The sequence below is a fragment of the Pseudomonas taiwanensis genome (genome assembly GCF_013393345.1).
Taxonomy (GTDB): Bacteria; Pseudomonadota; Gammaproteobacteria; order Pseudomonadales; family Pseudomonadaceae; genus Metapseudomonas; species Metapseudomonas resinovorans_C.
In genome coordinates this window covers 227,012-282,158 of the sequence record NZ_QJRF01000070.1, presented here as the reverse complement: position 1 = coordinate 282,158, position 55,147 = coordinate 227,012, and the positions used below count along the sequence as shown (strand labels likewise).

General features: G+C 62.5%; 58 protein-coding genes (2 of these 58 cut by a window edge). 33 read left to right on the top strand and 25 right to left on the bottom strand.

Going from position 1 to position 55,147, the window contains the following annotated elements:
* Together gatA and gatC are read right to left on the bottom strand one after the other, a co-directional pair.
* Window positions 1-444: the start of an Asp-tRNA(Asn)/Glu-tRNA(Gln) amidotransferase subunit GatA gene (gene gatA / locus DM872_RS24220; protein ID WP_179061797.1), read on the bottom strand. It extends 1,008 nt beyond the left edge of the window; the window shows 444 of its 1,452 coding nt (coding positions 1-444); it begins with the start codon at window positions 442-444; its stop codon lies off the left edge, out of view.
* Window positions 445-458: 14 nt separating this feature from the next.
* A complete protein-coding gene (gatC, locus tag DM872_RS24215; RefSeq protein ID WP_077525030.1) occupies window positions 459-746 on the bottom strand; it encodes an Asp-tRNA(Asn)/Glu-tRNA(Gln) amidotransferase subunit GatC in 288 nt (95 codons plus the stop codon).
* A 218-nt stretch (window positions 747-964) separates the two neighbouring features.
* Here gatC and mreB point away from each other — a divergent pair, with 218 nt between their 5' ends.
* From mreB to tldD, 8 genes are all read left to right on the top strand, one after another.
* The gene (gene mreB / locus DM872_RS24210; protein WP_077525029.1) at window positions 965-2,002 is read left to right on the top strand and encodes a rod shape-determining protein MreB; all 1,038 of its coding nucleotides are present in this window, start codon (window positions 965-967) and stop codon (window positions 2,000-2,002) included.
* A 32-nt stretch (window positions 2,003-2,034) separates the two neighbouring features.
* Window positions 2,035-3,105, top strand: a complete 1,071-nt coding sequence (gene mreC / locus DM872_RS24205; protein ID WP_179061825.1) for a rod shape-determining protein MreC — start codon at window positions 2,035-2,037, stop codon at window positions 3,103-3,105.
* A complete protein-coding gene (gene mreD / locus DM872_RS24200; RefSeq protein ID WP_077525027.1) occupies window positions 3,105-3,593 on the top strand; it encodes a rod shape-determining protein MreD in 489 nt (162 codons plus the stop codon). The genes mreC and mreD overlap by 1 nt, the downstream gene beginning before the upstream one ends.
* Window positions 3,594-3,644: 51 nt before the next feature.
* Window positions 3,645-4,235 carry a Maf family protein gene (locus DM872_RS24195; RefSeq protein ID WP_179061796.1) on the top strand — a complete coding sequence of 197 codons (591 nt, stop codon included), beginning with the start codon at window positions 3,645-3,647 and terminating at the stop codon, window positions 4,233-4,235.
* Window positions 4,236-4,244: 9 nt separating this feature from the next.
* Window positions 4,245-5,702, top strand: a complete 1,458-nt coding sequence (gene rng / locus DM872_RS24190) for a ribonuclease G (protein ID WP_179061795.1) — start codon at window positions 4,245-4,247, stop codon at window positions 5,700-5,702.
* 8 nt (window positions 5,703-5,710) lie between these two features.
* Entirely contained in the window at window positions 5,711-9,529 is a 3,819-nt protein-coding gene (locus DM872_RS24185) for a YhdP family protein (protein ID WP_373273738.1), read from the top strand.
* Window positions 9,530-9,802: 273 nt separating this feature from the next.
* A complete protein-coding gene (locus tag DM872_RS24180; RefSeq protein ID WP_179061794.1) occupies window positions 9,803-10,657 on the top strand; it encodes a carbon-nitrogen hydrolase family protein in 855 nt (284 codons plus the stop codon).
* Entirely contained in the window at window positions 10,654-12,096 is a 1,443-nt protein-coding gene (gene tldD, locus DM872_RS24175) for a metalloprotease TldD (RefSeq protein ID WP_179061793.1), read from the top strand. The genes DM872_RS24180 and tldD overlap by 4 nt, the downstream gene beginning before the upstream one ends.
* 18 nt (window positions 12,097-12,114) lie before the next feature.
* Here the strand turns inward: tldD and yjgA are convergent, their stop codons facing one another.
* Complete coding sequence (gene yjgA / locus DM872_RS24170) at window positions 12,115-12,636, bottom strand: ribosome biogenesis factor YjgA (RefSeq protein WP_256873462.1); 522 nt, start codon at window positions 12,634-12,636, stop codon at window positions 12,115-12,117.
* Between the two features lie 144 nt (window positions 12,637-12,780).
* On the opposite strand from yjgA, the gene pmbA reads away from it, so the two are divergent.
* The gene (gene pmbA, locus DM872_RS24165) at window positions 12,781-14,127 is read left to right on the top strand and encodes a metalloprotease PmbA (protein ID WP_179061792.1); all 1,347 of its coding nucleotides are present in this window, start codon (window positions 12,781-12,783) and stop codon (window positions 14,125-14,127) included.
* Window positions 14,128-14,193: 66 nt separating this feature from the next.
* Here the strand turns inward: pmbA and DM872_RS24160 are convergent, their stop codons facing one another.
* The 10 genes from DM872_RS24160 to DM872_RS24115 all read right to left on the bottom strand — a co-directional run bounded on the left by DM872_RS24160 (window position 14,194) and on the right by DM872_RS24115 (window position 21,194).
* Window positions 14,194-14,466, bottom strand: a complete 273-nt coding sequence (locus tag DM872_RS24160; RefSeq protein ID WP_179061791.1) for an HPr family phosphocarrier protein — start codon at window positions 14,464-14,466, stop codon at window positions 14,194-14,196.
* 17 nt (window positions 14,467-14,483) lie between these two features.
* On the bottom strand, window positions 14,484-15,341 hold the full coding sequence (gene rapZ, locus DM872_RS24155; RefSeq protein ID WP_179061790.1) for an RNase adapter RapZ: 858 nt from the start codon (window positions 15,339-15,341) through the stop codon (window positions 14,484-14,486).
* 9 nt (window positions 15,342-15,350) lie between these two features.
* Window positions 15,351-15,815, bottom strand: a complete 465-nt coding sequence (gene ptsN, locus DM872_RS24150; RefSeq protein ID WP_077525017.1) for a PTS IIA-like nitrogen regulatory protein PtsN — start codon at window positions 15,813-15,815, stop codon at window positions 15,351-15,353.
* A gap of 16 nt (window positions 15,816-15,831) precedes the next feature.
* Window positions 15,832-16,140 (bottom strand): ribosome hibernation-promoting factor, HPF/YfiA family, encoded by a 309-nt coding sequence (gene hpf / locus DM872_RS24145; protein WP_028628496.1) that lies wholly within the window; start codon window positions 16,138-16,140, stop codon window positions 15,832-15,834.
* An 84-nt stretch (window positions 16,141-16,224) separates the two neighbouring features.
* Complete coding sequence (locus DM872_RS24140; protein ID WP_179061789.1) at window positions 16,225-17,721, bottom strand: RNA polymerase factor sigma-54; 1,497 nt, start codon at window positions 17,719-17,721, stop codon at window positions 16,225-16,227.
* Window positions 17,722-17,869: 148 nt separating this feature from the next.
* Complete coding sequence (gene lptB, locus DM872_RS24135) at window positions 17,870-18,595, bottom strand: LPS export ABC transporter ATP-binding protein (RefSeq protein WP_077525015.1); 726 nt, start codon at window positions 18,593-18,595, stop codon at window positions 17,870-17,872.
* On the bottom strand, window positions 18,595-19,131 hold the full coding sequence (gene lptA, locus DM872_RS24130) for a lipopolysaccharide transport periplasmic protein LptA (RefSeq protein WP_179061788.1): 537 nt from the start codon (window positions 19,129-19,131) through the stop codon (window positions 18,595-18,597). Before lptA ends, lptB begins: the two co-directional genes overlap by 1 nt.
* A complete protein-coding gene (gene lptC / locus DM872_RS24125) occupies window positions 19,118-19,687 on the bottom strand; it encodes an LPS export ABC transporter periplasmic protein LptC (protein ID WP_179061787.1) in 570 nt (189 codons plus the stop codon). Before lptC ends, lptA begins: the two co-directional genes overlap by 14 nt.
* 8 nt (window positions 19,688-19,695) lie before the next feature.
* Complete coding sequence (locus DM872_RS24120) at window positions 19,696-20,220, bottom strand: KdsC family phosphatase (RefSeq protein WP_179061786.1); 525 nt, start codon at window positions 20,218-20,220, stop codon at window positions 19,696-19,698.
* Entirely contained in the window at window positions 20,220-21,194 is a 975-nt protein-coding gene (locus DM872_RS24115) for a KpsF/GutQ family sugar-phosphate isomerase (RefSeq protein WP_179061785.1), read from the bottom strand. The genes DM872_RS24120 and DM872_RS24115 overlap by 1 nt, the downstream gene beginning before the upstream one ends.
* Before the next feature lie 229 nt (window positions 21,195-21,423).
* Between DM872_RS24115 and DM872_RS24110 the strand changes: the two genes are divergently transcribed.
* From DM872_RS24110 to hisC, 10 genes are all read left to right on the top strand, one after another.
* The gene (locus tag DM872_RS24110) at window positions 21,424-22,233 is read left to right on the top strand and encodes an ATP-binding cassette domain-containing protein (RefSeq protein ID WP_179061784.1); all 810 of its coding nucleotides are present in this window, start codon (window positions 21,424-21,426) and stop codon (window positions 22,231-22,233) included.
* Window positions 22,233-23,030 (top strand): lipid asymmetry maintenance ABC transporter permease subunit MlaE, encoded by a 798-nt coding sequence (gene mlaE, locus DM872_RS24105; RefSeq protein ID WP_179061783.1) that lies wholly within the window; start codon window positions 22,233-22,235, stop codon window positions 23,028-23,030. The genes DM872_RS24110 and mlaE overlap by 1 nt, the downstream gene beginning before the upstream one ends.
* Entirely contained in the window at window positions 23,030-23,497 is a 468-nt protein-coding gene (gene mlaD, locus DM872_RS24100) for an outer membrane lipid asymmetry maintenance protein MlaD (RefSeq protein WP_179061782.1), read from the top strand. Before mlaE ends, mlaD begins: the two co-directional genes overlap by 1 nt.
* Before the next feature lie 11 nt (window positions 23,498-23,508).
* On the top strand, window positions 23,509-24,153 hold the full coding sequence (locus DM872_RS24095; protein ID WP_179061781.1) for an MlaC/ttg2D family ABC transporter substrate-binding protein: 645 nt from the start codon (window positions 23,509-23,511) through the stop codon (window positions 24,151-24,153).
* Window positions 24,150-24,458: an STAS domain-containing protein gene (locus DM872_RS24090; RefSeq protein WP_179061780.1), complete on the top strand. Its 309-nt coding sequence runs from the start codon at window positions 24,150-24,152 to the stop codon at window positions 24,456-24,458. Before DM872_RS24095 ends, DM872_RS24090 begins: the two co-directional genes overlap by 4 nt.
* A 109-nt stretch (window positions 24,459-24,567) precedes the next feature.
* A complete protein-coding gene (locus tag DM872_RS24085; protein ID WP_077525005.1) occupies window positions 24,568-24,807 on the top strand; it encodes a BolA family protein in 240 nt (79 codons plus the stop codon).
* Between the two features lie 19 nt (window positions 24,808-24,826).
* The gene (gene murA, locus DM872_RS24080; RefSeq protein ID WP_179061779.1) at window positions 24,827-26,092 is read left to right on the top strand and encodes a UDP-N-acetylglucosamine 1-carboxyvinyltransferase; all 1,266 of its coding nucleotides are present in this window, start codon (window positions 24,827-24,829) and stop codon (window positions 26,090-26,092) included.
* An 89-nt stretch (window positions 26,093-26,181) separates the two neighbouring features.
* Entirely contained in the window at window positions 26,182-26,817 is a 636-nt protein-coding gene (gene hisG / locus DM872_RS24075; protein WP_179061778.1) for an ATP phosphoribosyltransferase, read from the top strand.
* A gap of 123 nt (window positions 26,818-26,940) precedes the next feature.
* On the top strand, window positions 26,941-28,254 hold the full coding sequence (gene hisD, locus DM872_RS24070) for a histidinol dehydrogenase (RefSeq protein WP_179061777.1): 1,314 nt from the start codon (window positions 26,941-26,943) through the stop codon (window positions 28,252-28,254).
* 2 nt (window positions 28,255-28,256) lie between these two features.
* On the top strand, window positions 28,257-29,309 hold the full coding sequence (gene hisC / locus DM872_RS24065; RefSeq protein ID WP_179061776.1) for a histidinol-phosphate transaminase: 1,053 nt from the start codon (window positions 28,257-28,259) through the stop codon (window positions 29,307-29,309).
* Between the two features lie 64 nt (window positions 29,310-29,373).
* On the opposite strand, the gene DM872_RS24060 is transcribed toward hisC, so the two are convergent.
* The 3 genes from DM872_RS24060 to algW form a co-directional block, all read right to left on the bottom strand.
* On the bottom strand, window positions 29,374-30,102 hold the full coding sequence (locus DM872_RS24060) for a DUF4198 domain-containing protein (protein WP_179061775.1): 729 nt from the start codon (window positions 30,100-30,102) through the stop codon (window positions 29,374-29,376).
* A 12-nt stretch (window positions 30,103-30,114) separates the two neighbouring features.
* Window positions 30,115-32,214 (bottom strand): TonB-dependent siderophore receptor, encoded by a 2,100-nt coding sequence (locus tag DM872_RS24055; RefSeq protein ID WP_179061774.1) that lies wholly within the window; start codon window positions 32,212-32,214, stop codon window positions 30,115-30,117.
* 129 nt (window positions 32,215-32,343) lie between these two features.
* Entirely contained in the window at window positions 32,344-33,495 is a 1,152-nt protein-coding gene (gene algW, locus DM872_RS24050) for a Do family serine endopeptidase AlgW (RefSeq protein ID WP_077525925.1), read from the bottom strand.
* Between the two features lie 111 nt (window positions 33,496-33,606).
* On the opposite strand from algW, the gene DM872_RS24045 reads away from it, so the two are divergent.
* On the top strand, window positions 33,607-34,365 hold the full coding sequence (locus DM872_RS24045) for a Nif3-like dinuclear metal center hexameric protein (RefSeq protein ID WP_179061773.1): 759 nt from the start codon (window positions 33,607-33,609) through the stop codon (window positions 34,363-34,365).
* A gap of 48 nt (window positions 34,366-34,413) precedes the next feature.
* Here the strand turns inward: DM872_RS24045 and mltB are convergent, their stop codons facing one another.
* Window positions 34,414-35,511, bottom strand: a complete 1,098-nt coding sequence (mltB, locus tag DM872_RS24040; protein ID WP_179061772.1) for a lytic murein transglycosylase B — start codon at window positions 35,509-35,511, stop codon at window positions 34,414-34,416.
* A gap of 296 nt (window positions 35,512-35,807) precedes the next feature.
* Here mltB and cysD point away from each other — a divergent pair, with 296 nt between their 5' ends.
* Both cysD and cysN read left to right on the top strand, forming a co-directional pair.
* Complete coding sequence (gene cysD, locus DM872_RS24035; protein WP_077525922.1) at window positions 35,808-36,725, top strand: sulfate adenylyltransferase subunit CysD; 918 nt, start codon at window positions 35,808-35,810, stop codon at window positions 36,723-36,725.
* A gap of 12 nt (window positions 36,726-36,737) precedes the next feature.
* The gene (cysN, locus tag DM872_RS24030; protein ID WP_179061771.1) at window positions 36,738-38,639 is read left to right on the top strand and encodes a sulfate adenylyltransferase subunit CysN; all 1,902 of its coding nucleotides are present in this window, start codon (window positions 36,738-36,740) and stop codon (window positions 38,637-38,639) included.
* Window positions 38,640-38,724: 85 nt separating this feature from the next.
* On the opposite strand, the gene DM872_RS24025 is transcribed toward cysN, so the two are convergent.
* The gene (locus DM872_RS24025) at window positions 38,725-39,165 is read right to left on the bottom strand and encodes a YhcB family protein (RefSeq protein WP_028628476.1); all 441 of its coding nucleotides are present in this window, start codon (window positions 39,163-39,165) and stop codon (window positions 38,725-38,727) included.
* Between the two features lie 126 nt (window positions 39,166-39,291).
* Here DM872_RS24025 and DM872_RS24020 point away from each other — a divergent pair, with 126 nt between their 5' ends.
* From DM872_RS24020 to zapE, 3 genes are all read left to right on the top strand, one after another.
* Window positions 39,292-39,921 (top strand): alpha/beta hydrolase, encoded by a 630-nt coding sequence (locus tag DM872_RS24020; RefSeq protein WP_179061770.1) that lies wholly within the window; start codon window positions 39,292-39,294, stop codon window positions 39,919-39,921.
* A gap of 29 nt (window positions 39,922-39,950) precedes the next feature.
* Complete coding sequence (locus tag DM872_RS24015) at window positions 39,951-41,297, top strand: tryptophan--tRNA ligase (protein WP_179061769.1); 1,347 nt, start codon at window positions 39,951-39,953, stop codon at window positions 41,295-41,297.
* Between the two features lie 96 nt (window positions 41,298-41,393).
* A complete protein-coding gene (zapE, locus tag DM872_RS24010) occupies window positions 41,394-42,488 on the top strand; it encodes a cell division protein ZapE (protein ID WP_179061768.1) in 1,095 nt (364 codons plus the stop codon).
* Window positions 42,489-42,541: 53 nt separating this feature from the next.
* Here zapE and DM872_RS24005 read toward each other — a convergent pair whose 3' ends face one another.
* Window positions 42,542-43,507 (bottom strand): hypothetical protein, encoded by a 966-nt coding sequence (locus DM872_RS24005; protein ID WP_179061767.1) that lies wholly within the window; start codon window positions 43,505-43,507, stop codon window positions 42,542-42,544.
* A 209-nt stretch (window positions 43,508-43,716) separates the two neighbouring features.
* Window positions 43,717-44,616 carry a GlxA family transcriptional regulator gene (locus tag DM872_RS24000; protein WP_179061822.1) on the bottom strand — a complete coding sequence of 300 codons (900 nt, stop codon included), beginning with the start codon at window positions 44,614-44,616 and terminating at the stop codon, window positions 43,717-43,719.
* 253 nt (window positions 44,617-44,869) lie between these two features.
* Here DM872_RS24000 and DM872_RS23995 point away from each other — a divergent pair, with 253 nt between their 5' ends.
* Window positions 44,870-46,009, top strand: coding sequence for an acyl-CoA dehydrogenase family protein (locus tag DM872_RS23995; protein WP_179061766.1), 1,140 nt, complete (start codon window positions 44,870-44,872; stop codon window positions 46,007-46,009).
* Between the two features lie 45 nt (window positions 46,010-46,054).
* On the opposite strand, the gene DM872_RS23990 is transcribed toward DM872_RS23995, so the two are convergent.
* Window positions 46,055-47,092, bottom strand: a complete 1,038-nt coding sequence (locus tag DM872_RS23990) for an NADP(H)-dependent aldo-keto reductase (protein ID WP_179061765.1) — start codon at window positions 47,090-47,092, stop codon at window positions 46,055-46,057.
* A 275-nt stretch (window positions 47,093-47,367) separates the two neighbouring features.
* Between DM872_RS23990 and rplM the strand changes: the two genes are divergently transcribed.
* From rplM to DM872_RS23955, 7 genes are all read left to right on the top strand, one after another.
* Complete coding sequence (rplM, locus tag DM872_RS23985; protein WP_016490991.1) at window positions 47,368-47,796, top strand: 50S ribosomal protein L13; 429 nt, start codon at window positions 47,368-47,370, stop codon at window positions 47,794-47,796.
* 15 nt (window positions 47,797-47,811) lie between these two features.
* Window positions 47,812-48,204 carry a 30S ribosomal protein S9 gene (gene rpsI / locus DM872_RS23980; RefSeq protein ID WP_003448478.1) on the top strand — a complete coding sequence of 131 codons (393 nt, stop codon included), beginning with the start codon at window positions 47,812-47,814 and terminating at the stop codon, window positions 48,202-48,204.
* A gap of 254 nt (window positions 48,205-48,458) precedes the next feature.
* The gene (petA, locus tag DM872_RS23975) at window positions 48,459-49,052 is read left to right on the top strand and encodes a ubiquinol-cytochrome c reductase iron-sulfur subunit (protein WP_179061764.1); all 594 of its coding nucleotides are present in this window, start codon (window positions 48,459-48,461) and stop codon (window positions 49,050-49,052) included.
* Window positions 49,052-50,263, top strand: coding sequence for a cytochrome b (locus tag DM872_RS23970; RefSeq protein ID WP_179061763.1), 1,212 nt, complete (start codon window positions 49,052-49,054; stop codon window positions 50,261-50,263). The genes petA and DM872_RS23970 overlap by 1 nt, the downstream gene beginning before the upstream one ends.
* A complete protein-coding gene (locus tag DM872_RS23965; RefSeq protein WP_179061762.1) occupies window positions 50,263-51,045 on the top strand; it encodes a cytochrome c1 in 783 nt (260 codons plus the stop codon). The genes DM872_RS23970 and DM872_RS23965 overlap by 1 nt, the downstream gene beginning before the upstream one ends.
* An 89-nt stretch (window positions 51,046-51,134) precedes the next feature.
* On the top strand, window positions 51,135-51,752 hold the full coding sequence (locus tag DM872_RS23960; protein WP_179061761.1) for a glutathione S-transferase N-terminal domain-containing protein: 618 nt from the start codon (window positions 51,135-51,137) through the stop codon (window positions 51,750-51,752).
* A gap of 10 nt (window positions 51,753-51,762) precedes the next feature.
* Entirely contained in the window at window positions 51,763-52,191 is a 429-nt protein-coding gene (locus DM872_RS23955; protein WP_179061760.1) for a ClpXP protease specificity-enhancing factor, read from the top strand.
* Between the two features lie 47 nt (window positions 52,192-52,238).
* Here the strand turns inward: DM872_RS23955 and DM872_RS23950 are convergent, their stop codons facing one another.
* The 4 genes in view from DM872_RS23950 to DM872_RS23935 are tightly spaced (at most 28 nt apart) and all read right to left on the bottom strand, a layout consistent with a single transcriptional unit that may run on beyond the window.
* On the bottom strand, window positions 52,239-52,769 hold the full coding sequence (locus DM872_RS23950) for a BON domain-containing protein (RefSeq protein WP_179061759.1): 531 nt from the start codon (window positions 52,767-52,769) through the stop codon (window positions 52,239-52,241).
* Complete coding sequence (locus DM872_RS23945) at window positions 52,766-53,359, bottom strand: phosphoheptose isomerase (RefSeq protein ID WP_077526499.1); 594 nt, start codon at window positions 53,357-53,359, stop codon at window positions 52,766-52,768. Before DM872_RS23945 ends, DM872_RS23950 begins: the two co-directional genes overlap by 4 nt.
* A 28-nt stretch (window positions 53,360-53,387) precedes the next feature.
* A complete protein-coding gene (locus DM872_RS23940; RefSeq protein ID WP_179061758.1) occupies window positions 53,388-53,756 on the bottom strand; it encodes a YraN family protein in 369 nt (122 codons plus the stop codon).
* On the bottom strand, window positions 53,753-55,147 hold the 3' portion of the coding sequence (locus DM872_RS23935) for a penicillin-binding protein activator (protein WP_179061757.1). The gene runs 417 nt beyond the window's last position; 1,395 of the gene's 1,812 nt are visible here — the last part of the coding sequence; the start codon falls outside the window, past its right edge; it ends in the stop codon at window positions 53,753-53,755. Before DM872_RS23935 ends, DM872_RS23940 begins: the two co-directional genes overlap by 4 nt.

The window sequence follows — 55,147 nt, the reverse complement described above, 5'->3', positions numbered from 1 at the left end:
AGGAACGCGGTCCAGCGCCCAGGGGTTCTTCACCGCGCCGTAGTGGCTGGATTCGTTGGAGGAGCCCATGGCGAACTCGTCCATGTTCAGCTTGCCGAGGCTGACCGCGCCGGCGGCCTTGAGGCGCGCGACCACGGTGGCGTCGTAGGGGGCCTTGAAACCGCTGAGGATTTTCGAGGCGCAGCTGGTCAGCACGCCTTCGGTGCAGAACAGGTCCTTGTGGGCGATCGGCGCACCGAGCAGGGCGCCTTGCTCACCGGTGGCACGCCGTGCGTCGGCTGCCTTGGCCTGTTCGATGGCCGGTTCGTCGGTGATGCTGATGAAGCTGTTCAATTGCGGATCGAGCTGGTGGATGCGCGCGAGCAGGCCGCGGGTCAGCTCTTCAGCGGAGAATTCCTTGGCGGCGAGGCCGCGGGCGATCTCGGCGAGGGTCAGTTGATGCATGGGAAACCCTTTCCTTATTCGATGACTTTGGGCACGAGGTACAGGCCGTTTTCGACGGCCGGTGCGATGGCCTGGTAGGCGTCGCGACGATTTTCCTCGGTGACGCTGTCGGCGCGCAGGCGCTGGGTGGCGTCGAGGGGGTGGGCCATGGGATCGATACCGTCGGTATCCACCGCTTGCATGGCGTCAATCAGGCCGAGGATGTTGTTCAGGGTCTCGGTGGTACGCGGGATATCGGCCTCGTTCAGGCCCAGTCGGGCGAGATGGGCGATTTTTTCCACGTCGGAGCGTTCAAGCGCCATCGGGGGTCTCCAACTAGAAGCGGCCTGCGTGGGCAGTCGACCGTGCGGGAATCGAGCGGGGAACGGTGCTGCGAACGGGCGGTCAAAGGCCGCGATGATGGGCCTTGCTGGCCCGGAAAAACAGGCAATTTAACATATCGGCGCCTTGCCCAAAATCCCTGTCATTGTTAGAGTTTGCCGCACTTTTTTACCCACGCGTTGCCTAGGGTCCCTCTCCCATGTTCAAGAAACTGCGTGGCATGTTTTCCAGTGATCTGTCGATCGACCTGGGCACTGCCAATACCCTTATTTACGTGCGCGAGCGCGGTATCGTCCTCAACGAGCCTTCCGTGGTCGCCATTCGTAACCATGGCAACCAGAAGAGCGTGGTAGCTGTAGGTACCGACGCCAAGCGCATGCTGGGCCGTACTCCTGGCAACATTTCCGCCATTCGCCCGATGAAGGATGGCGTGATCGCCGACTTCAGCGTCTGCGAAAAGATGCTGCAGTACTTCATCAACAAGGTTCACGAGAACAGCTTCCTGCAGCCGAGCCCGCGAGTCCTGATCTGCGTGCCGTGCAAATCCACCCAGGTGGAACGCCGCGCCATCCGTGAATCCGCCCTGGGCGCCGGCGCCCGCGAAGTCTTCCTGATCGAAGAGCCCATGGCCGCCGCCATCGGCGCTGGCCTGCCGGTTGAAGAAGCCCGCGGTTCCATGGTCGTGGACATCGGTGGTGGTACCACCGAGATCGCCCTGATTTCCCTGAACGGCGTGGTATACGCCGAATCCGTACGTGTTGGTGGCGACCGTTTCGACGAATCCATCGTTACCTACGTGCGCCGCAACTACGGCAGCCTGATCGGCGAATCCACCGCCGAGCGCATCAAGCAGGAAATCGGCACCGCCTTCCCGGGTGGTGAGACCCGCGAGATCGACGTCCGTGGTCGCAACCTGGCCGAAGGCGTACCGCGCAGCTTCACCCTGAACTCCAATGAAGTGCTGGAAGCCCTGCAGGAGTCCCTGGCGACCATCGTCCAGGCGGTGAAGAGCGCCCTGGAGCAATCCCCGCCGGAACTCGCCTCCGACATCGCCGAACGCGGCCTCGTGCTGACCGGTGGTGGTGCACTGCTGCGCGATCTGGACAAGCTGCTTGCCCAGGAAACCGGCCTGCCGGTGATCGTCGCCGAAGACCCGCTGACCTGCGTCGCCCGTGGTGGCGGCCGTGCCCTGGATATGATGGACCGCCACGCGATGGACCTGCTCTCCACCGAATAAGGTTGGAGAGCGCATAGCCATAGGAGCGGGCCATCAAGCCGCTATTCACCAAGGGACCTTCGCTCGGCGTACGCCTTCTGGTGTTCGCCGTGCTCTCGGCTGCACTGATGGTGGTCGATGCCCGTTTCGACACTCTCAAGCCCATGCGCGGTCAGATGGGGCTGGTACTCACGCCTTTCTATTGGCTGGCTGATCTGCCGGTCCGTGCCTGGGATGGCGTCAGCGACCAGTTCACCAGCCGCAGCACGCTGATTGCCGAGAACGAGAAGCTCAAGGCCGAAGCCCTGTTGATGCAGCGCCGCCTGCAGAAGCTGGCGACCCTTACCGAGCAGAACGTGCGGCTGCGCGAGCTGCTCAACTCCTCCGCCCTCGTGGATGAAAAAGTCCTGGTGGGCGAGCTGATCGGCGTAGACCCCAATCCCTTCACCCACCGCATCCTCATCGACAAGGGCGAGAAGGACGGCGTGTTCCTCGGTCAGCCGGTGCTCGATGCCCGTGGCCTGATGGGCCAGGTGGTCGAGGTGATGCCCTATACCGCTCGCGTACTCCTGTTGACCGATATCACCCACAGCATCCCGGTGCAGGTGAATCGCAACGGCCTGCGCGCCATCGCCAGCGGCACCGGCAACCCCGAGCGGCTCGAACTGCGTCACGTTGCGGACACCGCCGATATCAAGGAAGGCGACCTGCTGGTGAGCTCCGGTCTTGGCCAGCGCTTCCCGGCTGGCTACCCGGTAGCGACGGTCAAGGAAGTCATTCATGACTCCGGCCAGCCTTTCGCCATCGTTCGCGCCGTCCCGACCGCTGCACTGAACCGCAGCCGCTACATGCTGCTGGTGTTCACCGATACACGCAGCCCCGAAGAGCGCGCCAACGCTGCGGCCAAGGCCCAGGAAGCGGCCGATCGCGAAGCGGCTGGCCAGCCGGCACCCGACGGCACGACCGCTCCGGCTGCACCGGCTGTACCGGCAGCGCAGGTCCCGGCTGCTGGCAGCACTCCCGCAGCGCCTGCCGCTCAGGCCGCTCCGGCTACCGCGCCCGCTATCGCACCCGCAGTGCCGAATAAACCGCCAGCCGCGCAGAACACCCAGGAGAGTCACTGATGGTCGGCCAGCGCTCCAATAACGGCTGGGTCATATGGATCAGCCTGATCCTGGCCCTGGTGCTCAGCGTCGGCCCTATCCCCAGCTTCATGGAAATCGGCCGTCCGCTCTGGCTGGCGCTTTTCCTCACCTACTGGACGCTCGCCCTGCCGCATCGCGTGGGCATGACCACGGCCTGGTTGCTGGGCCTGGCGGAGGACGTGCTGTATGGCACGCTGCTCGGGCAGAACGCCCTCATCCTCGCCCTGATCACATTCCTGGTGCTGACCCTGCACCAACGCCTGCGCATGTTCCCCATGTGGCAGCAGTGCCTCGTGCTGCTCGTTGTCTTCGGTCTGGCCCAGCTGGTACAGCTGTGGCTCAATGCCCTCACCGGTAATCGTCCCCCGACCCTGGTCTTCCTGCTGCCCGCACTGGTCAGCGCGTTGCTATGGCCCTGGGTATACGCCGCCTTGCGCGGTACGAGTCGCCGCCTCAACGTCAATTGATCGGCTTGCGGCCATGTCGCAAGCCTCTGTCCTCGACAGGGAGAAGTCCGCATGGCCACGCTGTACCTGGCTTCGGGGTCGCCGCGCCGGCGTGAACTGCTGGCGCAGATCGGCGTTCCCCATGTCACCCTGATCGCTTCCATCGACGAAACCGCCCAGCCTGACGAAGTCGCTTCGGCCTACGTCGAGCGCCTGGCCCGCGAGAAAGCGCTGGCCGGCCTCGCCAGCCTGGCCGAGCCTGGCGACTCCTGCGTGCTGGGTGCGGATACCGCGGTTGTGCTGGAGGGTCGCATTCTCGGCAAGCCGGCCGATCGCGACGACGGCCTGGCGACCCTCGAATTGTTGTCCGGCCGCGAGCACGAAGTGCTCACCGCCATCGCCCTGGCCTCCGCGAACCGCTGCGAAACGCGTGTCGTTGCGAGCCGGGTGCGCTTCCGCCCCATCGCGCGAGCCGAGCTGGAAACCTATTGGGCCAGCGGCGAACCCGCCGACAAGGCCGGCAGCTACGCTATTCAGGGGCTGGGTGCGGTATTCGTCAGTCGCGTTGAAGGCAGTTATTCAGCGGTAGTGGGATTGCCGCTGCTGGAAACGGCGGAGTTGCTCGCCGGTTTCGGCATTCCTTGTTGGCAGCACCTGGGATAGGTCAACGGCATGAGCGAAGAGATTCTGATCAACATCACCCCAATGGAGTCGCGCGTGGCGGTGGTGGAGAACGGCGTGCTGCAGGAGGTGCATGTCGAGCGCACCCTGCGTCGGGGCATCGTCGGCAACATCTACAAGGGCAAGGTGGTGCGGGTACTGCCGGGTATGCAGGCGGCGTTTGTCGATATCGGCCTGGACCGTGCCGCGTTCATCCATGCCTCGGAAATCAGCAACCGCGAAGGCAGCGCGGTGGAAAGCATCAGTGCCTTGGTCCACGAAGGCCAGAGCCTGGTGGTGCAGGTCACCAAGGACCCGATCGGCAGCAAGGGCGCTCGCTTGACGACCCAGCTGTCGATTCCCTCGCGTTACCTGGTGTACATGCCGCGCACCAGCCATGTGGGCATTTCCCTGAAGATCGAGGACGAGGCCGAGCGTGAGCGCCTCAAGCAGGTCGTGGCCGATTGCATCGCCGCCGAGGGCATCGAGGAAGCGGGTGGCTTCATCCTGCGGACCGCCGCCGATGGTGCTCGCGCCGACGAGATCCTTGCGGACATCCGCTATCTCCGCCGTCTGTGGGAGCAGATCTCCTCGCAGATGCAGACCGCTTCATCGCCCTCGGTCATCTACGAAGACCTGAGCCTGGCCCTGCGAACCCTGCGCGACCTGGTCAATCCGCGCATCGAGAAGATCCGCATCGATTCGCGCGAAACCTTCCAGAAAGTCACCCAGTTCGTCGATGAACTGATGCCGGAGGTCGCCGACCGCCTGGAGCACTACCCTGGCGAGCGGCCAATCTTCGACCTCTACGGCGTCGAGGACGAAATCCAGAAGGCCCTAGAGCGCAAGGTCCTGCTGAAATCCGGCGGCTATCTGATCATCGACCCGACAGAGGCGATGACCACCATCGATGTGAACACTGGCGCCTTCGTTGGTCACCGCACCCTCGAAGAGACCATCTTCAAGACCAACCTCGAGGCTGCCACCGCCATCGCCCGCCAGCTGCGCCTGCGCAACCTGGGCGGCATCATCATCATCGACTTCATCGACATGGAAGATGAAGAACACCAGCGCCAGGTACTGCGGACCCTGGAGAAACAGCTGGAGCGCGACCACGCCAAGACCAACATCATCGGCATCACCGAACTCGGCCTGGTGCAGATGACCCGCAAGCGCACCCGCGAGAGCCTGATCCAGGTGCTCTGCGAGCCCTGCGTCAGTTGCCAGGGGCGGGGCCTGCTGAAGACCGCGGAAACCATCTGCTACGAAATCTTCCGCGAAATCCTGCGGGAGGCCCGCGCCTATCAGGCGGAAGGCTACCTGGTGCTGGCGAACCAGAAAGTCGTGGATCGCCTGTTGGACGAAGAATCGGGCAACGTCGCCGATCTGGAGGCCTTCATCGGGCGTCCGATCAAGTTCCAGGTGGAAACCATGTATTCCCAGGAACAGTACGACGTGGTCCTGCTCTGAGGCGCTGAGTGGACGCCTTCGCCCGCTGGTTGATGCGCTTCCTGCGCTGGTCGCTGGCACTTTGCGCGCTTTTCCTGGTGCTGGCCGCGCTCTACGTCAGCCTCGGACGGGAGCTCGTGCCCCTGGTGGCCGAGTACCGCACCGAGGCGGAAGCCAAGGCGTCGGCAGCGCTGGGGCAGCGGGTGACGCTTGGCGCCCTGGAGGGCCGCTGGCATGGACTGTCTCCGTTGCTGGTCGCTCACGATGTGGTGCTGGGGGAGGGTGAAAATGCCCTGCGCCTGGATCAGCTTCGTCTGATGCCCGACGTGATGGGCAGCCTGCTGGCGCAACAGCCACGGATTGCCCGCCTGGAACTGGACGGGGTGCAGCTTGGCTTGCGCCAGGATGAGGCCGGCAAGTGGCAGCTCGAAGGGCTCACTTCCAGTTCCAACAAGCCCCTGCCGGGTCCAGGGCAGTTGCGCGACCTGTTGAAGCAGGTCGGTCTCGTATCCGTGCTGAACAGCCGGCTCACCCTGGGGCCGCACGGGCAGAAGCCCGCAAGCCTTACCGATGTCAGCCTCAGCCTGAGGGCCAGCGGTAGTCGCCAGCGCCTCGATGGCCACCTGACACTGCCGGATGGGCAACCCATGGCCGTGCGGCTGCGTTCCCGTCTCAATGCCGACGCCTGGCTGCAGAGCGAGGCCGAACTCTATCTCAGCCTGCCGCAAACCGACTGGGCACGCTGGCTGCCTGCCGGCCTCACCCGCGAGTGGCATCTGCAGCGCCTGCAGGCCGGCGGCGAAATCTGGGGCGAGTGGGCCAAGGGCGATCTGCAGCGTGCGGCAATGCGTCTGCATGCGCCGGAGGTTCGCGGCGCCTATGCCGAGCGCAAGGCGGTCACCCTCGCGAACCTCGGGTTGAATGTCTTCTTTACCCGCAACGATGAAGGTTTTCAGGTCCTGCTCGATTCGCTTGCCGCGAACATCGGCAAGGAGCGTTGGGGCGAGGCTCACCTGCGTCTCGACCACAAGTCCGGCGAGCAGCCGGAATGGTCGCTGGTTGCCGATCGTCTCGACGTGGGGCCGCTGCTGCCCGTAGTGGAGGCGCTCGCGCCGCTTCCCGAGCAGGCGGCAGCCGCCGTCGCCGGCCTCAAGCCTCGCGGTGCCCTGCGCAACCTCAGCCTGCAATACCGTCCGCAACAGGAAGGTGCCAAACGGCTGGAGTTCAGCAGCAACCTGGATGCCGTCGGTATCGACGCTTACCACGGCGCCCCGGCGGTCGAGAACGTCAGCGGCAGCGTGGCGGGTGATCTCCACCAGGGTGAACTGCGGCTGGATTCGAGTGACTTCGCCCTGCACCTCGATCACCTGTTCCCCAAGGCCTGGCGCTATCGGGAGGCCAATGCCCGGCTGACCTGGAGCCTGGACGAAACCGCCGTGACCCTGGCCAGCCCTTACATGCGGCTGGAAGGCGAGGAGGGCAGCATTGCCGGCGATATGTTGATCCGGCTAATGCGCGATCCCGAGGCGGAGGACTACATGGATTTGCGCGTGGGGTTGCGCAATGGTGATGCCCGCTACACCGAAAAGTACCTGCCCACCCGGTCCCCAGGGCTTAGCCCGGCCCTGGCCAAATGGCTCAAGCAGGCGATCAAGGGCGGCGCGGTGGACGAGGGCTTCTTCCAGTACCAGGGCTCCCTGGCCCGTGAGGCAAGTCCATCGGCCCGCTCCATCAGCCTGTTTTTCAAGGTCCACGATGCCGAACTCGCCTATCAGCCCGGCTGGCCGGAGCTGCGCGAGGCTCGGGGCGACGTATTCATCGAGGACAGCGGCGTGCGCATCAAGGTGCCGGCCGGGCGCATCCTCGACTCGCGGGTGAGCGATGCCGAGGCCGAGGTGCCCCATGTCGAGCCCGGGCAAGTGCCGCGCCTGCAACTGGATGCCAAGCTCGACAGCAGCTTCACCGATGGACTGAAAATCCTTCAGGAGGCCCCGATGGAAACGGCGAACATCTTCGCCGGCTGGCAAGGGCAGGGCACCCTCGATGGCAACTTGAAGCTGGACATCCCGTTGGAGAAGGGGCATCCGCCCCATGTGGTGGTGGACCTCGCCACCCGGGATGCGCAGTTGAAGATCGCCCGTCCGGAGTTGTCCCTCAGCCAGCTCAAGGGCGCCTTCCGCTACGACACCGACACGGGGCTCAGCGCCCAGGATATTCGTGGCCATGCGTTCGGCCGTGAGGTCCGCGCCAGTGCCAAGGCCGAGGGCAGCAACGGCAAGGCCCGCTCCCGAATCCTCGCCACGGGCAGCATCGCCCTGAACGACCTCACCAAATGGCTCGGCGTCACCCAGCAGTTGCCGGCGTCGGGCACCTTGCCCTACAGCCTGAACCTGAGCCTGGACGGTCCGAACAGCCAGCTGCGCATCGACTCCAATCTGAAGGGCCTGGCGATCGACGTGCCCGCTCCTTTCGGCAAGGCCGCCGATGACAGTCGCGATGCCAGCTGGCGCATGACCCTGGAAGGTGACGAGCGGAGCTATTGGCTGGACTACGCAGGGCTCGCCAGCCTCGCCCTGGCGGCACCGGTGGGCAAGCTGGAGGACGGACGTGGCGAGCTGGTGCTGGGCGGTGGCGCCGCAACGGTGCCGGGTACCAAGGGCTTGCGAGTCCGGGGCCGGGTCGCGGAGCTGGACACAGCGCCCTGGCTGGCGCTGGCCAAGCAATACACACCGAAGGACAGCGCCGAAAAGGCCCGCATGTTGCGCAGCGCCGATCTGGAGATCGGCCAGTTCAAGGGCTTCGGCACGATCTTCGAGAATCTCAAGGTCAACCTCGACCGCTCCAGTACGGGCTGGAATCTCGGGCTGGACAGCGCCCTCATGCAGGGAACGGTCGTGATGGCGGACGCCAAGGATGTGCCTATCGCCATCCGCATGAAGCAGATTCGGCTGCCCGAGCCCCCTGAAAACGATGCGGAAGCCGACGCCAAGCCCGACCCTCTGGCGGGCATCGACCCCCATAAGGTCCCTGCAATGGACGTGCGTATCGATCAGGTGATGCTGGGCGACTCGCCGCTGGGGGCCTGGTCGTTCAAGGCTCGTCCCAGCGCCAAGGGCGTGGCGTTCAGTGAACTGGACCTCGACCTCAAGGGGCTGAAGGTCTCGGGGACGGCAGGTTGGGAAGAAGCGGCTGAAGGCAGTGCGTCCTGGTACAAGGGGCGGCTCGAAGGCAAGAACCTGGCTGATGTGCTCAAGGCCTGGAACTTCGCACCCTCAGCCACCAGCGAGCGCTTCCGCCTCGACGCCGATGGCCGCTGGCCCGGATCTCCCGCCTGGGTCAGCCTGAAACGATTCTCCGGCTCCCTGGATGCCAGCCTGCGTAATGGCCAGTTCATCGAAGTGGAAGGCGGCGCCCAGGCGCTGCGGGTGTTCGGCCTGCTCAACTTCAATTCCATCGGCCGTCGCTTGCGTCTGGACTTCTCCGATTTGCTGGGCAAAGGCCTGGCCTATGACCGGGTGAAAGGATTGCTGGTGGGGAGCGAAGGGCGCTTCGTGACGCGTAAACCGATCACCCTCGAAGGCCCGTCCAGCGGGCTGGAACTGGATGGCACCCTGGACCTGGCCGCCGATCGCATCGACGCCAAACTGCTGGTGACTCTCCCGGTAACCAACAACCTGCCACTGGCGGCGCTGATCGTCGGTGCGCCGGCCATTGGCGGCGCACTTTTCGTCGTGGACAAGTTGCTGGGCGACAAGGTGGCGCGCTTCGCCAGCGTGCAATACAAGGTTGAAGGTTCCTGGAAGAGCCCCAAGATCACCTTTGAAAAGCCATTTGAAAAGTCTCGCTGAAATGACCCTGTGGAAACGTCGCGAGCGAAGGTCAGGCAAGGCGCAATGACCAACGGGAGTAACAGCCGTAGGCTGGCCCGGAGGGTGAGCGCCAGCGAGTAAAACAGCCGAAAAAGCGCAGTTTACATGTTGTAAATGAGCATTTTGATCGGACTCGCGCGCGAGGCTGTTTTCAACGCAGCATCACCGAGCGCAGTAGTTTCCACATGGTCAGTAAAGCGAGCTTTCGTGGCTTGGGTTAGCATGCATCCCATGCCTTGTGCGGAGATTCCGATGTCCCTTGCCGTGATTCAGATGGTCAGTCAGGACGATGTCCTGGCCAACCTCACCAGCGCCCGGCGCCTGCTGGAGCAGGCCGCTGAAAGTGACGCCCGCCTGGCCGTGCTGCCAGAGAACTTCGCGGCCATCGGTCGTCGCGACCTGGCCGACCTGGGCCGCGCCGAAGCAGAAGGGCAGGGTCCGATCCTGCCCTGGCTGCGCCAGGCAGCACGTGATCTCAAGCTGTGGATAGTGGCGGGCACTTTGCCCTTGCCGCCCGACGGACGGCCAGCGGACAAGGCGAACGCCTGTTCCCTGCTGATCGATGAGCAGGGTGAGCGGGTTGCGCGTTACGACAAGATCCATCTGTTCGATGTGGATGTGGCTGACAACCGTGGCCGCTATCGTGAGTCCGATGACTATGCCCATGGCGCCCAGGTGGTGGTGGCCGATACGCCGGTGGGGCGCCTTGGCCTGACCGTTTGCTACGACCTGCGTTTCCCTGAGCTTTATGGCGCCCTCCGCGAGGCCGGTGCCGAACTGATCAGCGCACCCGCGGCCTTTACCGCCGTCACGGGCGCCGCTCACTGGCAGGTGCTGGTCCGCGCCCGTGCCATCGAAACCCAATGCTACCTGCTGGCAGCCGGGCAGGGCGGTGTGCATCCCGGCCCACGGGAAACCTTCGGCCATTCCGCCATCGTCGACCCGTGGGGCCGTGTACTGGCCGAGAAGGCCAGTGGCGAAGCCGTACTGATTGCGGAACGCGATGCCGCCGAACAGGCGGCCGTTCGCCAGCGCATGCCGGTAAGCACCCACAGAAGATTCATTACGCCGGCCATTCCCGGGCCGGCGCGTACGGAGAAGTTATGAGCGACCTCTTGTTATCCGTCAGCGAGCATCTGCTGGCGCCCGGCGACCTCAGCATCGAGCAGTTGCCGGAGATCCTCGGCGAGTTGGCAGGTCCTGGTATCGATGCCGCTGATCTCTACTTCCAGGGACAGATCTCCGAGTCCTGGGTGCTGGAGGACGGCATCGTCAAGGAAGGCAGCTTCCACCTCGATCAAGGCGTGGGCGTGCGTGCCCAGTCAGGCGAAAAGACCGGTTTCGCCTACAGCAATGCCATCACCGGCGAAGCGCTGCGTCAGGCGGCGCGTGCCGCACGTTCGATTTCCCGTGCTGGCCAGGAAGGTCGAGTCCAGGCCTTCGCCAGCCCGCAGATCACCCGGCTCTATGATTCCAGCAGCCCGCTGGACGTGATCAGCCGTGCCGAGAAAGTGGAATTGCTGAAGCAGGTGGACGCCGCGACCCGCGCGCTGGACCCGCGCATCAAGCAGGTCACCGTGAGCATGGCCGGTGTCTGGGAACGTATTCTGATTGCCGCCAGCGATGGCAGCCTGGGCGCGGATGTGCGCCCATTGGTGCGTTTCAACGTCAGCGTCATCGTCGAGCAGAATGGTCGTCGCGAGCGTGGGGGCCACGGTGGCGGCGGGCGTACCGACTACCGTTACTTCCTTCAGGAAGACCGTGCCATGGGCTACGCCCGTGAGGCACTGCGCCAGGCGCTGGTCAACCTGGAAGCCATTCCGGCACCGGCTGGCACCTTGCCGGTGGTGATGGGGGCGGGCTGGTCCGGCGTACTGCTGCACGAAGCCGTGGGTCACGGCCTCGAAGGCGACTTCAACCGCAAGGGCAGCTCAGCCTACAGCGGTCGCATCGGCGAGAAAGTCGCATCCAGCCTCTGCACCATCGTCGATGACGGTACCCTGGCCTATCGCCGTGGTTCCCTCAGCGTCGACGACGAAGGCACGCCGACCCAATGCACTACCCTGATCGAAAATGGCGTGCTCAAGGGCTACATGCAGGACAAGCTCAACGCCCGCCTGATGAAGGTGGCGCGCACTGGCAACGGCCGTCGTGAGTCCTATGCGCACCTGCCGATGCCGCGCATGACCAACACCTACATGCTGGCCGGCAAGAGCGATCCCCAGGAAATCATTGCGTCGGTGGAACGCGGCATCTATTGCGCCAACCTGGGCGGCGGTCAGGTGGATATCACCAGCGGCAAGTTCGTCTTCTCCACCAGCGAGGCCTACCTGATCGAGAACGGCAAGATCACCGCGCCGGTGAAGGGCGCCACCCTGATCGGCAACGGTCCGGAGGCGATGAGCCGGGTGTCCATGGTCGGCAATGACCTGGCGCTGGACAGCGGCGTGGGTACCTGCGGCAAGGACGGGCAGTCGGTGCCCGTTGGCGTGGGTCAGCCGACCCTGAAGATCGATGCGATCACGGTCGGTGGGACGGGGGCCTGATGCCGGCCCCCGGAAGGATCAACGCAAGCCGCGCTTGGCTTCGTCCAGGTCGCGGATGTATTTGAACACCTTGCGCGCGGCGGCCGGCGGTTTGTTGTGGGCTGCTTCGTGCTGGGCATGACGGATGAGGCCGCGCAGGTGCTGGCGGTCGGTTTCCGGGTAGTCGGCGACGAAGCTTTCCAGGGCGGTATCGCCACCTTCGATCAGGCGGTCGCGCCAGCGCTCCAGCGCGTGGAAGCGTTCGTTGTACTCGCGGGTGGAGCTGTCGAGTTGGTCGATGAGGGCGACGATGGCCTCGACGTCCTGCTCGCGCATGAGCTTGCCGATGTACTGGATGTGCCGTTTGCGGGCGACGTTCGCCTTGTGCTTCGGCGCTTCCGCCAGGGCTTTTTGCAGGGCGTCGGTCAGCGGCAGCTTGGCCAGCACGTCGGCCTTGAAGGTGGTCAGGCGTTCGCCGAGTTCCTGCAGGGCATGCAGCTCGCGTTTGACCTGGGATTTACTCTTCTCGCCAGAGAAGTCGTCGTCGAGGAATTCAGACATGGGGGTGGTCCAATGGGAAACGCCGCCATGATAACCAGTCGGGGCCGCGTTGTCCGGCCCGGCTGGCGCCGCCGGAGTGCGGTAAATGCGGCAAGGCGCCAGGTTGCGCCTGCCGCGTCGAACACTATTTGAACTGGAGTGGCTATGAGTGAAGTAGAAGTGGTCGGCCCGGAAGCATTGCCGGAACTGCAGGCGCGGGTCGAACGCATCCTCGCCGAGGCCCGGCGCCAGGGCGCCAGCGCCTGTGAGGTGGCTGTTTCAGTAGAGCAGGGACTCTCCACCACGGTTCGCCATGGCGAGGTGGAAACGGTCGAGTTCAACCGTGATCAGGGATTCGGCATCACCCTGTATGTCGGCCAGCGCAAGGGCTCGGCCAGCACCTCGGCCAGCGGTGAGGACGCGATTCGCGAAACCGTCGCCGCTGCGCTCGCCATCGCCAAGCATGCTTCCGAGGACGAGTGCGCCGGTCTGGCCGATGCAGCGCTGATGGCCCGTGATCTGCCGGAACTGGATCTCTACCATCCCTGGTCGATCACCCCCGAGCAGGCGGTGGAGCAGGCGCTGATCTGCGAGACGGCGGCATTCGAGACTGACAAGCGCGTCAGCAAGGCGGACGGCACCACCCTCAATACCCATCAGGGTTGCCGCGTTTACGGCAACAGCCATGGTTTCGTCGGTGGTTATGCGAGCACGCGGCACAGCCTGAGTTGCGTGATGATTGCCGAGCAACAGGGGCAGATGCAGCGCGACTACTGGTATGACGTCAGCCGCATTGGCAGCCAGCTTGCCGATCCGGCCAGCATTGGCCGTCGCGCTGCCGAACGCACCGCGGCCCGCCTTGGCGCCCGCCCGGTGCCCACCTGCGAGGTGCCGGTGCTGTTCGCCGCCGAGCTGGCCACAGGCTTGTTCAGCAGCTTCCTCGGCGCCATTTCCGGCGGCAACCTGTACCGCAAATCCTCGTTCCTCGAGGGGGCCCTGGGCCAGCGGTTGTTCCCCGAGTGGCTGTCCATCGACGAGCGTCCGCATATTCCGCGAGCCATGGCCAGCGCGGCCTTCGACAACGACGGCCTGGCGACCTATGCCAAGCCCTTCGTCGAGAAAGGCGAGTTGGTGTCCTACATCCTCGGCACCTATTCCGGCCGCAAGCTGGGCCTGCCGAGCACCGCTAACGCCGGCGGCGTGCACAACCTCTTCGTCAGCCATGGCCAGGAAGACCTCACAGCGCTGTTGCGTCGCATGGGCCGCGGCCTGCTGGTGACCGAGCTGATGGGGCAGGGGCTGAACATGGTGACCGGCGACTACTCCCGTGGCGCCGCTGGCTACTGGGTGGAGAACGGCGAAGTCCAGTTCCCGGTGCAGGAAGTGACCATTGCCGGCAATCTCAAGGATATGTTCCGCCAGATCCTGGCGGTGGGCAGTGACCTGGAGCTGCGTGGCAATATCCGCACCGGCTCGGTGCTCATCGAGAAAATGACGGTGGCCGGTAGCTGAGGCTGCCTGTCCCCAGAATGAAAAACGCGCCCCGATGGGCGCGTTATTCATTGGGGCAAATGACCGTCACTCACCTTCGTCGAACTTGTTATTGATCAGCTCGATCAAGGCGTTGAGGGCGTCGTCGTCCTGATCGCCTTCGGTATGCAGGTGGATGGGCGTGCCCTTGCCCGCAGCCAGCATCATCACCGCCATGATGCTCTTGCCGTCGACCAGGCTTTCGGGGGTGCGGCCGACGCGGATCTGGCAGGGATAGCGACCGGCCACGCCGACGAACTTCGCCGCCGCCCGGGCGTGCAGGCCGAGCTTGTTGATGATCGTGATCTCGCAGGCAGGCATCGCGTTTTCCAATCCTTCTAACTGAGGTCGCGGTGGCGAACCTGGACATTCTTCAAACTGGGTTTCAGTGCCGCTCCCAGGCGATCGGCAATGTACACCGAGCGGTGATGCCCGCCGGTGCAGCCGATGGCGATGGTGACATAAGCCCGGTTGCTGGCAGCGAAGCGTGGCAGCCATTTGCTCAGGTAGCTGTGGATATCCTGATACATCTCCTCCACATCCGGCTGGCCGGCAAGGTATTCGGCCACTACCGAATCAAGCCCCGAATGGTCGCGCAATTCAGGCTTCCAGTAGGGGTTGGGCAGGCAGCGCACGTCGAACACCAGGTCAGCATCCACAGGCATGCCGCGCTTGAAGCCGAAGGATTCGATCAGGAAGGCCGTGCCGGGCTCGGGTTGATTGAGCAGGCGTAGCTTGATGCTGTCACGCAGCTGATAGAGGTTGAGATGCGTGGTGTCGATCTTCAGGTCTGCGAGATCGGCAATGGGCGCCAGCAGCACTTCCTCGTCCCGAATGGCTTCGGCCAGGGAACGATTGTCATTGGTCAGCGGATGGCGCCGGCGCGTTTCAGAGAAGCGCTTGAGCAGGGTGTCGTGCTCGGCGTCGAGGTAGAGCACATCGCATTTGATGTGACGATTGCGCGCCTCGGCGAGTAGCTCGGGGAAGCGTTGCAAATGGCTGGGCAGGTTGCGCGCGTCGATGGAGACGGCGACCTGGGGTTGCAGCAGCTCGGTATGCAACAGTGCCCGTTCGGCCAACTCGGGAAGCAGGCCGGCGGGGAGGTTGTCGATGCAGTAGTAGCCGTGGTCCTCGAGAACATCGAGGGCGGTGCTCTTGCCCGACCCGGAGCGGCCGCTGACGATGATCAGGCGCATGGTGAAGCCCTAGCGTCCGCTCTGCACGTCCACCACTACCTGGTAGAGGCTGGCGCTGTCGGGAGCCTGGCGTAGTCGCTCGCGTACATCGCTGCGGTCGAGCATGCTGGCTATCTGTCGGAGCAGTTCAAGGTGCTCATCGGTAGCAGCTTCCGGGACCAGCAGGACGAACAGCAGGTCAACGGGAGCGCCATCGATGGCGTCGAAATCGACTGGAGCGTCAAGGCGCAGCACGGCGCTTATGGGCGCCATGCAGCCGGTGAGGCGACAGTGGGGAATGGCGATGCCGTTGCCGAAACCGGTGGAGCCGAGCTTCTCCCGGGCTACCAGGCTTTCGAAGATATCCTGGTTGTCGAGGTCGGGAAGATCACGGGAAACCAGCTTGGCAATCTGTTCCAGTACACGCTTTTTGCTGCCACCCGGCACGTTCACCAGGGAACGGCCGGGGGTCAGGATTTGCTCGAGTCGAATCATAGGAAGGGGAAGAGTGTCAGCGGGCCGTAGCGCCCTGCTGGCGATTCAACTGCTTTTCCTTGTGTTTGATCAGTTGGCGGTCAAGTTTGTCGGTAAGCAGGTCGATGGCAGCGTACATGTCTTCATGTTCCGCATTGGCCACGACCTCCCCACCAGCGATGTGCAAGGTGGCTTCGATCTTCTGCTTCAGTTTCTCGACCTCCATGATGACTTGCACATTGGTGATCTTGTCGAAGTGGCGCTCGAGCCGGCCAAGTTTCTCGCCGACATAATCGCGCAGGGCGTCGGTCACATCCAGTTGATGTCCACTGATGTTGACTTGCATACCGCTTTCTCCTTATTGCCCGTGTATAAGAGACAGGCTAACGGGCCTGCCACCGGAACACTTTGGCGTGGGTCAATTTCCGCGTCACATCAGTCGCTTCCGCTCGCTGGAAGGCGCTATCCCAAGGGATTCGCGATACTTGGCTACTGTGCGACGGGCCACTTGAATGCCCTGTGCCTCCAGTAAACCAGCGATCTTGCTGTCGCTCAACGGCTTTTTCGGATTTTCCGCCGCGACCAGTTTTTTGATGATCGCGCGGATCGCGGTAGACGAACATTCGCCGCCTTCCGAGGTGCTGACGTGGCTGGAGAAGAAGTACTTCAGCTCGTAGATTCCGCGGGGAGTGTGCATGTATTTCTGCGTGGTCACGCGCGAAATGGTGGACTCGTGCATGCCCACGGCTTCGGCGATGTCGTGCAGGACCAGGGGCTTCATCGCCTCGTCGCCATATTCCAGGAAGCCGCGCTGGTGCTCGACGATCTGGGTGGCGACCTTCATCAGGGTCTCGTTGCGGCTCTGCAGGCTCTTGATGAACCAGCGCGCTTCCTGAAGCTGATTGCGCATGAAGGTGTTGTCGGCGCTGGAATCGGCGCGACGCACGAAACCGGCGTAGTGCGGATTGACCCGCAGGCGTGGCACGGCTTCCTGGTTCAGTTCGACCAGCCAGCGTTCGTTGTGCTTGCGGACGATCACGTCGGGCACCACGTACTCAGGTTCGCTGGCTTCGATCTGCGAGCCGGGACGCGGATTCAGGGCCTGGATCAGTTCGATGATCTGACGCAGCTCGTCTTCCTTGACCTTCATACGCCGCATCAGCTGGCTGTAGTCACGGCTGCCGAGCAGATCGAGGAAGTCGCCGGCCAGGCGCAGGGCCTCGGTCAGCCACGGGGTGCCTGGTAGCAGTTGGCGGAGTTGCAGGATCAGGCATTCGCGCAGGTCGCGGGCGCCGATGCCGGCGGGCTCGAACTGCTGGATGCGATGGAGGACGACTTCGACTTCGTCCAGTTCGATGCCGAGCTCAGGGTCGAAGGCTTCGACGATTTCCGCCAGCGACTCTTCGAGGTAACCGTCGTTATTGATGCAGTCGATCAGGGTGACCGCGATCAGGCGGTCGGTGTCCGACATGGGAGCCAGGTTCAGCTGCCAGAGCAGGTGGCTTTGCAGGCTTTCGCCGACCGAGGTGCGCGAGGTGAAATCCCACTCGTCGTCATCGTTGCTCGGCAGGCTGCTGGCGCTAGTCTGGTAGACGTCTTCCCAGGCTGTGTCGACCGGCAGCTCGCTCGGAATGCGCTCATGCCATTCGCCATCTTCCATGGCTTCGGCATTGGTTTCGACGCTGGACTCCTGGAAGCTGGTTTCCTGGCTGCCCGTATTGGGCTGCTGGTCACCTTCGGCCATTGGGTCGGAGGTGTCGAAATCGTCGCCATCCTCCTGCCGCTCGAGCATCGGGTTGGATTCCAACGCTTCCTGGATCTCCTGCTGGAGGTCCAGGGTGGAGAGTTGGAGTAGGCGGATGGCCTGTTGCAGCTGCGGGGTCATCGTCAGCTGCTGGCCCATCTTGAGGACTAGCGATGGTTTCATGGCAGAGGGCTTTGCACCTTGATTCGCCGGCGCTCACGCGCCATCCACTACAGGGCGCCTAAGCGCCACCAGGAAGCAAATTATATGCCTGACCTTGAAGGATTTTCCTAGCTCGCGCAAGCCATCTTGTAGGCGATGTCGCGGGACGCTACAGGCGGAACTCGTGGCCCAGATAGACTTCCTTCACCAACTGGTTGGCCAGGATGGCTTCCGCGCTACCTTCTGCGATCAGTTGTCCGTCACTGACAATGTAGGCGGTCTCGCAGATGTCCAGGGTCTCACGCACGTTGTGGTCGGTGATAAGTACACCGATTCCCTTGGCCTTGAGGTGATGGATGATCTGCTTGATGTCGCCCACGGAAATGGGGTCCACGCCGGCGAAGGGTTCGTCCAGCAGGATGAATTTTGGGGAGGTGGCCAGTGCACGGGCGATTTCCACACGACGCCGCTCACCGCCCGACAGGCTCATGCCGAGGCTGTCGCGGATGTGGCTGATGTGGAACTCCTGCAGCAGGCTTTCCAGCTCCTTGCGGCGTGCGGCGCGATCCAGGTCCTTGCGGGTCTCGAGGATCGCCATGATGTTGTCCGCGACGCTGAGCTTGCGGAAGATCGAGGCTTCCTGCGGCAGATAGCCGATACCCGCACGGGCGCGGCCGTGCATGGGCTGGTGGGTGACATCCTGCTGGTCGATCAGGACGCGGCCCTGGTCGGCCTGGACGAGGCCGACGATCATGTAGAAGCAGGTGGTCTTGCCGGCGCCGTTGGGGCCGAGAAGGCCAACGATCTGTCCGCTGTCGATCGACAGGCTGACATCGCGTACCACCTGGCGGCTCTTGTAGCTCTTGGCCAGATGCTGGGCTTTGAGAGTCGCCATTACTGTGCTTTCTGCTCTTTCTTCTTCGGCTGGATGACCATGTCGATCCGCGGACGCGGCGTGCTGACATTGGTGCCGGTAGCGCGTCCTGCGTTGACGATCTGGCGCTGGGTGTCATAGACGATCTTCTCGCCTTCGAAGGTATTACCTTCCTGGACCACCTTGGCCTGGTCGAGCAGGATGATGCGCTCGTTGGCAGCGAAGTATTGGATGGTCAGGCCATAGGCCTTGACGATTTCCTTGTCCACTGCGGGCTTCTGTTCGTAGTACGCGGGCTTGCCGACAGAGGTGAAGACCTCGACATCGCCATTCGCGTCCTGGGTGATGGTGACGGTGTCGCCGGTGATCTTCAGGGTGCCCTGGGTGATCACGACGTTGCCGCGGTAGACGGCGACGCCTTGCTTGTCATCGAGCTCGGCGCTGTCGGCCTGGACGCGGATCGGTTGATCGCGGTCCGTGGGCAGGGCCCAGGCGGCAGCACTTCCGAGTGCGGTGCCCAGGCTGAGCAACAGGGGGAGGGTTTTAACGAACCTCATGCTGGCCTCTTACATTGGACTGCAGGATCATCCTGCTGTCATTCAAGTACGCTTTCATTCCTTGCGCCGTGGTCACCCCATTGGCCGCGTCGATTCTAACGGCTTGCTGGGTCTGCGCATATTCCTCGTCAGGGAACACGGTCAGGCGGCTGGTGGTCAGGATGGTCGGGCGCCCTTTGCCGTCGGTGCGCGCCACTCGGACCTTGTCGATCAATTCGACCTGCTTGCCTTCAGGGCCGACTTCGCCACGCTCGCTCTGCACATGCCATGGATAGGCGGTGCCGCGGTGCAGAAGCAGGTCAGGATTGGTCAGCAGTGTGACATCAGTGGCCTTTATATGTTCGAGGCGGGTGGCAGTCATTTCGTAGTGGAGCTTGCCGTCTTCCTGGAACTGGGTGCTCTTGCCGTTTTCCACGTAGAAATCGATGGCGTTGTCATTGCCTGGAGCGCTTGTCCGGTCCATGAAGCTTTCGGGGCGGATATTCCAGTACCCCAGGGCGATGAGTAGCGCAGCGATCGGGATCAGGAACAGCGCAAGGCGGATGTTCTTTGGCATCGGTAACCTCAGAGATAAGCGGCTTGCGCCGCTTCCAGGCTGCCCTGGGCGCGCAGGATGAGTTCGCAGAACTCGCGGGCCGCGCCTTCGCCACCACGCGCCTGGGTGATGCCGTGGGCATGTTCGCGAACGAATGCGTCGGCATTGGCCACGGCCATGCCCAGGCCGACACGACGAATTACCGGCAGGTCGGGCAGGTCGTCCCCGAGATAGGCGACCTGGTCATAGTTCAGGCCCAGCTCCGCGAGCAGGCCATCAAGGACAACCAGTTTATCTTCGCGTCCCTGGAACAGATGCTGGATGCCGAGATTCTGTGCGCGGCGCTCGACCACTTCCGACTGGCGACCGCTGATGATGGCCGTGCGAACGCCGCCATTCATCAACATCTTGATGCCCTGGCCGTCGAGGGTGTTGAACGTCTTGAATTCTCCGCCTCCGGGCAGGAAGTAGAGACGGCCGTCGGTCAGCACGCCGTCCACGTCGAACACGGCCAGGCGGACGGCCTTGGCGCGGCTGAGGAGTTCATTGCTCATCAGATCACTCCTGCGCGGGTCATGTCATGGATGTGCAGCGCGCCGATGGGGCGGTCATCTGCATCGACCACGACCAGTACGTTGATCTTGTGGTCATCCATGATCTTCAGCGCTTCGGCGGCAAGCATGTCCGGGCGTACCGTCTTGCCGTGGATGGTCATGACATCGTCGATGCTGGCCAGGCGTACGTCGACACCCTTGTCCAGGGTGCGGCGCAGGTCGCCGTCGGTAAAGATGCCGGCGAGGTGGCCGTCGGGTTCCACCACCGCGGTCATGCCCAGGCCCTTGCGGGTCATTTCCAGGAGTGCCTCGCGAAGCGGCGTACCGCGCGCAACGCTGGGCAGGCTGTCGCCGCCATGCATGATGTTCTCCACCTTCAGCAGCAGGCGACGACCAAGCGCGCCACCCGGATGGGAAAACGCGAAATCCTCGGCAGTGAAACCGCGGGCTTCCAGCAGGGCGATGGCCAGGGCATCGCCGAGAACCAGTGCGGCCGTGGTGGAAGAGGTGGGGGCCAGGTTCAGTGGGCAGGCTTCCTGGGCCACGCGGGCATCCAGATTGGCGGCCGCGGCCTTGGCCAGCGGCGAATCCGGTTTGCCGGTGAGGCTGATCAGGGTGATCCCCAGGCGCTTGATCAGCGGCAGCAGGGTGACGATCTCGGCAGTCGATCCGGAGTTGGAGAGCGCCAGGACCACGTCTTCACGGGTGATCATGCCCATGTCGCCATGGCTGGCCTCGGCCGGGTGGACGAAGAAGGACGGTGTGCCGGTGCTGGCCAGAGTGGCGGCGATCTTGTTGCCGACATGCCCGGACTTGCCCATGCCTACCACCACCACGCGTCCCTTGCAGGCCAGGATCAGCTCGCAGGCGCGAACGAAATCGGCGTCGATGCGCGGCAGGAGGGCGTCGATCGCCTCGCGTTCGAGTTGGATAGTGCGTTGTGCGGACTTGATGAGATCGCTGGATTGGCTCATGGGGCGTGAAGTGGCCGAAGGAAAAGGCGCCGATTATAGCGATAAAGGTGATTTAGCTCACGCGCCAATGCCGTGGAAGCTGTCGCAAAGCTGAACAGACGCTGGCGCGGCCTTGGGAGGCGCAATAGCGCGGTGATATAGTTCGCGCCTTGTTCGGCCCGTCCCGGGCGGAGTGTCCTTGCGTCGGGGCGCGTCGTCTTCAAGGGAGGCTGTATCGCAAGGAGTCTAGATGAGTGCCGATAACACCTACGCTGTGGAATTGAAGGGGGTTACCTTCAAACGTGGCACGCGCAGCATTTTCCAAGATGTCGACATCCGTATCCCGCGCGGCAAGGTCACCGGCATCATGGGGCCTTCCGGCTGCGGCAAGACCACGCTGCTGCGCCTGATCGCCGCCCAGCTCAAGCCCGCCAGTGGCGAGGTCTGGGTCAATGGACAGAATCTGCCCAAACTCTCCCGCGCCGACTTGTTCGACATGCGCAAGCAGTTTGGCGTGCTGTTCCAGAGCGGTGCATTGTTCACCGACCTGGATGTCTTCGAGAACGTTGCATTTCCCCTGCGGGTACACACCAAACTGCCCGAGGAAATGATTCGTGACATTGTTCTGCTGAAACTTCAGGCAGTCGGGCTGCGCGGCGCTATCGAACTGATGCCGGACGAGCTGTCCGGCGGCATGAAGCGGCGCGTGGCGCTGGCGCGTGCAATCGCCCTCGATCCGCAGATCTTGATGTACGACGAGCCGTTCGTCGGCCAGGACCCCATTGCCATGGGCGTGCTGGTGCGCTTGATTCGTCTGCTCAACGACGCGCTCGGTATCACCAGCATCGTGGTCTCCCACGACCTGGCGGAAACCGCCAGCATCGCTGACTACATCTATGTAGTGGGAGATGCCCAGGTGCTGGGGCAGGGGACCCCGGACGAGCTGATGAATTCCGATAACCCACGTATCCGCCAGTTCATGAAAGGCATTCCGGATGGACCGGTGCCCTTCCATTTCCCGGCACCTGATTACCGTAAAGACCTGCTGGGGGGGCGCTGATGCGCAAGAAATCCTTGCTCGAGCGCATCCGCCTGCTCGGGCGTTCCGGTCTGGACGTGCTGGAAGCGCTGGGGCGCTCCACGCTGTTCCTGTTGCATGCCCTGTTCGGTCGCACCGGCGTTGGCAATGGCTTCCAGTTGCTGCTCAAGCAGCTCTATGCCGTTGGGGTGCTGTCGCTGGCGATCATCGTCGTTTCCGGCGTATTCATCGGTATGGTACTGGCCCTGCAGGGCTACAACATCCTGGTCGACTACGGTTCAGAGCAGGCGGTGGGGCAGATGGTCGCGCTGACCCTGTTGCGGGAACTCGGTCCGGTGGTGACCGGCCTGCTCTTCGCCGGTCGTGCGGGTTCAGCGCTGACCGCCGAGATCGGCAACATGAAATCCACCGAGCAGCTCTCCAGTCTGGAAATGATCGGTGTCGACCCGCTCAAGTACATAATCGCCCCACGACTCTGGGCCGGTTTCATCTCGATGCCGCTGCTGGCGATAATCTTCAGTGTGGTGGGCATCTGGGGCGGCGCCATGGTGGCCGTTGACTGGCTGGGCGTTTATGAGGGCTCCTTCTGGGCCAACATGCAAAACAGCGTGCAATTCACCGAGGATGTGCTGAACGGCGTGATCAAGAGCGTCGTATTCGCCTTCGTGGTGACCTGGATCGCCGTGTTCCAGGGTTACGACTGCGAGCCGACCTCGGAAGGGATCAGCCGCGCAACGACTAAAACCGTGGTCTACGCCTCACTCGCCGTGCTGGGGCTGGACTTCATCCTGACCGCCTTGATGTTTGGAGATTTCTGATGCAAATCCGCACCTTGGAGATTGGTGTCGGCCTGTTCCTCCTGGCCGGTCTGTTGGCCTTGCTGCTTCTGGCCCTGCGGGTCAGCGGCCTGTCCTACGGCGCCAGTGATGACACCTACAAGCTTTATGCGCATTTCGACAATATTGCCGGTTTGACTGTCAGAGCAAAGGTCACGATGGCCGGTGTCACCATTGGTAAGGTCACCGCCATTGATCTGGATCGCGATAGCTATACCGGTCGCGTCACGATGGAAGTCGAGAAGCGTGTGGACAACCTGCCGACGGACTCCACTGCTTCCATCCTCACTGCCGGGTTGCTGGGCGAGAAGTACATCGGTATCAGCGTCGGTGGCGACGAGGAACTGCTCAAGGAAGGCGGCACCATCCGTGATACCCAATCGGCCCTGGTGCTGGAAGACCTGATTGGCAAGTTCCTGCTGAACTCGGTCAACAAAGAAAGCAAATGAGGATTCGAAACATGATCAAAGCCCTGCGAAACGGCCTGCTGGTCCTGCTGGCGGCCCTGCCCCTGCTGGCTACCGCCGCGCCGAACGCGCGCGATGTGGTGCAGAAGACCACCGACCAACTGCTGGCCGATCTGAAGGCCAACAAAGAGCAATATCGCACCGACCCGGATGCCTTTTACGACGCTCTGAACGGAATCCTCGGCCCAGTGGTGGATACCGATGGCATCTCCCGCAGCATCATGACCGTGAAATACTCGCGCAACGCCACTCCTGAGCAGATGACCCGCTTCCAGGAGAACTTCAAGCGCAGCCTGATCCAGTTCTACGGCAACGCCTTGCTGGAGTACGACAACCAGAACATCCGCGTAATCAATGCCAAAGAGGGCGACGATGGGCGCGCCAGCGTCAATATGGAAGTCACGGGGCGCAGCGGTTCCATCTATCCGGTGTCGTACACCATGGTGAGCATCAATGGGCAGTGGATGCTGCGCAACGTGATCATCAATGGCATCAACATCGGCAAGCTGTTCCGCGACCAGTTCGCCGACAGCATGCAGCGCAATGGCAATGACCTCGACAAGACCATCAATGGTTGGGCCGAAGTGGTCGCCAAGGCCAAAGTGACCGAAGAAGCCAAGCAGGCGGGCGGTCAATGAGCGAGGCCCGTATCGAACAGGCCGCTCCGGGCGAGCTGCGCCTGGTCGGTGTGCTCGATTACAGCACCGGACCGCAACTGCGGGAGGCCGGTAGGCAACTAATCCAGGCGAGCAGTACCGCCTCCGTGCTGCTGGATTGCTCGGCAGTCGAGAGGACCAGCAGCGTCGGCCTTGCCCTGCTGCTGGCGTTCATGCGCGATGCCAGTGCTGCCGGCAAGTCGGTGACGGTGCGTGGAATGCCGGAGGACATGCGGCAGATTGCCGACGTCTCCGGGCTGACCGAGCTGCTGCCACTGGAGGCTTGAGCCGGTCCAACGGCCCTCCGTCAGGCCCCGAGCGCGCGGGGTTCGCAGGCGGAGGGCTTTTTTGTATCATGGCCGACCCGCGCGCGTTGGGCGCCGATTGAGGTTGAGCATGCAGGCCGTAGAAGTGAAAAGCCTCCTGGAGGCGAAACTGCCAGGTACCCAGGTGGAAGTTGAAGGGGAAGGCTGCAACTTCCAGTTGAACCTGATCAGCGACGAGCTGGCCGGCCTGAGCCCGGTGAAGCGCCAGCAGCAGGTGTATGCCCACCTGAATGCCTGGATCGCCGATGGCAGCATCCATGCCGTCACCATGAAATTCTTCAGCCAGGCCGATTGGGCCCAGCGTTCCTGAGCCAGCTTTCGAGAGAGCTATGGACAAACTGATTATTACCGGCGGTCAACGCCTCGATGGCGAGATCCGCATTTCCGGCGCGAAGAACTCTGCGTTGCCGATCCTGGCCGCTACCCTGCTGGCCGATACCCCGGTCACCGTGGCCAACCTACCGCACCTGCACGACATCACCACCATGATCGAGCTGTTCGGTCGCATGGGCGTGCAGCCGGTGATCGACGAGAAGCTGGCCGTCGAAGTCGACGCCAGCAGCATCAAGACCCTGGTCGCGCCCTACGAGCTGGTCAAGACCATGCGCGCTTCCATCCTGGTACTGGGCCCGATGGTGGCTCGCTTCGGTGAAGCTGAAGTCGCGCTGCCCGGCGGCTGTGCCATCGGCTCCCGTCCGGTAGACCTGCACATCCGCGGCCTCGAGGCCATGGGTGCGAAGATCGACGTCGAAGGCGGCTACATCAAGGCCAAGGCTCCGGCCGGCGGCCTGCGTGGTGCCAACTTCTTCTTCGACACCGTCAGTGTGACCGGTACCGAAAACATCATGATGGCCGCAGCGCTGGCCAATGGCCGCAGTGTTCTCCAGAACGCCGCCCGTGAACCGGAAGTGGTCGACCTGGCCAACTGCCTGATCGCCATGGGTGCGCAGATCCAGGGCGCCGGCACTGACACCATCACCATCGATGGCGTGAAGCGCCTCGGCGGTGCTCGCTACAACGTGATGCCCGACCGTATCGAAACCGGCACCTACCTGGTGGCCGCTGCTGCCACGGGTGGCCGCGTCAAGTTGAAGGACACCGATCCGACCATCCTCGAAGCCGTGCTGCAGAAGCTGGAAGAGGCCGGTGCGCACATCAACACCGGGAACAACTGGATCGAGCTGGACATGAAGGGCAATCGCCCGAAAGCGGTCAACGTGCGCACTGCGCCGTACCCAGCATTCCCCACCGACATGCAGGCCCAGTTCATCTCGATGAACGCCGTGGCTGAAGGCACCGGTGCAGTGATCGAGACCGTGTTCGAAAACCGCTTCATGCACGTCTACGAAATGAATCGCATGGGCGCTCAGATCCTGGTGGAAGGCAACACCGCCATCGTTACCGGCGTGCCGAAGCTCAAGGGCGCCCCGGTCATGGCGACCGACCTGCGCGCTTCCGCCAGCCTGGTGATCGCCGGCCTGGTGGCAGAGGGCGATACCCTGATCGACCGCATCTACCACATCGACCGTGGTTACGAGTGCATCGAAGAAAAACTGCAGTTGCTCGGCGCCAAGATTCGCCGCGTGCCGGGTTAGGTCGAAACGCGGGCCGGCCCTGAGTGGGCCGGTCCGTTAAGACCGCGCAACAGGCCCGTAGAGGGCCGTAGCCAAGGAAATCCTGTTTCATGCTCACCATCGCGCTGTCCAAGGGCCGAATTCTCGACGACACCCTGCCGCTGCTTGCCGAGGCCGGTATCGTACCCACCGAGAATCCGGACAAGAGCCGCAAGCTGATCATCCCCACCACCCAGGAGGATGTGCGCCTGCTCATCGTGCGTGCCACCGACGTGCCGACCTACGTCGAGCATGGCGCGGCCGATCTCGGCGTTGCCGGCAAGGACGTGCTGATGGAGTACGGCGGCCAGGGCCTGTATGAGCCCCTGGACCTCCGGATCGCCTGCTGCAAGTTGATGACCGCGGGTGCGGTCGGCGCGCCTGAGCCCAAGGGCCGTCTGCGTGTCGCCACCAAGTTCGTCAACGTCGCCAAGCGCTACTACGCCGAACAGGGCCGCCAGGTCGACGTGATCAAGCTCTATGGCTCGATGGAGCTGGCGCCCCTGGTGGGCCTGGCCGACAAGATCATCGACGTCGTCGACACCGGCAATACCCTGCGCGCCAACGGCCTGGAACCCCAGGAGCTGATCGCTACCATCAGCTCGCGACTGATCGTCAACAAGGCATCGATGAAGATGCAGCACGCGCGCATCCAGGCACTGATCGAAGTGCTGCGCGGCGCGGTCGAGTCGCGACACCCAAGCTGACACCTTGAGTGCGGCCCTGCGCCGCACGCGCCTATCCGTGTCATAGCCAATATTCTCGGGTGCCCGCACGGTGGGCTTGCTACTCTAGCGGCGCCCGAGCAATTGCCATTCAAGAGGCCCGCTATGACCGCTCCAATCGCCATCCGCCGACTCAATGCCGCTGATCAGGACTTCGCGCGACACCTGGATCATCTGCTGAGCTGGGAAAGCGTGTCCGACGAAGCGGTCAATCAACGTGTCCTCGACATCATCCAGGCCGTGCGTGAGCGTGGGGACGCTGCCGTAGTCGAATTCACCCAGCGTTTCGACGGTGTGCCGGCGACCACCATGGCCGAACTGATCCTGCCGCGCGAGCGGCTGGAACTGGCCCTGACGCGCATCACCGCCGAGCAACGCAAGGCACTGGAAACCGCTGCCGCTCGCGTTCGCAGCTACCACGAGAAGCAGAAGCAGGATTCCTGGACCTACACCGAAGCCGACGGCACGGTGCTGGGCCAGCAGGTGACTCCGCTGGATCGCGCCGGTCTTTACGTACCCGGCGGCAAGGCGTCCTACCCGTCCTCTGTGCTGATGAACGCGATTCCCGCGAAGGTCGCCGGTGTCGCCGAAGTGGTGATGGTCGTGCCGACGCCGCGTGGTGAAATCAATGAAATCGTCCTCGCGGCCGCCTGTGTGGCCGGCGTGGACCGCGTCTTCACCATCGGCGGCGCCCAGGCTGTGGCTGCACTGGCCTATGGCACCGAGAGCGTCCCCCAGGTGGACAAGATCGTAGGCCCGGGCAACATCTATGTCGCCACGGCCAAGCGTCACGTCTTCGGCCAGGTCGGCATCGACATGATCGCCGGTCCGTCGGAAATCCTCGTGGTCTGCGATGGCGGCACCGATCCTGACTGGATCGCCATGGACCTGTTCTCCCAGGCCGAGCACGACGAAGACGCCCAGGCCATCCTGGTCAGTCCTGATGCCGCTTTCCTCGACAAGGTGGCCGCCAGCATCGACAAACTGCTGCCGACCATGGAGCGTGCCGAGATCATTCGCACCTCCCTGCAGAATCGTGGCGCTTTGATTCTCGTGGCCGACCAGGCTCAGGCGTGCCAGGTGGCGAACCGCATCGCGCCCGAGCACCTGGAACTGTCCGTTGCCGATCCGCAGGCCTGGCTGCCGCACATCCGCCATGCCGGTGCCATCTTCATGGGTCGCTACACCGCCGAAGCCCTGGGCGATTACTGCGCCGGCCCGAACCATGTGCTGCCGACCTCCGGCACCGCGCGCTTCTCCTCGCCGCTGGGCGTGTACGACTTCCAGAAGCGTTCCTCGATCATTTTCTGCTCGGCCGACGGTGCGTCTGAACTGGGCAAGACAGCGTCCATCCTGGCCCGCGGCGAGTCCCTGACCGCCCACGCGCGCAGCGCCGAATTCCGTATCAAGGGGGAGTGAGCATGAGCAAATTCTGGAGTCCCTTCGTCAAGGGGCTGGTGCCCTACGTTCCTGGCGAGCAGCCCAAGCTGGCGAAGCTGGTCAAGCTGAACACCAACGAGAACCCTTACGGCCCATCGCCCAAGGCAGTAGCTGCCATGCAGGCCGAGGTGGGTGACAACCTGCGGCTGTATCCGGACCCGAACAGTGATCGCCTGAAGCAGGCAGTCGCCGACTACTACGGCGTGCAGACGAACCAGGTGTTCGTCGGCAACGGCTCCGACGAGGTCCTGGCCCACGCGTTCCACGGTCTGTTCCAGCACGGCAAGCCGCTGCTCTTCCCGGATGTGAGCTACAGCTTCTATCCGGTCTACTGCGGGTTGTATGGCATCCCGTTCGAGGCGTTGCCGCTGGATGAACAGTTCCAGATCCGCGTTGAGGACTACGCGCGTCCCAATGGTGGCATCGTCTTCCCCAACCCGAATGCGCCCACTGGCTGCCTGCTGGCACTGGACGCCATCGAGCGTCTGCTCAAGGCCAATCCGGATACCGTTGTGCTGGTGGACGAGGCCTACATCGACTTCGGTGGCGAGACCGCTATCAGCCTGGTGGACCGCTATCCGAACCTGCTGGTGACCCAGACCCTGTCCAAGTCGCGTTCCCTGGCGGGGCTGCGGGTTGGTCTGGCTGTCGGCCACCCGGACCTGATCGAGGCACTGGAGCGAATCAAGAACAGCTTCAACTCCTACCCGCTGGATCGCATGGCCATCGCCGGCGCGGCGGTCGCCTTCGAAGACAAGGCCTACTTCGAGGAAACCTGCCGCAAGGTGATCGACAGTCGCGAACTGCTGGTGGCTGAGCTGGGCAAGCTGGGCTTCGAGGTACTGCCCTCGGCGGCCAACTTCGTCTTCGCCCGCCATCCGCAGAAGGACGCCGCCGGCATCGCTGCTGGTTTGCGTGAGCAGGGCGTGATCGTTCGGCACTTCAAGCAGGAGCGCATTGCCCAGTTCCTGCGCATCACCATTGGCACGCCCGAGCAGAACCAGGCGTTGCTGGATGCTTTGCGCAATCTCTGATTTTCGCGGGCCCGTAAAAGAAAAGCCGAGCGCGGGTCACCGCCTCGGCTTTTTTGTTGGACGCCTACTCGTGGTGCGGTGCGCCGAGGAAGGTCAGCGAGCTGAACAGCCCTTGTTGCTTCACGTCGGGATCGTTCGGGGTGTCCAAGGTGACCTGGGCGGCGACGATGTTCAGCCCCGCATTGCGTACCAGCACCTTGGCGCGCCCTTCGGCGTCGGTCCTGGTACTCACATTATTGGGCTCGCCGCGGTAGTCACCGATCAGTTCGACGCCGGATGCCGGCTTGCCATCCAGCAGGACCCGTACTGGCAGGGTATTGCCTGGCCCCACTTCCAGCGGATCGGCTTCTGGCACTATCGCCAGGCGTACGCGCTTGAGGTCCGGCAGCTGCGCACCTGATTGATAGAAGGCCAGGCTGTATTTCCAGGTGTGGATGGAGGCGACAGCCCCGGGAACCTGCCGCTGGCCCTGGTTTATCCATTGCTTGTCGGCGGTCTGCGACCAGGGACCATTGTCCAGGGCAACCGCGAGGGTTGCCGGCGCTTTCAAGGGGTTGAGCCGTGCATGGTCCGCAAGGCGCTCGACCGACACGGGGATCATTCGTCCTTGTGCATCGAAGGCCCAGGCGCCGCTGATCTTCTCTGCCTTGAAGGCATCGTCTTCGGCGCCATGACCGTAGATCACTTCGATGTTGCCGCGCCGTTGTTCGGTCCAAAGGCCGTGCGCATGAACGTTGCCTGCGAAGACAGCTGCGAGGAGGGGAGTGACGAGGAAGCGTTTATCCAGTCGCATGGAGATTCCTTTTCAGAGCTCGAGAGTGAGACTGAGGTTGAGGTTGCGGGGCTCGCCGGGCATGACCCAGACGCTGTTGTACGAGCGCTCGTAGTACTTGCGATCGAAGAGGTTGTTGAGGTTCAAGCCGAGGGTTGTTCGCTCGCTGACCCTGTGATGAGCGAGGAGGTCGAAGGTGGCGTAGGCGGGTAGCTCGAACTGGCTGCCGGCCTGGCCGGAGCGATCACCGACATAGTTGAAGGTGGCGCCGACGTCCGAGCCGCGCAGTCGACCGCCTTGGAACTCGTAGACCGCCAACAGGCTGCCGCTGTGTTCAGGCACTCCGAGCAGACGGCTGCCTTCGGGAAGCACGTTGTCCTTGGTGACCTCGGCGTCGATGTAGGCGTAGGCGCCAATCAGCCGAACTGCGTCGGTCAACTGACCACTGACCTGGAGGTCGAGACCCTGGCTGCGAGCGCGGCCAGCCGCGATGCTTTCGCCGGGATTGGTCGGGTCGGCCGTCAGTACATTTTCCTTGTCGATGTGGAAGAGCGCGGCCGTGGCTCCGAGGCGGCCTTCCAGCAGGTCGAGTTTGAGGCCGGCCTCCTTGCCGAATCCCTTCTCCGGCTCGAAGGCGGTGCCCTGGCTGCTGATTGCATTGGGTTTGACCGAAGTCGCTGCGTTGGCGAACAGGCCGACCTCGGGTGTCAGTTGGTAGAGCACGCCGCTGCGAAGGGTCAGGCTGTCCTTGTTCTGGTCGTTGCTGACGCGCGTCGTGCGGTTCAGCGCCGTCTGTTCGAAACGCTCGAAACGGGCACCGATCAGGCCTTTCCAGCCATGGCCGAAATCGATCTGGTCCTGCAGGTTCAGCGCACGGCTTTTCACCTGCTCGAAGAAGTCGTTTGGATTGACGATGGTGGGTTTCGGCTTGCCGTATACGGGGTTGTAGATGTCCAGGCCGTAGTCCAGGGAAGCGAGGCTCTGTGGATATTTCTGGCTATTTCGGTAGTTCTCGTACTCCAGTCCGGCGAGGGTCTGGTGCAGCCAGCTGCCAGTCTCGAACAGGCCGTGCAGTTCCAATTGGGTAATGCTGTCGTTCCATTCGAAGTCGCGCTGCCGATAGAAGCGGCTGACCTGGTTGCCGATCAGCCGCGACACCTCCGTGGCGTCGCCCTGCAGGTGTCCCTGGGCGTAATGATTGGCCAGGCGCAGCTTCCAGCTGTCGTTGAGATGGTGCTCCAGGCTGGCCTGGACCATCTGGTTGCGATTGCGGATCTCGCCGTCATTCGGTTCGCCGAGGAAGGTGGAACGCTTGACCGAGCCCAATTCCCCGTTCACGGCCGGGATGCCGCGATCGAACACCGATTCGTGCTGGACGAACTCCGTTTCCAGCAGCAGGCGGGTATCGGCGTTCAGCTGCCAGCTGAGGGATGGACTGACCACCAGGCGCTGGTTGCCGGCATGGTCGCGGTAGCTGCCGTTGTCTTCAGTGGCCAGGTTGATGCGTGACAGCAGCTTGTCCTCTTCATCGAGTGGTGCGTTGACGTCCAGGCTGGCGCGATAGCGGTCCCAACTCCCCGCGCTTGCCTTCAAGCGGGAGAAACGCTCGGCCTGGGGCTTCCTGGTCACTATGTTCACCGTGCCGCCCGGATCGCCGCGGCCGTAGAGGCTGGCAGCCGGACCTTTGAGCACGTCGATGCGCTCGATAGTGGAGGCGTCCGGCGAGCTGTAGCTGCCGCGATTGATGGCGAAACCGTTCTTGTACAGCTCTCCGGTGGTGAAACCGCGGATGCTGTAGGAGAGGAATGTCAGGCCGCCGAAGTTGTTCTGGCGCGATACGCCTCCAGCGAAGTCCAGTGCCCGATCGAGGCGGGAAATATCCAGGTCCTCCAGTACCTGCGCGGGAACCACGCTGATCGCCTGGGGGATGTCACGGATATCGGTGTCAGTGCGGGTGGCACTGGTCGAACGGGTTGCAAGGTAGCCACGCACTGGGTCGTCGGCACTTTCCTGATGGCGATCGTCAATCTGGATATCGTCCAGAAGCAGGGGCAGGTAGGTTTCGGCAGCAGTGGCTTCACCGAGCAGGCTGAGGAGTAGCCCGCTGGCAGGGGCAAGGTGATGGAGGCGCATCAGGGGGCTCGCAAATAATGTAATAACATAACATTCTGCGAGGCGAGAATCGTTCCTGTCCAGTGCCGGATGATTCCTGCTTGGAGCGAGGAAAAGAAAACGGCGCCTTTAGGCGCCGTTTTTTATCGATCAGCTACCGCCGTTGTTGCTGGGCGGCGGCCGCACACCGACCTCCGCCGTCAGCTCCAGCTCCTGGCCATTGCGCATCACCTGGATGCTCACTTTCTCGCCGGGGCGGGTGCGGGCCACCTGGTTCATCGAGCGACGACCATCGCCAGCCGGTTCGCCATCGATACTGAGGATGATGTCGCCGGGTTGCAGGGTGGCGCGTTGAGCCGGGCTGTCGCGGTAAATACCGGCGACAACGATGCCGGGGCGTCCTTCCAGGCCGAAGGATTCCGCCAATTCCGGGGTCAAGGGCTGAACTTCGATGCCCAGCCAGCCGCGAATCACCGAGCCGTGTTCGACGATTGCCTTCATCACTTCCAGTGCGAGCTTGACCGGAATTGCGAAGCCGATGCCCTGGGAGCCGCCGGACTTGGAGAAGATCGCGGTGTTGATGCCGATCAGGTTGCCGTTGGCGTCCACCAGCGCGCCGCCGGAATTGCCGGGGTTGATCGCGGCGTCGGTCTGGATGAAGTCTTCGTAGGTGTTCAGGCCCAGCTGGTTTCGGCCTGTCGCGCTGATGATGCCCATGGTCACGGTCTGACCGACACCGAAGGGGTTACCGATTGCCAGGGCGACGTCGCCGATGCGGATGTTGTCCGAGCGGCCCAGGGTAATGGGCGGCAGATCCTTGAGGTCGATCTTCAACACCGCCAAGTCGGTTTCCGGGTCGCTGCCCACCAGGCGTGCGAGGGTTTCGCGGCCGTCTTTCAGGGCGACCACGATCTGGTCGGCGCCCGCGGTCACATGGTTGTTGGTCAGCAGGTAGCCTTCCGGGCTCATGATCACCGCCGAGCCGAGGCTGGACTCCATGCGACGTTGGCGCGGCAGGTTGTCGCCGAAGAACCGGCGGAACTGTGGGTCTTCGAACAACGGGTGTGCCGGCTTGCTCACCATCTTGGTGGTGTAGAGGTTGGCCACCGCCGGCGATGCGTTGGTCACCGCGTCGGCATAGGAGTCCGGGCCCTGGCGGGTAAAGTTGAACTTGGGGGCTTCTTGCAGATGCACTTCCTCGCGGGGCAGGCCGACCCAATCCGGGTATTGCTGGATGATCAGCAGTGCCGCGAGCACGCCGACAACCAGGGGCCAGCTGAAGAATCGCAGCGCCTTGAGCATCGAGGGAGAATCCTGAGGGTTGCGGGGGGCAGGGGTGCCCCTTAAGGTGGCGCCATTATACGAGGGCGCCGGTTAAAAACGAGTCGTCCGCAACAGCTTGTGAGGAATGCCATGGCCATTGCCCTGAACACTCTGGTGGAAGAAGCGGAGCGCTACCTGAACGCCTCGCGCATCCAGGATTACTGCCCTAATGGCCTGCAGGTCGAAGGGCGTCCACAGGTCAGTCGGATCGTCACCGGCGTCACCGCCAGTCAGGCGCTGCTGGACGCTGCGATCGATGCCGGGGCGGATGTGGTGCTGGTGCACCATGGCTATTTCTGGAAGGGCGAGAACCCCTGTGTGGTGGGGATGAAGCAGCGCCGCCTGAAGACCCTGCTATCCAATGACGTCAGCCTGCTTGCCTACCATTTGCCCCTGGACCTGCACCCGGAAGTGGGCAACAACGTCCAGTTGGCGCGTCAACTCGACATCATCGTCGAAGGCCCGCTGGAGCCGGATAATCCGCGCACCGTCGGCTTGATCGGTTCGCTGGCCGAACCCATGGCCGCCAGTGACTTCGCCCGTCGCGTGCGCGAAGTCCTCGGACGCGAGCCCCTGCTGGTGGAGGGCGACCGCATGATCAGCCGTATCGGCTGGTGCACCGGCGGTGGCCAGGGCTATATCGATCAGGCGATTGCTGCGGGTGTCGATGCCTATCTCACTGGCGAAGTCTCCGAACAGACCGTGCACAGTGCGCGGGAGAATGGTGTCAGCTTCATCGCCGCCGGCCACCATGCCACCGAGCGCTATGGTGTACAGGCGCTCGGCGACTACCTGGCCAAGCGCTTCGCCATCGAGCACTTGTTCATCGACTGCGCCAACCCAGCCTGAATTCGTATTGCAAAGAAAAAACGGCCGGCTCAGTGAACCGGCTGTTTTTCATCGAGAGCTGTGACGTTGGCTCTGTACCGCCCTGCCCAGTTCCCACACCGCCATGGCGTAGTGCGTGCTGTGGTTGTAGCGGGTGATCACGTAGAAGTTCGGTAGGCCATACCAGTACTGGTAGGTGTTGCCCATGTCCAGGCGCAGCAGGCTGGCCCTTTGGTGATTGCCCAGCGAACCCTGCGGCCGGAGCCCGGCTGCATTCAGCACACCGATCGGATACTGGGTCTTGAAGCCGTCTTCCAGCGATCGCGCCTGGCCGGTGGCGCGCACGGCCACGGTGTCGCCGGTGATCCAGCCGTGCTGCTTGAAGTAGTTGGCCACGCTGCCGATCGCATCGCGGGGATTCCACAGGTCTCGTTGTCCGTCGCCGTCGAAATCCACGGCATATTGGGTGAAGGACGACGGCATGAACTGTCCGTAGCCCATTGCGCCGGCATAGGAGCCGCGCAGCGCCAGTGGGTCGTTGCCTTCCTTGCGCGCTTGCAGAAGGAACTGCTCCAGCTCACCACTGAAGAACTCGGCGCGGCGAGGATAAGAGAAGGAGAGGGTAGCCAGCGCGTCGATGATCCGTGTCTTGCCCATCACGCGTCCCCAGCGGGTCTCCACGCCGATGATGCCGACAATGATTTCCGGCGGTACGCCGTATGTTTGGAAGGCACGCTGCAGGTCAACTTCGTACTCGTCCCAGAACAACACGCCGTTCCCCACGTTGCCCGGTGTGATGAACTTCTTCCGGTAGCGTAGCCAGGCGCCGTTGGGGCCGCTGGGCGGTGTGTAGGTCGGTGCCTGACGGTCCATCAGGCGGATCACCCAATCAAGTTCGCGGGTTTGGGCGAGCAGGTCCTGCAGGTGCTGGCGATTGAAGTCGTGCTGGCTGACCATGCGATCGATGAACCGCTGGGCACTGACGTTACCCGCGAAGTCCCCGCGCAGCGGCGTGATCGGTTGCACCGAACCGAATGCCGGATGGGCGCTGGGGGTGATGAGTGTCGGTTGCTTTGGCTTCTGAACCGGCTGCAGGACGGGAGCTGGTTTGCTGCTGCATGCGGAGATCAGGACGAGCAAAGGCAGGGCGAAGACGATGCGGCGCATGGGAAGTCATTCGGGACAGGAAAATGTGCGGGCTATGCTAGCGCAGCGCTGCGCAGGAACAAGTCGCGAGTCAGCCTTGCCGGAACTGTGTGCTCCTGGCCGAGCCACCGTCCGAGGCTGCGCAGTGGCTCAGGTGGAGCGGCCCTGGCAGCTTCGCTGACACTGAATTCGTACGGCTATATCAGTATATTTTTTCGGTATAACCAGTCCCCCAGTTAGAGCCTTGCGCTGTGATAGAGTGCCCGCTCGTCCACGGCCCGCCGGCCGTCGTATCAGAAAGACCTTCGTGAGTAGCCATGCTCGATAAACTGACGCACCTGAAACAGCTGGAGGCGGAGAGCATCCACATCATTCGTGAAGTGGCCGCCGAATTCGACAACCCGGTGATGCTCTATTCCATCGGTAAAGACTCCGCCGTCATGCTGCACCTGGCGCGCAAGGCGTTCTTCCCCGGCAAGCTGCCCTTCCCGGTCATGCACGTCGACACCCGGTGGAAGTTCCAGGAGATGTACCAGTTCCGCGACAAGATGGTCGCCGAAATGGGCCTGGACCTGATCACCCATGTCAACCCGGAAGGCGTCGCCCAGGGCATCAACCCCTTCACCCATGGCAGCGCGAAGCACACTGACGTCATGAAGACCGAGGGCCTCAAGCAGGCGCTCGACAAGTACGGCTTCGATGCGGCCTTCGGCGGCGCCCGTCGCGACGAGGAGAAGTCCCGCGCCAAGGAGCGCGTGTATTCCTTCCGCGACAGCAAGCACCGCTGGGACCCGAAGAACCAGCGCCCGGAACTGTGGAACGTCTACAACGGCAAGGTGAAGAAGGGCGAGTCGATCCGCGTCTTCCCGCTGTCCAACTGGACCGAGCTGGACATCTGGCAATACATCTATCTGGAACAGATCCCGATCGTCCCGCTGTACTTCGCCGCCGAGCGCGAGGTCATCGAGAAGAACGGCACGCTGATCATGATCGACGACGAGCGCATCCTCGAGCATCTCTCCGACGAAGAGAAAGCCCGCATCGAGAAGCGCATGGTGCGATTCCGCACCCTGGGCTGCTACCCGCTGACCGGCGCGGTGGAGTCCTCGGCGACCACGTTGCCGGAAATCATCCAGGAAATGCTCCTGACCCGTACTTCCGAACGCCAGGGGCGGGTCATCGACCACGACGCCGCCGGCTCGATGGAAGAGAAGAAACGTCAGGGCTATTTCTAAGGATTCCGCATCATGAGCCATCAATCCGATCTGATCAGCGAGGACATCCTCGCGTACCTGGCCCAGCACGAACGCAAGGAACTGCTGCGCTTCCTCACTTGCGGCAACGTCGACGACGGCAAGAGCACCCTGATCGGGCGCCTGCTGCACGACTCCAAGATGATCTACGAAGACCATCTGGAAGCCATCACCCGCGACTCGAAGAAGGTCGGCACCACCGGTGACGACGTCGACCTGGCGCTGCTGGTGGACGGCTTGCAGGCCGAGCGCGAGCAAGGCATTACCATCGACGTGGCGTACCGCTACTTCAGTACCGCCAAGCGCAAGTTCATCATTGCCGACACCCCCGGCCATGAGCAGTACACCCGCAACATGGCCACCGGCGCGTCCACCTGCGACCTGGCCATCATCCTGGTCGACGCTCGCTACGGCGTGCAGACCCAGACCCGCCGGCACAGCTACATCGCATCCTTGCTGGGTATCAAGCACATCGTCGTCGCCATCAACAAGATGGACCTGAAAGACTTCGACCAGGGTGTGTTCGAGAGCATCAAGGCCGACTACCTGCAGTTCGCTGAACGCATCAAGCTCAACCCCACTTCGATCCACTTCGTGCCGATGTCGGCGCTGAAGGGCGACAACGTGGTGAACAAGAGCGAGCGTTCGCCCTGGTACACCGGCCAGTCGCTGATGGAAATCCTCGAAACCGTGGAAATCGCCGGCGACCGCAACGTCTCCGATATGCGCTTCCCGGTGCAGTACGTGAACCGTCCGAACCTGAACTTCCGCGGTTTCGCCGGCACCCTCGCCAGCGGCATCGTGCGCAAGGGCGACGACGTGGTAGCCCTGCCGTCCGGCAAGGGCAGCCGGGTCAAGTCCATCGTCACCTACGAAGGCGAACTGGAGCAGGCCGGTCCGGGCCAGGCCGTTACCCTGACCCTGGAAGACGAGATCGACGTGTCCCGCGGCGACATGCTGGTGCATGCCGATAACCGTCCGGTGGTGACCGACAGCTTTGACGCCATGCTGGTATGGATGGCCGAGGAGCCCATGCTTCCGGGCAAGAAATACGACATCAAGCGTGCGACCAGCTATGTGCCGGGTTCCATTCCGAGCATCGTGCACAAAGTGGACGTGAACACCCTTGAAGAAACCCCGGGTAGCGGCCTGCAGCTGAACGAGATCGCCAAGGTCAAGGTCAGCCTGGATGCCCCCGTTGCCCTCGATGGCTACGAGCAGAACCGCACGACCGGCGCCTTCATCGTCATCGATCGACTGACCAATGGCACTGTCGGCGCCGGCATGATCATCGCCGACCCGCAGGCCGGTCGTAATGTCGATGGCCACCATGGCAAGCAGGCCCACGTCTCCCGCGAAGAGCGCGCCTCGCGCTTCGGCCAGCAGCCGGCCACCGTGCTGTTCAGCGGCCTCTCCGGCGCGGGCAAGAGCACCCTGGCCTATGCCGTGGAGCGCAAGCTGTTCGACATGGGTCGTGCCGTTTACGTACTGGATGGCCAGAACCTGCGCCACGACCTGAACAAGGGCCTGCCGCAGGATCGTGCCGGACGCACCGAGAACTGGCGTCGTGCCGCTCACGTTGCGCGCCAGTTCAACGAAGCCGGCCTGGTTACCCTGGCCGCTTTCGTGGCGCCGGATGCCGAAGGTCGCGAGCAGGCCAAGGCGCTGATCGGTGCTGATCGCCTGATCACCGTCTACGTGCAGGCGTCGCCGCTGGCGTGCCGCGAACGTGATCCGCAAGGCCTCTACGCAGCTGGCCAGGACAACATCCCCGGCGAGTCCTTCCCCTACGATGTGCCGCTGAATGCCGATCTGGTGATCGACACCCAGTCCGTCAACGTGGAAGAAGGTGTGAAGCTGGTGCTCGAGGTTCTCCGCAAACGCGGTGCGATCTAAGGTCCAGCCCAATAAAAAGCCCCGCGATTGCGGGGCTTTTTATTGTCTTCCGATTCGGCCGGCCGGTTGGCCGGCCTGATCGGAATCAGTACTTGCCTTTCAGGCCGAAGGTCTCGTCCAGGGTGCCGGGTGCGTCCGGTGCCTTGGGGGCGTAGTCCTTGGGTGCTTCGTTGCTCTTGGGTGGGGTCAGGCGCTCGCGTGGGCTGGCGGCCTCGTCAGCGTGCAGAGCGGCCAGCAGGCGCTGGCGAGTCAGCTCGTCCAGAGCCAGGCGGCTGGCGCCTTCGGACAGATGCTCTTGTACTTCCTGGTAGCTCTGGGTGAGCTTTTTCACCAGGCTGGCGGTGGTGTTGAAGTGAGTGACCACCTCGCTCTGGTAGGTATCGAAGCGTTCCTGCAGATCATCCAGCTGACGCTGTGTCCGGCTCGGAGCCGCATTGGGCACCAGACGGGCGATCAGGAAACCGATGCCGATACCGGCGAGCAGGGCGAAGGCTGGTAACAACCAGACGGTGAGCGACTGTTCCACGAGTCCTTCCTCTATAAACGGCTTTGCTTTACGTTAACGGCTCGAATCCGCGCTGTATACCGCGACACAAGCCCTGTTGTGCTAATCCAAGACGAGTCGACCCGTCACGGGGTCACGGAGTTTCCCTTGTTGATCCGCGAAAACCCTCTTCTGCTCGATGGTCCTTGTGGCCAACTCGAGGCGCTGCACCTTGATCTGCCTGAGGCCAAGGGCCTGGCGCTGATCTGTCATCCCAACCCGGTGCAAGGCGGCACCATGCTCAACAAAGTGGTTTCCACCTTGCAGCGCACCGCCCGTGACGCAGGCTACAGCACCTTGCGTTTCAATTATCGCGGCGTGGGCGCCAGTGCCGGCGGCCATGACATGGGCACAGGCGAAGTGGATGACGCGGAAGCCGCGGCCCACTGGTTCCGTGCGCAGCGTCCGGAGTTGTCGCTGACCCTGTTCGGTTTTTCCTTTGGGGGTTTCGTTGCAGCCAGCCTGGCCGGTCGCTTGGAGCGTCAGGGAATCGCGGTGCCGCGTCTGTTCATGGTCGCCCCGGCCGTAATGCGTCTGACGGCGGACAACCCGTTACCCGAAGGCGGTGAATTGGCGGTCATCCAGCCCGATGCCGACGAAGTCGTGGCACCCCAAGCCGTCTACGATTGGTCCGCCGGCCTTGCGCGCCCCCATGAGCTGCTGAAAGTGGCAGAATGCGGGCACTTCTTCCACGGCAAGTTGACCGATCTCAAGGATCTGGTCCTGCCGCGCCTCTGATTCCGAATTAAGTCCGACAAGCGAACACCATGACTACTCGTATCCTTACCGGCATTACCACTACCGGCACGCCGCACCTCGGCAACTACGCAGGCGCCATCCGCCCGGCCATCGTTGCCAGCCGTGCCAGCGACGTCGATTCTTTCTACTTCCTGGCCGACTACCACGCGCTGATCAAGTGCGACGACCCGGCGCGCATCCAGCGTTCGCGCCTCGAGATCGCCGCCACCTGGCTGGCGTGTGGCCTGGATACTGACAAGGCGACCTTCTACCGCCAGTCCGACATTCCCGAAATTCCCGAACTCACCTGGTTGCTCACCTGTGTCAGCGCCAAAGGGCTGCTGAACCGCGCCCACGCCTACAAGGCGTCCGTGGACAAGAACCTGGAAAACGGCGAAGACCCGGACGCAGGCGTCACCATGGGCCTGTACAGCTACCCGGTGCTGATGGCCGCCGACATCCTGATGTTCAACGCGCACAAGGTGCCGGTCGGCCGTGACCAGATCCAGCACGTGGAGATGGCCCGTGACATCGGCCAGCGCTTCAACCACCTGTTCGGCGCTGGTCGCGAGTTCTTCACTCTGCCCGAAGCGGTGATCGAGGAAGAAGTGGCGACCTTGCCCGGCCTCGACGGCCGCAAGATGTCCAAGAGCTACGACAACACCATCCCGCTGTTCGGCAGTGCCAAGCAGCTGAAGGATGCCATCGCGCGCATCGTCACCGACTCCCGCGCGCCTGGTGAGCCGAAGGACCCGGACAACTCCCACCTGTTCACCCTTTACCAGGCCTTCTCCACACCGGCGCAACTGGCCGAGTTCCGCGCTGACCTTCTGGCGGGTCTCGCCTGGGGCGAAGCCAAGCAGCGTCTGTTCCAACTGCTGGACAACGAATTGGGCGAGGCGCGCGAGCGCTATTACGCGCTGATCGAGCGTCCCTCCGACCTGGAAGACATCCTTCTCGCTGGCGCTGCCAAGGCTCGCAAGATCGCCACGCCGTTCCTCAACGAGCTGCGCGAAGCGGTGGGCCTGCGCTCGTTCCGCACCAATGTGCAGACAGGCAGCGATACCAAGAAGAAAGCCGCCAAGGCCGCCCGCTTCGTCAGCTTCCGCGATGAAGACGGCAGCTTCCGCTTCCGCCTGCTGGACGTCGATGGCGAGCAATTGCTGCTCTCGCGTTCCTTTGCCGATGGCAAGGCTGCCGGCCAGGTCAGCAAGCGCCTGCAGTCGGGCGATGAGCTGGACCTGCGCGTAGAAGGTGACGTATTCGGTATCTGGCTGGATGATGAGCAGGTTGCGTCCAGCCCGGCCTTTGCCGACGCTGCCGCTCGCGATGCTGCCATCCAGCGTCTATACGCGGCCCTCGCACCCCAGGAATAACAGTCTTTCCAGCGGCCGGTTCTCCCGGCCAATTGCCAATCCACGGGGCAGTACTCTAAAGTACCTGCCCCGTTTTTCGTTGCCTTGCTATCGATCATGACCCCCCTCGAGCGCTACCAGTCCGATCTCAAGCGGCCGGATTTCTTCCACGATGCCGCGCAGGAAACCGCCGTTCGCCATTTGCAGCGGCTGTATGACGACCTGATCGCCGACGACCGCAGCAAGCCCGGCCTGCTGGGCAGCCTGTTCGGCAAGAAGCGCCAGGGTCCGGTAAAGGGCCTGTACTTCTGGGGTGGCGTAGGTCGCGGCAAGACCTACCTGGTGGATACCTTCTACGACGCGTTGCCGTTCAAGCAGAAGATGCGTACCCACTTCCACCGCTTCATGAAGCGCGTCCATGAGGAGATGAAAACCCTCAAGGGCGAGAAGAACCCGCTGACCATCATCGGCAAGCGTTTTGCCGACGAGGCCCGGGTGATCTGCTTCGACGAATTCTTCGTCTCCGATATCACCGACGCCATGATCCTGGCCACGCTCCTCGAAGAGCTGTTCAAGAACGGCGTCTGTCTGGTGGCCACCTCGAACATCGTGCCTGACGGCCTCTACAAGGATGGCCTGCAGCGCGCGCGTTTCCTGCCCGCCATTGCGTTGCTGAAGGAGCACACCGATATCGTCAACGTCGACAGCGGCGTGGACTACCGTCTGCGTGCCCTGGAGCAGGCTGAACTGTTCCACTTCCCGCTGGACGCCGAGGCCGAGGCCAGCCTGAGCCGCAGCTTCAAGAGCCTGCTGCCCGACTGCACCATGGCGCAGGAAAACGAAGCGCTGATGATCGAGAATCGTGAAATTCGCGCTGTGCGCGTCTGTGAAGACGTCGCCTGGTTCGAGTTCCGTGAACTCTGCGATGGTCCGCGCAGCCAGAACGACTACATCGAACTGGGCAAGATCTTCCACGCGGTGATCCTCGCCAACGTCGAGCAGATGGGCGTGGCCAAGGACGACATGGCGCGGCGTTTCATCAACCTGGTGGACGAGTTCTACGACCGCAACGTGAAGCTCATCATCTCCGCCGAGGTGGAGCTGAAGGATCTCTACTCCGGCGGCCGGTTGAATTTCGAGTTCCAGCGCACCTTGAGTCGCCTGCTGGAAATGCAGTCCCACGAGTTCCTGTCGCGGCCGCACAAGCCCTGATGTGTGTATGAAAAAAGGCTGCCGGAAGGCAGCCTTTTTCATTTCCGCTGGCGTCAGTTCTGCGCCAGCTTCTGCTCCTGCTGTTTCAGCAGTCGCTGCGCGTGAGCCACTTCCAGTGCTTCCATTGCGTTGATCGGCTTGATCGCCACAGCCTTTTTCAGGTGTTCCAGGGCCTTGGCTTCCTCGTCTTCGCCGTATACGTACTCCAGGGCGTTGGCGTATTCGTAGTGGCCAATGGGCAGGTCATCGGTGGCCTTGAAGGAGCGGGCGAAGAACTGCTCCATCTTGTCCGAGCTGACCCCGTAGGTCATCTTGCCCACCAGCTTGCCCACCTTGCGGATCACGCCGGCTTCGTAACCGCCGTAGAGGGCCAGGGCGAAGGGTTGGCCAGGCTGCGTCTTCAGCAGCGCATCCAGTTCTTCGGGGATCTGGCTGGTATAGCCGCGCTTGAGCACAACGGGCACTGGCAACTCTTCACCCAGCCGGGCCTTGGCATAGGCGCGGCCGAACTGTGCGACCACGTCTGCCTTGACCAGATCGCCGGCTTCATCGGTGTAACGGATCACTTCTTCCAGCAGGCGATGTTTCTCGGTCTGGTCCGGCACCAGGAACATGGCGTAGACCACTTGGGCGAACATCGCCGGAACCTGGCCGCCAACACCTAGCGCTAGCCCCTGCTTCTTGGCCTGGGCAAAGTCGCCACGGAACATCAGGCGCCAGACATCCTGGAGTTTCGCCGCATAGGCTTCGGCTTCTTCTGGCTTGCCCGTGAAGCCGGTATTTCCGGTCACGGTCAGTTCGAGTGCCTTGGGGTACTGGCTGGCCATGGTCACGACCCAGTCGGCATCCGGGTAGGGATAGTTCGAGCCGAAACCACGGGTCAGGCGCGGCCAGGCTTCACGCAGCTTGTCGCCGGAGTAGTCGTAGGCGGCCTGGTCGTAAGGGAAGGGTTTCCAGTTTTCGTCCGCCACAGCGGTGAGGCTGAGAGCGGCCAGCAGGGCAAGCAGGTAGCGGCGCATGGCGAGGGACCTTTTCTTGTTGTTTTCCTCCCGCGCGAGGTTCGGCGCGGGTTCGAAGCAACCCGTTCGGGCATGGCTCGATCATAGGGCGATGGGGCATGGGGCCAACCCATCCTTGGGATGGCGATACCAGAAAAGGCGGGGTCGCCAACTAGCGTCAGCGGTATGGTTGCAGCGTCCGGTGACGAGCCGCATGTGCGCGGCTCCGCTCATTCACCTTTCTGCTGGTACTGGTGCCGGTATTGATTCGGCGAAAGCTGGGTGTGCTGACGGAACAGGCGCGCGAAGAAACTTGCGTCGTCATAGCCCACCTCGTAACTGATGGTCTTGATGCTCTTGCGCGTACCGGAGAGCAGTCCCTTCGCCGTTTCGATGCGCAACCTTTGCAGGTAGTGCAGGGGCTTGTCGCCGGTGGCTGCCTGGAACCGCCGCATGAAATTGCGGATGCTCATACCGTGGTCGCGGGCCACGTCCTCGAAGCGGAACTTGTCGGCGAAGTGGTCTTCCAGCCATTGCTGGATCTGCAGGATGGTCACATCGTGGTGCAGCTTTTGCCCGCCGAAACCGATGCGGCCCGGCGTATAGCTGCGTTGCACTTCATAGAGGATGTCGCGGGCAACCGCCTGGGCGATGCTGGCACCGCAGAAACGCTCGATCAGGTAGATGTAGAGGTCGCAGGCCGAGGTCACGCCGCCGGCACAGTAGAGGTTGTCGGCGTCGGAAAGGTGCTTGTCCTGGTTCAGCAATACCTTGGGGAAGCGTTCGGCGAACTCGCCGAAGAAGCGCCAGTAGGTCGTCGCTTCCTTGCCGTCCAGAAGTCCGGCCTGGGCCATCCAGAACACCCCGTACGCTTCGCCGCAGATGGCGCTGCCGGCGGCGTGACGCGCGCGCAGCCACTCGCACACCTGTGGATAACGGGCCAGCAGGACGTCAAAGTCGCCCCAGAACGTCGGTATGACGATGATGTCGGCATCATCCAGCGCGCCGTCGACCGGAATCTGTACTTCGCTGAAACTGCGCACGGGCTGGCCGTCAGGGCTGACCAGGCGGGTCTGGAAGGCGGGGGTAAAACCTTTGCCCTGCAACTTGCCGAAGCGCAGGCTCGCCATGTGGAAGAAGTCCTTGGCCTGCATGAGGGTGGAGGCGAAGACGCCATCGATGGCCAGGATGCTGACCTGTCGAAGGTTGGGGGACTGCGTAATACTCATGGTGTTGTTCTTATTAGGGGAAAGCGGTCATTCTGCGGCTGGATCGTCTTATTTTTTGTCCTAAGTGTCCAGTATGGCGGGGCAGGGTACTGACCTAGAGTCGATGGCCTCCGAACCCCACATACACAACAAAAAATCATTCCAAGGTGATGCCATGATCCCAAGAACCCTGTTCAGCTCCGATCACGAGCTATTCCGCGATAGCGTGCGCAAGTTCCTCGAGCAGGAGGCAGTGCCTTACCACCATCAGTGGGAAAAGGACGGTCACATCGATCGCACCCTGTGGAACAAGGCAGGCGAAGCCGGAATGCTCTGCTCGCATATCCCGGAGGAGTACGGCGGGATGGGCGCTGATTTCCTCTACAGCGCCGTGGTCATCGAAGAAATCGGCCGCCTGGGACTGACCGGTATCGGTTTCTCGCTTCACTCCGACATCGTCGCGCCCTACATCCTTCACTACGGTTCCGAGGCGCAGAAGCTGAAGTACCTGCCCAAGCTGGTCAGTGGCGAGCTGGTGACGGCCATCGCCATGACCGAGCCGGGTGCCGGTTCCGACCTCCAGGGTGTGAAGACTACTGCGGTGCTGGATGGCGATGAGTACGTCATCAACGGTTCCAAGACCTTCATCACCAACGGGTTCCTTGCCGATCTGGTCATCGTGGTGGCCAAGACCGACCCAAAGGCAGGTGCCAAGGGCACCAGCCTGTTCCTGGTCGAAGCGGGAGCGCCGGGTTTCGCCAAGGGCAAGCGTCTGGAAAAAGTCGGCATGAAGGCCCAGGACACCTCCGAACTGTTCTTCCAGGATGTGCGGGTGCCAAAGGAGAATCTGCTGGGCCAGGCCGGCATGGGCTTCGCCTATCTGATGCAGGAACTCCCACAAGAGCGCCTGACGGTCGGCATCGGCGCCCTGGCTTCCGCCGAGGCCGCGCTCAACTGGACCCTGGATTACACCCGCGAGCGAAAGGCGTTCGGCAAATCGGTCGCCGAATTCCAGAACACCCGTTTCAAGCTGGCGGAGATGGCAACTGAAATCCAGATTGGTCGTGTATTCGTCGATCGCTGCCTGGAGCTGCACCTGCAAGGCAAGCTGGATGTACCGACCGCCGCGATGCTGAAGTACTGGGGCACCGATCTGCAGTGCAAGGTACTGGACGAATGCGTACAGCTGCACGGCGGTTACGGCTTCATGTGGGAATACGCGGTAGCGCGGGCCTGGGCGGACGCGCGCGTGCAACGGATCTATGCCGGGACCAACGAGATCATGAAGGAGATCATCGCCCGTTCCCTGGTGTGAGTCCCTTGCAAAAAAAAGCCCGGCAATTGCCGGGCTTTCTCGTTCTCAGGGGGCCGGATTCGGCTGGTCCCTGTGGATGGCGGCAATACCTTCCAGTACATCTTCGGACAGGGTCAGCTCGGCACTGCGCAGGTTCGCCTCCAGTTGCTCAAGGGAGGTGGCGCCAATGATGTTGCTGGTCACGAAGGGCTGCGCGGTAACGAAGGCCAGCGCCATTTGTGCAGGGTCCAGGCCGTGTTCCCGGGCGAGTTGCACATAGCGCGAGCAGGCTGCCTGGGACTGCGGGTTGGTGTAGCGGGTGAAGCGGCTGAACAGGGTGATCCGGGCATTGGCTGGCCGTGCGCCGTTCTCGTATTTGCCGGAGAGCATGCCGAATGCCATGGGCGAATAGGCCAGCAGACCGCATTGCTCACGCATCGCCACTTCGGCCAGGCCCACTTCGAAGCTGCGGTTGAGCAGGTTGTAGGGGTTCTGGATGGAAACAGTGCGTGGCAGGCCAAGCTGATCGGCGAGCTGTAGGAACTTCATGGTGCCCCAAGGCGTTTCGTTGGACAGGCCGATATGGCGGATCTTGCCCGCCTTGACCTGCTCACCGAGCACTTCGAGGGTTTCCTGCAGGGAGGTGAACGTTTCCTCCTTGTGCTCGTAGCCGAGCTGACCGAAGAAGTTGGTGCTGCGCTCGGGCCAGTGCAGCTGGTAGAGGTCGATCCAGTCCGTCTGCAGGCGCTTGAGGCTGGCATCCAGCGCCGCGGTGATGTGCTGGCGATTGTGTTTGAGGTTGCCGCCGCGGATATGGCTGATGCCATTTCCCGGTCCGGCCACCTTGCTCGCCAGCACCCAGTTGGCGCGGTCGCGATGCCTGGCGAACCAGTTGCCGATGATGGTTTCGGTGGCGCTGTAGGTTTCCGCGCGGGGTGGTACCGGATACATCTCCGCCGTGTCCATGAAATTGATGCCGTAGCCTTTGGCGCGTTCGATCTGGGCGAAGGCTTCCGACTCGGTGTTCTGCTCGCCCCAGGTCATGGTGCCCAGGCAAAGGCTGCTGACCTTGAGATCAGTGCGGCCAAGTTGGCGGTATTCCATCGCTGCCTCCTGCGTTTTTGTAAAGGATGCATGAAATCAGGTTGAAATTTTTCCTGCAATCGGCATAATTCCGCGGCTTTCTTTGCGGGGATGCCTAGCCTGCGAAGAAGGAAGGTGGGGATGCCTAGCCCGCCGAAAAACCTTTTGCCGTAGCGGACGCGCTGACCCGAGCCCCCGATAGCGTCTGTTTCCGGCTGTCCCTGACTTGTCAGGGCGAGCACTATTCAGTAAGATCCGCCGTCTTATTTTCAGGGCGGCCCCTGAGGCTATAGCGAATGAAGACTTTTACTGCAAAACCGGAAACTGTTAAGCGCGACTGGTACGTCGTCGACGCTGCAGGTCAGACCCTGGGTCGTCTGGCCACCGAAATTGCCAGCCGTCTGCGTGGCAAGCACAAGCCCGAATACACCCCTCACGTTGACACCGGCGACTACATCGTCGTGATCAATGCCGAGCAGGTTCGTGTTACCGGTGCCAAGACCACCGACAAGATGTACTACTCGCACTCCGGTTTCCCGGGTGGCATCAAGGAAATCAACTTCGAGAAGCTGATTGCCAAGGCCCCTGAGCGCGTGATCGAGACCGCGGTTAAAGGCATGCTGCCGAAGAACCCGCTGGGCCGCGACATGTATCGCAAGCTGAAGGTGTACAAGGGTGCTGTTCACCCGCACACCGCTCAGCAGCCCCAAGAACTGAAGATTTAACGGGATAAGTTCATTATGTCGGCGACTCAAAATTACGGCACCGGCCGTCGTAAGACTGCTACCGCTCGCGTCTTCCTGCGTCCGGGCACTGGCAAGATTTCCATCAACAACCGCAGCCTGGATACCTTCTTCGGCCGCGAAACCGCTCGCATGGTCGTGCGTCAGCCGCTGGAGCTGACCGAGACTGTCGAGAAGTTCGACATCTACGTTACCGTCGTTGGCGGTGGTGTAAGCGGTCAGGCCGGTGCTATCCGCCACGGCATCACCCGCGCCCTGATCGAATACGACGAGACCCTGCGCAGCCCGCTGCGTAAGGCCGGCTACGTAACTCGCGATGCTCGCGAAGTTGAACGTAAGAAAGTCGGTCTGCGTAAAGCGCGTAAGCGTCCGCAGTACTCCAAGCGTTAATTCAACGCTTGCGAAAAACGCCCAGTTTCTTCGGAGCTGGGCGTTTTTTTATGCGCGAAGATTTTGTCCGTGCGACAGCTTGTCGCACGTGCGAATCCCCCGCCAATCAAGGCTTTCGGACTATTTGTATCCGGCTATTACCTTGTCAGGTAAGGGGCTTTTCTTTACCATTTGGCGAATTTTTTGCGCGGCTCGATTTTTTACTTAGTAGAGGCCTGAACAACAGGCCACAGAAGCTGATGGGAGACGACTGAATGAGCAATGACGGCGTGAATGCAGGCCGGCGTCGCTTCCTCGTAGCGGCCACGTCCGTGGTTGGTGCGGCGGGAGCGGTGGGGGCTGCGGTCCCGTTCGTGGGGTCATGGCTGCCCAGTGCCAAGGCCAAGGCCGCGGGTGCACCGGTCAAGGTGAATATAAGCAAGGTCGAGGCAGGCCAGCAGATCATTGCCGAATGGCGTGGTCAGCCGGTGTTCATCGTGCGTCGTACCGAAGAGATCCTGGCGAACCTGCCGAAGATCCACGACCGCATGGCAGACCCTGAGTCCAAGGCATCGGTTCAACCGACCTATGTGGACCCGGTCAGCCGTTCGATCAAGCCGGAAATCCTGGTACTGGTCGGTATCTGCACCCACCTGGGCTGCTCGCCGTCCTTCCGCCCGGAAGTTGCCCCGGCTGACCTGGGTTCCGAGTGGGTTGGTGGCTACTTCTGCCCCTGCCATGGCTCTCGCTACGACCTCGCCGGCCGTGTCTACAAGGCGCAACCCGCGCCGATCAACCTGCCGGTGCCGCCGTACTCGTATGAGACGGATGACGTCATCATCGTCGGTGTGGACCAGGAGAAGGCCTGATGAGCAAATTCATGGAATGGGTCGATGCGCGCTTCCCCGCGACCAAGATGTGGGAAGACCATCTGAGCAAGTACTACGCGCCGAAGAACTTCAACTTCTTCTACTTCTTCGGTTCGCTGGCACTGCTGGTACTGGTAAACCAGATCCTCACCGGCATCTGGCTGACCATGAGCTTCACTCCGTCCGCCGAAGAAGCCTTTGCGTCCGTCGAGTACATCATGCGCGACGTGGAGTACGGCTGGATCATTCGCTACCTGCACTCCACCGGTGCATCGGCGTTCTTCATCGTTGTCTACCTGCACATGTTCCGCGGTCTGCTCTACGGCTCCTACCAGAAGCCGCGTGAGCTGGTGTGGATCTTCGGCATGCTGATCTACCTCGCCCTGATGGCCGAGGCCTTCATGGGCTACCTGCTGCCCTGGGGCCAGATGTCCTACTGGGGTGCCCAGGTGATCATCTCGCTGTTCGGCGCCATCCCTGTCGTGGGCGATGACCTGACTCAGTGGATCCGTGGTGACTACCTGATTTCCGGCATCACCCTGAACCGCTTCTTCGCGCTGCACGTGATCGCCCTGCCGATCGTGCTGCTTGGCCTGGTTGTGCTGCACATCCTGGCCCTGCACGAAGTGGGTTCGAACAACCCGGACGGCGTGGACATCAAGAAGAAGAAGGACGAGAACGGCATTCCGCTCGACGGTATCGCGTTCCACCCCTACTACTCCGTGAAAGATATCGTCGGCGTGGTGGTGTTCCTCTTCGTGTTCTGCTTCGTGGTGTTCTTCTTCCCGGAAATGGGTGGTTACTTCCTCGAGAAGCCGAACTTCGAACAGGCCAACCCGTTCAAGACTCCTGAGCACATCGCACCGGTTTGGTACTTCACTCCGTTCTACGCGATCCTCCGTGCGGTACCGGACAAGCTCCTCGGCGTTATCGCCATGGGTGCTGCGATCGCCGTGCTGTTCGTGCTGCCGTGGCTGGACCGTAGCCCGGTGAAGTCCATGCGCTACAAAGGCTGGCTGAGCAAGATCTGGCTGCTGGTGTTCTGCATCTCCTTCGTCATCCTGGGCGTACTGGGTGTTCTGGCTCCGACTCCGGGCCGTACCCTGCTGTCCCAGGTCTGCACCATCCTGTACTTCGCGTACTTCATCCTGATGCCGTTCTACACAAGGATGGAAAAAACCAAACCGGTACCGGAAAGGGTGACAGGCTGATGAAAAAGCTATTTGCTGCATTTGTTTTCGCTGCACTGCCGGCTCTTTCCTTCGCCGCCGGTGGTCATGATGTGCATCTGGACAAGGTCGATATCGACGTGACCGACAAGGCTGCCATGCAGGACGGCGCGCGTACCTTCGCGAACTACTGCATGGGCTGCCACAGTGCCAAGTTCCAGCGCTATGAGCGTGTGGGCAAGGACCTGGGCATTCCGGAAGACCTCATGCTGCAGAACCTGGTACTCACCGGTGCCAAGATCGGCGATCACATGAAGATCGGCATGCAGCCGCAGGACGCCAAGACCTGGTTCGGCGCTGCACCGCCGGACCTGACCCTGGTTGCCCGCGTGCGTGGCACCGACTGGCTGTACAGCTACCTGCGTTCGTTCTATGAAGATCCTGCGCGTCCGTGGGGCGTGAACAACAAGGTCTTCCCGAACGTCGGCATGCCGAACGTCCTGGTCAGCCTGCAAGGTCGTCAGATCGTTGGTTGCAAGCAGGTTCAAGCGGTTGAGGACGGCAAGAAGCAGTTCGATCCGCTGACGGGTGCGCCGCTGACCCATGAAGCCTGTGATCAGCTGACCGTAGTACCGAAGACCGGCAAGCTGACCGAAGCTGAGTTCGATGAGAAGGTCCAGAACCTGGTGACCTTCCTCGCGTACTCCGCCAACCCGGTCAAGCTGGAAAGCCAGCGCATCGGTGCCTACGTACTGCTGTATCTGGCGTTCTTCTTCGTGTTCGCCTACCTGCTCAAGCGCGAGTACTGGAAGGACGTGCACTGATACACTGCTGCACTGTTGCAAGAAGCGCGCGCCCTTATTGGGCGCGCGCTTCTTTCTGCCCCTGAATTTTCCAATGTGAGGAGGACGCAATGGCCGTCACCAACAGGCTGGCCTGTTACTCCGACCCCGCCGACCACTACTCCCATCGTGTGCGTATCGTGCTCGCCGAGAAGGGCGTCGCCGCCGAGATCATCAATGTCGAGCCGGGCCGTTGCCCGCCCAAGCTGGCCGAGGTCAATCCGTACGGCAGCGTTCCGACCCTGGTTGATCGGGACCTGGCGCTTTACGAGTCCACGGTCGTAATGGAGTACCTGGAAGAGCGTTACCCCCATCCTCCGCTGCTGCCGGTCTATCCCGTGGCGCGCGCCAATACCCGCCTGCTCATACATCGCGTGCAGCGTGACTGGTGTTCGCTGGTAGATCGCATCCTCGATTCGCGTAACAAGGAGGCCGACAAGGCCGTCGCGCGCAAGGAGCTGCGTGAGAGCCTGACCGGCGTATCGCCGCTATTTGCGGACAAGCCATATTTTCTAAGCGAAGATTTCAGTCTGGTGGATTGCTGCCTGCTGCCGATTCTCTGGCGCCTTCCCCTGCTGGGCATCGAGTTGCCGCGGCCGGCCAAGCCTCTTCTGGACTACATGGAGCGCGCGTTTGCTCGTGACTCCTTCCAGTCCAGCCTATCCGCCGCCGAACGCGACATGCGCTGAGGAGACCAAGATGAATTCCAGTCGTCCCTACCTCGTCCGTGCCCTCTACGAGTGGATCGTCGACAACGATTGCACCCCGCACCTGTTGGTCAATGCTGAGCACGTCGGCGTGCGGGTTCCGCCCGGCTACGCCAATGATGGCCAGATCGTGCTCAACGTTTCCCCGAGTGCGGTGCGCCATCTCCACATGGACAACGAGGCGGTGAGCTTCGAAGGCCGTTTCGGTGGCGTTGCCCACAGCCTCTACGTTCCTTCCGCCGCAGTGATGGCCATCTACGCGCGCGAGAACGGCCAGGGCATGGTCTTCGATCTGGAGCCCCCGCTGCCTGGTGATGATCCGGAACCGGAGGATGACGGCCCGTCGGGTGGCGAGCCGCCGAGTTCGGGAGGCGAACCGTCGCGCCCCAGTGGGCGTCCCAGCCTCAAAGTGGTCAAGTAATAAAAAAGGCGATCCTCGGATCGCCTTTTTCATGTCTGCCCGTAAGGTCAGTTGGTGTACTCGAAGAGCCGGACGATCTTCTGCACCCCAGAAACGTTCTGGACAATGCTGGTGGCCAGTTGGGCTTCCTGGCGGGTAACCAGGCCCAGCAGATAAACGATGCCGTTCTCGGTGATCACCTTGATCTGCGAGCTGGGGACCTTGCCGTCGGCCAGCAGCTGGGTGGTGATCTTGGTGGTGATGGTGCTGTCGTTCATGCGCGCCAGGGTGGAAGAGGGCGGCAGCACTTGCAGCTCGTTGTGCACACGACGAACACCCTGGGCGGACTGGGCAGCCTGGCCGGCCAGTTCCTTCAGGTCGGCACGCGGCGTCTGACCAGCAAGCAGCACGACGCCGTTGTAGCTGGAGACGACGATGTGCGAGTTGGTCTTCAGATCAGGGCTGGCCGCCTCGACCTTGGCGCGTACTTTCGATGGCATGGACTGGTCATCGATGGTCTTGCCGATGGTGCGGCCACCGCAGCCGGAGAGCGCGAGGCAGAGGGCCAGGCCGGCGAGTATCAGTGGGGAACGGATCATTCTTCACTCCCAAACAGTTGACGGTCGATCAGGTCGCAGAGGCAATGGATGGACAGCAGGTGTACTTCCTGGATTCGTGCGGTGATCTTGGACGGCACACGAATTTCCACGTCCTCCGGAAGCAGCAGGGATGCCATGCCGCCGCCGTCGCGGCCGGTCAGGGCAACCACCACCATTTCGCGGTCGTGGGCGGCCTGGATGGCCTGGATCACGTTGGCGGAGTTGCCACTGGTAGAGATGGCCAGCAGCACGTCGCCGGGTTGGCCCAGGGCACGGATCTGCTTGGAAAAGACTTCGTTGTAGCTGTAGTCGTTGGCGATGGAGGTAATGGTCGAACTGTCGGTAGTCAGCGCAATTGCGGGCAGGCTCGGGCGCTCGCGTTCGAAGCGATTGAGCAGTTCCGAGGAGAAGTGCTGGGCGTCGCCGGCCGAGCCGCCGTTGCCGCAGGACAGTATCTTGCCCTCATTGAGCAGCGCGTGGACCATCACCATGCTGCCGTGCTCGATGTGCGGGGCCAGCACTTCCATGGCTTGCAGCTTGGTGTCGATGCTGGCCTGGAAGAGTTGGCGAATACGGGGTTGCATGTCCATCGGGTTAGACCTTCAGTGGGGCGACCGATCAGGTGTCGAAGGCATTCTTCAGCCAGGTCAGTCGCGGGGGTGAGTCACCGTCCATTGCATGGACGGCAATCACATCAAATCGACAAGGGTATTTTGCCCAGCGGGATTCCTGCTGGAGGAACTGTTGGGCGGCGTATGCCAGTTTTTCGCGCTTGCGGACATCGACGCTCTCGAGGGCACCGCCCCAGCCGGCATGACGCCGGTAGCGGACTTCGGCGAATACTACTGTATCGCCGTCGAGCATGACCAGATCGAGCTCGCCGCGTCGGCACAGCCAGTTCTGGGACAGCAAGCGCAGTCCGTTGGCTTCGAGATGATCGCGGGCAAGGGCTTCCGCCGCTTGCCCGCGGGCACGCCGGTCAATCAAGAGTCGCTGTCTTTCAGGCGCTGGACCTGGCCGTCGCGGAACTCGGCCCAGGGAAGCTGGCGCTCCACGCGACGAGCGGGATTGAGAGTGAGGCGGCCCGAAAGGCCATCCACCTGGGTTTCCGGCAGGGCTTTCAGTTGCGCGAGGCGCGGAGCGAGACGATAGGCGTCAGCACCCATTGCATAGAGGCGGCCCAGGCTGCCGCCGGCCTGTGGCCATTGGCTCCCCACCTGCTGGCGGAGCGGGTCGTCGCCGTTCAGCAGCCAGGGGGTTTCGCAGAAGCGGATGCCGTTGAGGTCCTGATACTGGGCCGGGTCATTGCTCGCCGAATAGAGGTGGGAAGTGGCGTAGACGGGTACATCGCCAGCGTACTGGAAGGCCAGCGTCGGCTTGATCTGCTGGGCTTGCTGCGGCGTTGCGGCGAGGAAGATGAAGTCCACATCCTGGCGACGCGCTGGTTGCGCCGCGACTGGAACGCCCAGGGTGCCCTGCAGGCGCTTGGCGCGCGCTTCGCTCTGGCGAAGCTGGAACAGGTCGGCGATCTGTTGGGCCAGGGCTACAGGTTGGTCGACGTGCTCTGCGGCGATCAGACGGCCGCCTTCGGCTTGCCAGCTCTGCTGGAAGGCGCGCAGTACGCGATCGCCCCATTCGCTACGGGGAACCAGTGCCACGGCGCTGCGCATGCCATCGGCCCAGGCGCGGCGGGCGACCTCGCGGGCTTCGTCTTCGGCGGCAAGGCCGAACTGGAAGAGCTGGGCAGGAGCTTCCTGGCCGGAATCGCTGTAGTTCAGGGCAAGGGTGGTGATGGGGAGTTGCTCGCGGGTGCTGAGTTGCTTGACCAGCGGCTTCTCGAGCGGGCCGACGACCAGTTGCACGCCATCGGCCTGAGCCTGGCGGTAGAAGTCATCGATGGAGGTCAGCTTGGAGCTGTCGTAGATCTCGATGGACGGTTGCGGCTGTCCGGATTGCTCGGCCTGGTAATGGGCGGCCAGGAAACCGTCACGCAGGGCGCGCGAGACCGACGCCAGTTGGCCTTCCTGGGGCAGGAGCAGGGCAATCTTGGTCAGTGGCTGGCCGGCAATTTCCTTCAACTTGGTCAGGGCTTGGGGGAGCTGTTTGGCGGCTGGGTGCTCCGGATTCTGTGCGCGCCAGTTGTCGATCGCTGCCTGCTGCTGCTCCAGCGTCGAGGAGGTCTTGGTCAGGCGTGCCAGTTCCAGCCAGCCGGCCAGGTCCTTGTCGCCCCCACCTTGCAGTTGGTCGAGCGGGAGGCTGGAAACCAGTGCCCAGATGGCTTCATGGTTGCTGCTGGCGGCTTCACCACTCAGCAGCGGGGCGATGAATACGCGCTCGCGAGCGGCTGCGAGGGTCTGGCCGTCGGCTTCCAGGGCGCG

Excerpts from the sequence above, each read along its gene's own strand:
- DM872_RS23945 (WP_077526499.1), bottom strand. The coding sequence starts at position 53,359 with ATGGACATGCAACCCCGTATTCGCCAACTCTTCCAGGCCAGCATCGAC.
- DM872_RS23995 (WP_179061766.1), top strand. The coding sequence starts at position 44,870 with ATGATCCCAAGAACCCTGTTCAGCTCCGATCACGAGCTATTCCGCGAT.
- hisD (WP_179061777.1), top strand. The coding sequence starts at position 26,941 with ATGACCGCTCCAATCGCCATCCGCCGACTCAATGCCGCTGATCAGGAC.
- mlaE (WP_179061783.1), top strand. The coding sequence starts at position 22,233 with ATGCGCAAGAAATCCTTGCTCGAGCGCATCCGCCTGCTCGGGCGTTCC.
- ptsN (WP_077525017.1), bottom strand. The coding sequence starts at position 15,815 with ATGATTCGACTCGAGCAAATCCTGACCCCCGGCCGTTCCCTGGTGAAC.
- DM872_RS24005 (WP_179061767.1), bottom strand. The coding sequence starts at position 43,507 with ATGCGCCGCTACCTGCTTGCCCTGCTGGCCGCTCTCAGCCTCACCGCT.
- DM872_RS24045 (WP_179061773.1), top strand. The coding sequence starts at position 33,607 with ATGGCCATTGCCCTGAACACTCTGGTGGAAGAAGCGGAGCGCTACCTG.
- tldD (WP_179061793.1), top strand. The coding sequence starts at position 10,654 with ATGAGCGACCTCTTGTTATCCGTCAGCGAGCATCTGCTGGCGCCCGGC.
- lptB (WP_077525015.1), bottom strand. The coding sequence starts at position 18,595 with ATGGCGACTCTCAAAGCCCAGCATCTGGCCAAGAGCTACAAGAGCCGC.
- hisC (WP_179061776.1), top strand. The coding sequence starts at position 28,257 with ATGAGCAAATTCTGGAGTCCCTTCGTCAAGGGGCTGGTGCCCTACGTT.
- rplM (WP_016490991.1), top strand. The coding sequence starts at position 47,368 with ATGAAGACTTTTACTGCAAAACCGGAAACTGTTAAGCGCGACTGGTAC.
- hisG (WP_179061778.1), top strand. The coding sequence starts at position 26,182 with ATGCTCACCATCGCGCTGTCCAAGGGCCGAATTCTCGACGACACCCTG.
- mreD (WP_077525027.1), top strand. The coding sequence starts at position 3,105 with ATGGTCGGCCAGCGCTCCAATAACGGCTGGGTCATATGGATCAGCCTG.
- zapE (WP_179061768.1), top strand. The coding sequence starts at position 41,394 with ATGACCCCCCTCGAGCGCTACCAGTCCGATCTCAAGCGGCCGGATTTC.
- lptA (WP_179061788.1), bottom strand. The coding sequence starts at position 19,131 with ATGAGGTTCGTTAAAACCCTCCCCCTGTTGCTCAGCCTGGGCACCGCA.
- mltB (WP_179061772.1), bottom strand. The coding sequence starts at position 35,511 with ATGCGCCGCATCGTCTTCGCCCTGCCTTTGCTCGTCCTGATCTCCGCA.
- mlaD (WP_179061782.1), top strand. The coding sequence starts at position 23,030 with ATGCAAATCCGCACCTTGGAGATTGGTGTCGGCCTGTTCCTCCTGGCC.
- DM872_RS24015 (WP_179061769.1), top strand. The coding sequence starts at position 39,951 with ATGACTACTCGTATCCTTACCGGCATTACCACTACCGGCACGCCGCAC.
- yjgA (WP_256873462.1), bottom strand. The coding sequence starts at position 12,636 with ATGTCTGAATTCCTCGACGACGACTTCTCTGGCGAGAAGAGTAAATCC.
- DM872_RS23990 (WP_179061765.1), bottom strand. The coding sequence starts at position 47,092 with ATGGAATACCGCCAACTTGGCCGCACTGATCTCAAGGTCAGCAGCCTT.
- gatC (WP_077525030.1), bottom strand. The coding sequence starts at position 746 with ATGGCGCTTGAACGCTCCGACGTGGAAAAAATCGCCCATCTCGCCCGA.
- DM872_RS23960 (WP_179061761.1), top strand. The coding sequence starts at position 51,135 with ATGGCCGTCACCAACAGGCTGGCCTGTTACTCCGACCCCGCCGACCAC.
- DM872_RS24090 (WP_179061780.1), top strand. The coding sequence starts at position 24,150 with ATGAGCGAGGCCCGTATCGAACAGGCCGCTCCGGGCGAGCTGCGCCTG.
- DM872_RS24115 (WP_179061785.1), bottom strand. The coding sequence starts at position 21,194 with ATGAGCCAATCCAGCGATCTCATCAAGTCCGCACAACGCACTATCCAA.
- DM872_RS23965 (WP_179061762.1), top strand. The coding sequence starts at position 50,263 with ATGAAAAAGCTATTTGCTGCATTTGTTTTCGCTGCACTGCCGGCTCTT.
- DM872_RS24160 (WP_179061791.1), bottom strand. The coding sequence starts at position 14,466 with ATGCCTGCCTGCGAGATCACGATCATCAACAAGCTCGGCCTGCACGCC.
- DM872_RS24140 (WP_179061789.1), bottom strand. The coding sequence starts at position 17,721 with ATGAAACCATCGCTAGTCCTCAAGATGGGCCAGCAGCTGACGATGACC.
- lptC (WP_179061787.1), bottom strand. The coding sequence starts at position 19,687 with ATGCCAAAGAACATCCGCCTTGCGCTGTTCCTGATCCCGATCGCTGCG.
- DM872_RS23955 (WP_179061760.1), top strand. The coding sequence starts at position 51,763 with ATGAATTCCAGTCGTCCCTACCTCGTCCGTGCCCTCTACGAGTGGATC.
- DM872_RS24180 (WP_179061794.1), top strand. The coding sequence starts at position 9,803 with ATGTCCCTTGCCGTGATTCAGATGGTCAGTCAGGACGATGTCCTGGCC.
- DM872_RS24110 (WP_179061784.1), top strand. The coding sequence starts at position 21,424 with ATGAGTGCCGATAACACCTACGCTGTGGAATTGAAGGGGGTTACCTTC.
- rpsI (WP_003448478.1), top strand. The coding sequence starts at position 47,812 with ATGTCGGCGACTCAAAATTACGGCACCGGCCGTCGTAAGACTGCTACC.
- cysN (WP_179061771.1), top strand. The coding sequence starts at position 36,738 with ATGAGCCATCAATCCGATCTGATCAGCGAGGACATCCTCGCGTACCTG.
- DM872_RS24055 (WP_179061774.1), bottom strand. The coding sequence starts at position 32,214 with ATGCGCCTCCATCACCTTGCCCCTGCCAGCGGGCTACTCCTCAGCCTG.
- DM872_RS23970 (WP_179061763.1), top strand. The coding sequence starts at position 49,052 with ATGAGCAAATTCATGGAATGGGTCGATGCGCGCTTCCCCGCGACCAAG.
- DM872_RS24095 (WP_179061781.1), top strand. The coding sequence starts at position 23,509 with ATGATCAAAGCCCTGCGAAACGGCCTGCTGGTCCTGCTGGCGGCCCTG.
- murA (WP_179061779.1), top strand. The coding sequence starts at position 24,827 with ATGGACAAACTGATTATTACCGGCGGTCAACGCCTCGATGGCGAGATC.
- DM872_RS24060 (WP_179061775.1), bottom strand. The coding sequence starts at position 30,102 with ATGCGACTGGATAAACGCTTCCTCGTCACTCCCCTCCTCGCAGCTGTC.
- DM872_RS24085 (WP_077525005.1), top strand. The coding sequence starts at position 24,568 with ATGCAGGCCGTAGAAGTGAAAAGCCTCCTGGAGGCGAAACTGCCAGGT.
- DM872_RS24000 (WP_179061822.1), bottom strand. The coding sequence starts at position 44,616 with ATGGCGAGCCTGCGCTTCGGCAAGTTGCAGGGCAAAGGTTTTACCCCC.
- algW (WP_077525925.1), bottom strand. The coding sequence starts at position 33,495 with ATGCTCAAGGCGCTGCGATTCTTCAGCTGGCCCCTGGTTGTCGGCGTG.
- petA (WP_179061764.1), top strand. The coding sequence starts at position 48,459 with ATGAGCAATGACGGCGTGAATGCAGGCCGGCGTCGCTTCCTCGTAGCG.
- rng (WP_179061795.1), top strand. The coding sequence starts at position 4,245 with ATGAGCGAAGAGATTCTGATCAACATCACCCCAATGGAGTCGCGCGTG.
- cysD (WP_077525922.1), top strand. The coding sequence starts at position 35,808 with ATGCTCGATAAACTGACGCACCTGAAACAGCTGGAGGCGGAGAGCATC.
- rapZ (WP_179061790.1), bottom strand. The coding sequence starts at position 15,341 with ATGCGCCTGATCATCGTCAGCGGCCGCTCCGGGTCGGGCAAGAGCACC.
- hpf (WP_028628496.1), bottom strand. The coding sequence starts at position 16,140 with ATGCAAGTCAACATCAGTGGACATCAACTGGATGTGACCGACGCCCTG.
- mreB (WP_077525029.1), top strand. The coding sequence starts at position 965 with ATGTTCAAGAAACTGCGTGGCATGTTTTCCAGTGATCTGTCGATCGAC.
- DM872_RS24120 (WP_179061786.1), bottom strand. The coding sequence starts at position 20,220 with ATGAGCAATGAACTCCTCAGCCGCGCCAAGGCCGTCCGCCTGGCCGTG.
- pmbA (WP_179061792.1), top strand. The coding sequence starts at position 12,781 with ATGAGTGAAGTAGAAGTGGTCGGCCCGGAAGCATTGCCGGAACTGCAG.
- DM872_RS24195 (WP_179061796.1), top strand. The coding sequence starts at position 3,645 with ATGGCCACGCTGTACCTGGCTTCGGGGTCGCCGCGCCGGCGTGAACTG.
- DM872_RS23950 (WP_179061759.1), bottom strand. The coding sequence starts at position 52,769 with ATGATCCGTTCCCCACTGATACTCGCCGGCCTGGCCCTCTGCCTCGCG.